The organism is Aquamicrobium sp. NLF2-7 (assembly GCF_022359935.1).
Classification (GTDB): Bacteria; Pseudomonadota; Alphaproteobacteria; order Rhizobiales; family Rhizobiaceae; genus Mesorhizobium; species Mesorhizobium lusatiense.
Map to the genome: position 1 here is coordinate 113,648 of NZ_JAKSED010000004.1, position 54,697 is coordinate 168,344.

A 54,697-nucleotide genomic window follows, 5' to 3' on the forward strand; every position below is an offset into this window, starting at 1 on the left:
CGCAGGAGTTCCGCAAACTCTCCTTCGCCACCAACATGTCGACGCTGAAGGGTGTCGATCCGAACGGCTCGCAACGGGCCTGGGATCTGTTCGTCAAATCCCGCTTCATCGAAACGAAAAATCCGGGCAGGGCGCTCGTTCTGGCGTCCGGCACCCCGATCACCAACACGCTGGGCGAGATGTTCTCGGTCCAGCGGTTGATGGATCACGCCGCCCTGATGGAACGCGGCCTTCATGAGTTCGATGCCTGGGCGTCGACCTTCGGCGACACCACGACCGAACTAGAGCTCCAGCCTTCGGGCAAATACAAGCCGGTCTCGCGCTTCGCCAGTTTTGTCAACGTCCCTGAGCTGATCGCGATGTTCCGCTCTTTCGCGGATGTCGTGATGCCGGGTGACCTGCGGCAATATGTGAAGGTGCCGGCGATCTCGACGGGCAAGCGCCAGATCGTCACCTCGAAGCCGAGCTCCGCGTTCAAGCGCTACCAGCTTGTGCTCGATGTCCGCATCAACGCGATCGAGGAGCGCGAGCGTCCGCCCGAGCCGGGCGACGACATCCTGCTCTCCGTCATCACCGACGGCCGCCATGCGGCGATCGACCTGCGCCTGGTCGACGCCGACAATGACAACGAGCCGGACAACAAGCTCAACAATCTCATCTCGAATGCCTATCGCATCTGGCAGGAGACCGCTGGAAACGCCTATGTCCGCCCAGACGGCAAGCCGTTCGAATTGCCGGGCGCAGCACAGATGATCTTCTCCGATCTCGGCACGATCAATGTCGAGAAGACGCGGGGGTTCTCGGCCTATCGCTGGATCCGCGACGAGCTGATCCGAATGGGCGTGCCGCCTTCCGAAATCGCCTTCATGCAGGACTACAAGAAGACCGAGGCCAAGCAGCGCCTGTTCGGCGATGTGCGCGCCGGCAAGGTCCGCTTTCTTCTCGGCAGTTCGGAGACGATGGGCACCGGCGTCAACGCCCAGCTTCGCCTGAAGGCGCTGCACCATCTCGACGTGCCCTGGCTCCCGTCGCAGATCGAGCAGCGCGAGGGCCGCATCGTCCGCCAGGGCAATCAGCACGATGAGGTGGATATCTTCGCCTATGCAACAGAGGGCAGCCTCGACGCGACGATGTGGCAAAACAACGAGCGCAAGGCCCGGTTCATCGCGGCGGCGCTGTCAGGCGACACCTCCATTCGCCGGCTCGAGGATATGGGTGAGGGACAGGCCAGCCAGTTCGCTATGGCCAAGGCTATCGCCAGCGGCGACCAACGCCTGATGCAGAAAGCAGGGCTCGAAGCCGATATCGCCCGCCTCGAACGCCTGCGCGCCGCTCATATCGATGACCAGCACGCTGTGCGCCGCCAAATCCGCGATGCCGAGCGCGATATCGAACATTCGACCCGGCGTATTGCCGAGATCGGTCAGGACATCGAACAGCTGGTTCCGACCACCGGCGAGGCCTTCGCCATGACGGTCGCGGGCAAAGTCTATTCCGAGCGCAAGGAGGCGGGCAGGGCGCTCATGAAGGAAATCCTGACCCTGGTGCAACTCCAGCAGGAGGGCGAAACGGTCATTGCATCGATCGGAGGTTTCGATCTCGAATATGAGGGTCAGCGCTTCGGCAAGGACGGCTATCGCTACACCACCATGCTGATGCGCACCGGCGCCGATCATGAGATCGAGCTTTCCATGACGGTCACACCGCTGGGAGCCGTCTCACGCCTCGAAAACGCACTCGGTGACTTCGAGCGGGAACAGGAGCGCTATCGCCAGCGCCTCGCCGACGCCCGCCGCAGGCTGGCATCCTATCAATCCCGTGGAGAGGGTGATGAATTCAGCTTCGCCGGCGAGCTGGCGGATAAGCGCAGGCAGCTCGGAGAGATTGAGAAGGCGCTGGCCGAGGATATTGATATAGGCGACGGGGCGAAGCAGGCGGCATAACCCAGACAACGAAGCCCGTGGCTTGCGCCAATTCTGTATTTTCTGTATTATTCGACGAAGACAGAAAGGCTTGAGTCATGGACACCGTCACAACCGTCGAATTCATGCGTCATTTCGGGCGCTATCATGATGAGGCCAAGAAACGGCCGATCACGCTCACCAAGCATGGTCGGCCTTCGGTCGTGGTCATGCCGGTGGAGCTTTATGAGAAGCTGAAAGGCCACGCCGACCCGCGCCGCGCCTATAAGGCCGGCGAGATGCCCGACGATCTTGCTGCCATGTTCCTGGAGCAGTTGGAGAAGGATTCCGCCGAATACCAGTCCTCGACCGATGAGTGACGGCTTCCGGCGCGGAGACATCGTCTCCTACCCCTATCTCTGGCGCTGGCAAGTCGACGAGAACCCGGACCGGGAGCATGGGGAAAAAGATCGCCCCGTCTGCATGATCCTGACCATCGTCGACAAGCAAGGGCTGACGCACCTGCTCCTGCTGCCGATTTCGTCGAAGCCGCCTTTCGACGGGCAGCAGGCTATCGAGATCCCCACGCTTGAACTGCGCCGGGCGAAACTGACGGGATATGCGCGTGGCTGGATCACCATCAGCGAGTGCAACTACGATGTGCTCGAACGATCCTACTATCTCGACCAGAGTCAGGCTCCGATTGGCCGCTTCAGCGAGGCCTTCCTTGAAACGATCCGAAAAGCCTTCGCACCGTTTCTGGCGACCGGATCGGCGCGGATCAATCGCACCTGAACACCCAAAATCGGTTAGGCAAAGTCCGATCGCTCCATGAGCAGGACCCGCCCGCTATTGAGGAAGTTGCTCGGGCTGACAGCGGAACATGGCGAGCCGTCCATTCGACGTGTTGACGCTTCACAGCAAGTGTGTTCCTGTTATGTTCCTTAGACAGGGACGGGCTGATTTTTGTTCTCCAATGCCAGGGCTCTATTTCGCCATCGCAATTTCAGAACCTATTTCATCGGCACCACTGCATCGATGGTGGGGAGCTGGATGCAGAAAATTGCAGTCGGCTGGCTGACCTGGTCGATGACGGAATCGAGCTTCTGGCTCGGCGTCGTCGCATGTGCCGATCTGCTTCCCATAGTGCTGCTCAGTCCCATTGCCGGTGTGCTCGCAGATCGGGGCCACCCAAGATTGATAATGATGGGCGCGCAGGGTGTGGCGTTCGTGCAAGCCGTGGCGATCGCCATCCTGTTTTCGATTGATCTACTGAGCATCGAGCTTCTGGTGCTGATGACGCTGATACATGGCCTGGCAATGGGCGTGAACCAGCCGGCCCGCTTGATGGTGATCGGAAAACTCGTCCCGACGGAGGAACTGCCAACATGCATAGCTGTGAACGCCGTCGCATTTAATCTGTCCAGATTCGTCGGGCCGGCCCTTGCCGGTTTTTGGATCGCAGCCGGAGACATGAGTGTCGTGTTCACTCTCAACGCCGTCAGCTTTCTTGTTTTTCTTGTTGCTTTGTCCACCTTGAAGCTCGACCCGAAACAGACCACGGGGCGAACTGGAACCGGGTATTTTGGAGATGCCCTTGAGGCATTTCGATTCACCACATCCCATCAAGGGCTGCTCCCGACCCTGGCTTTGATGACGATTTCGTCGCTCTTTCTGCGACCAGTCGTCGAACTGCTGCCGTCAATCGCTGACACCATCTACGGGAGCGGTGCCGGGACTCTTGCCCTGTTCAGCTCCATCATGGGGCTGGGCGCAGCCGTGAGCGGTGTCTGGATGGCTTCCAATGCGAGGCAGTCGCCCTTCGACACGATTCTTCTGGCCTGCACCGCGATGAGCGTATGCACAGGGCTACTTGTGCTCATTGGCAATGAGATTGCGGGAGCGGCGATTTCTTTTATTGCCGGGGGTGGCATGCTCGCTTCGTCGGTCAGCACCCAGGTTCTGATGCAGATCCAGACGCCCGAAGCGCTCAAAGGGCGCGTTCTCAGCTTTTACGCGCTGATATTCATTGGTGGGCCTGCTCTGGGAGCGCTCATAATCGGCTTGGCATCAGATCTCGTTGGATTGCAAATGCCGTTCCTTCTGGCTTCAGCCCTGACGTTGGCAGCGACGCTGTTAACTTGGGCGCGCAGTGCGGGTATCAAACAAGGATTGAAGTAACATTCGGGCGCACAGGACGGCCCAATTCCGGGGGATTTTTCGACCGTTGGTGCCGTATTTGCCGAAATTCCGATCTGCCAAGCATAATCCGCCTATTCGTCTCATGGTGATGTTCTTGAAATTATCAATCGTCCTTCCGATCACCCTGCTGGCAGCGTCCTTTGCGATAGTCCCGTCGCACGCGGCCGATCTGGTTTTGCCCATCACCTTCGACAAGCGTTCGATACCTATGGTCAACTTGGAAATCGACGGGACATCACATGTGCTGAACCTCGATACGGGTTCGGAGGAAGGGTTGCACCTGCGTCGCGACCTGCTGGACCGCATTGAAGGTGTCCGCTTCATTGGCGAAATGCAGCGCTCCAGCGACATGGCCGGCAATGTTCAGGAAAACGCCCGCTTTGTGATTGATGAGCTTTCGGTGGCCGGGCGCATTTTCGAGATATTCGCGGCGTCGAATTTTCCCCCTGGGGGATCACCGTGCGGGAGGATAGCTCGCTTCCGGAATCATCAGTGCTGGGTCTCGGGTTCTTCAAAGGACAACGCATCCTGATAGACTATCTTTCCAAAGAGCTGACGGTTTTCGATGCAGCGTCCGGTTTTGATCCGGACAGGGAGCCGGGCTGGATTGAGGTGCCTTTCCGTCACTCGGAGGAGGGGCTTGTGCTGGAAGCGATGATTGACGGCCGACCTCACGACATGGTGCTCGATACCGGGGCCACCATTTCTTTTGCGGTTGCCGATCGCATTGCAGATACCGCCGCTGCCGTGCCGTGCCAAAGCGTTTATGCAAGCCTGGAGCAAGAGGGATGCCGCCTCATTCCGGTTGACACCCAATTCGGCGACACCGCAGCTTCCGTCCATGCCTTCCTGATAGAGGACAGCCCCGGACACTTCGGGGCCACTGGCCTTCTCGGAGGTGACTTTCTGCAGCACCATGCGGTGTTTGTCGATTTCGCTGGAAAACGGATGTACGTGCGGCCGGACCAGAAGCCCCAAAGCTCCAGCCGCTAGGCCGATCTTTCGCCCTTGCCACCTCTCGCATCGCCGCTCGTCAAGCTGCAGCGTCGGCAAGCTGCCGCAACAGCTTGACGAATGGCTGGTTCGCACGCCCTTCGCGGTCTGTGCCGGGTCAACGATCTGCACCACCACCAAACGCTTTGATGGAACGACGGCAAGAGCCTGCTCGCCATAGCCGGACGCCAGGGCAGCGAACTTTGCCGATGACGGCAGCCGATCAGGACTGGAAGCCGAAGCGGCGGAACATTTCAGGCGGGCAGGGGGCGACTGGCTCCATTGAATCGCCAATGGCGCTGTTCCCGAGCGGATGTCGGGCGTTCTCGCCATCGCAGATATAGCCCTTGCCATCCGGCAGACCGCATACGGCATCGCTCTTTCTGACCAGAGCGAGCCCACCGCTATCTTTGCCGCGCCAGACTAGGCATCCCGGTATCCGATTGGCCAGTGCTCTCGGCAATTCAGACCTGACCGCCTGCAGTGACTGGTCGTCGCAAATCGTAAGGGTGTCAGCGCCGTTGGTCAGCGGGATGTCCTTGCCCATTTGGCGATCGCGAATTTCGACGAGCTTGCCCATCGTGCAACCTTGGACATCGATGAAGTCGAGCGTGATCGGTCGCGGCGGAGGGGTCATTATATTGGTTTGCCACCAATTGACGACATAGAGGCCGATAATGGCCGCTGCCACGACGCCACCGATCCACCATGCGGCTTTCTTAAGCATCCGGGGCGACCATGTAGACAAATCGAATATCACCGACCTGGAATGACATCCGTAGCCATCCCGTCGTCTCGCCGACACGGCACCTGAAAGCGCCCTCCTCGATATCGTCGAACGGGACATGGTCTTTCGCGTGAGCGACAAAGCCCTCTATGCACGCAGACGTCAGCTTGCTGAACTGGGACATCAGAACTGGGAGCTGATTCCGTGCCTCCGCGAAGGCTGGTTCCACATCCAACGCCTCGGACGCGGATACGGCCTGTGCTTGCAGGTAGGCTGTCAATTCCTCTGGTTGCGATTGCAGATCAATGAGTTCGGAGATGATCGTCTGGTGCCGGTCATCGCCTTCGATCGCCTGCACTGAGATGTCGCACCATTCGTGATCTTCGTCCTCATGTGACCAGCACGCGGTCGCATTCCTGACAGAAGCCCCGTTGTTCAGTGTCGGATCCTTCAGATCGCAGGTGCACTTTTCCCGCGCCGCGTCGGCCGCCATGGATATGGCCGACCAAGAAAATACGGCGACAGCAATCGCAACGGCAGCCATGTATTTGAGCATCGATCCCCCCTCTGAACCCGTGGGCAGCATACCCTCAGGGAGACGAAGGCGAAAGGCAGCGGTCAGGGTGGCTTCAACCAAGGCAGATGGGCAACCCTGAACCCACGTGAGGCGACCAGAGCCCCGGCGGATTTCTGCAGCGAGAAGCCGGGAGGCAATCTGAAGACGTCGAAATCGGCCGTACGGCGGGTATCGGGATCCTGCTTGTGTGCAGCGTGGAACCTGGCGGGATCAATGCGTTCGAGCTTTCCGGATGCGATGCGCATGATTTCGTAATCAGGCAGTCCGGCCGCTCCCGTCCACCACCCGTGCACCAGATTGTCTTTGCCGCCGACGATGACGTAGGCACAGGGCTCGCCTGGTCTCATGCGTTCGTGCGCGATACGGAATTCTTCGTTGACGCCTCGTCCCTGCGCTATCAAATCATCTGAGCGCTAACGCAATTGCGGCGCGTCCGACCGGGCATCCCAGTATCCCTTTCCGCCGTATAGAACAGCCGCGATGATCAACAGGCCCAGGAAAAGACCTGCGAACTTGAAAACTCGTCTCATGCAATCTCTCTGTCGGAATCAAGTTGGCCGGAACTGCCCCACAAGACGCTAAATTGTTGCGGAACTTAGGATTCTCCTTGCCGCAAAACTCCCCAAGCCGGCGACGGCTCAAGCCTTCTGACTGATAAACAGCCCGCTTTCCTTGCCAACCTCAAGAACACCATTTCCAGCCTGAAACGCGCCGGTGATGGCATCTCGAAACGCGGCAAGCTGCGCCTCGTCGGCCGCGTCTCCAGGTGGATAGGACGTGAGGGCCAGGAATACGTCCTCCGGCTCCGTCACCCGCAGGCGCGCCGGATGCTGCGTCATGGTCACATTGCCGAACTGGGCCTGCATGATCTGTTCGGCGGCGTCATATCCGAAGGCTGCGCCAGCCGGGTCCAAAGGCGCACTGCCGAACACGGTTGTCAGCGCATACAGCTCCCGCATGTTCCCGGCCCCGTTCGTCGTCACCGCAAGGAAACCGCCCGGCTTCAAGACCCGATACATTTCCGCAATCCCCTTCGATGGGTCGGGCAGATGATAGAGCATGTGCATCGCGATCACGGCATCAAAGGAACCGTCCCCAAAGGGCAGGGCTGCCGCGTCGGCCTGCTGGCCTGTGACCGACGCGAACGGCAATGGCCGGCATCGTTCAACCGCCTCCTGAACCATGCCCGGCGAGAGATCGGAAAGGGTGAGGTTCAGGTTGTGCGGTAGCTCGCTCGCGGCCGCAGCCCAAAACCAGCCGGGACCGCACCCAACATCAAGAATGTTGTCGGCAGGTTCAAGGGGGAGCTGCTTTGCCACCCACGGAAACCAGCCCATTTCGGCAATCGTGTATTCGCTATTCAAGCGGGCGCGGGCGGCGAGCTTACGGCTATCGCCATACTGCTCTGCATTGCCGGACGTTATGGATGACACGAGAAGCCCTCCTTTAGAATATCTATCGCCTCAAGGTCGCAGGTGAGGGGACGCGCAAGACCGAACTTGTCATGCAGCTCCATGATCTGTGCGCGATAGGTTTCCGCCAGCAAGCGCAGCGCCGACTTGATGGCGTCGGCTTCGCACGGGCCGTACGACGCTTTGAGGGCTGCAACGATGGCCCGGCTCCCCCTGATGTCGAACTTTGCCAACACGGCCGATTCCGGAGTCCGATCATGGAGCCAGTCGTCGGCCTGCATGATATGCTGGCGCAGCTCGTCCAGCAGCGACAGGGCATAGAAGAGCTCGCCGCGCCGCGCGCGCCGATAGGCTTCATGGGCAGAGGCCAAGCCCTTGCTGATCGAAAAATCCAGATCGTCATCGGAACCCGTGAACGGCAAATCCCGCGAACGCTCTATAAGATCCGCAACCATACCCTCGGGATCATGCAAAATCCGGATCGGTAGGCGATACCAAGGGGACGGGGCAAGCGCGGCGGCATCGTAGTAGAAAATGTCGATCTTCCCGAATGGCCGGAAATGGGAAACGCAATGCTGGGCGCCGGGCATCCACTCGTTGAACAGAAAGCCCGGCCATTGCTTCGGAAACTCCCGACGCTGATCGACATAGTAGGCATGACGATCGGCCGTCACGACAACCCGCAAATCGATATCCGACCAGGCGTCGGCGCTGCCGGCAGCGAGCGAGCCACCAACGAAAATACCGACAATGGCAGGCTCGGCAGAGAAGAACCTTACAGCGGTTTCAAGAAGCCGGTCCCGGGCGGAGATAAGTAATGCCTCGTCCAACATTGCAAAACTCCTGAAGCCTATGACGGCTGGGCAAGTTCATCGTCATTTGGCGGTTCGAACAAGCCTGCCCATTCGTCCAGGCTGGAAGGGTCGATTTCCGGGGTGTCGGGATCACGCGTATGATTGCGCCTGGCGATCCTCAACTTCAGCTCCGCCAGTGGAACATCGAGGAAATGGATCTTCGTCGTGGCTCCGATCTTGTCGGCGACAGCGCGATAGCGGTCGCGTTCTTCCCTGGACCAGAAACCATTTTCGAGAACAACATCATTGCCATGCCGGAGCAATTGCTGGGCAAGTTCCCATTGCAAACGCTCGACCTTGTCTCTCCCGGCTTCGTCGTAGAAACCGATACCGAGACGGGACAGCCATTCATCCGGCGAAAATCTGATGGCGTTGACCGCCTGTTCCAGCTGCTTGCCGAGCGTTGTCTTCCCTGCACCGGGAAGGCCGCAAATGAGATGCAGAATGGGACGGTCGCTCATATCCAGCCTTTCCAAGGTTTCCGGATTCAGCCGAGGACGCGATTGCAAGCTCGGCCATCAACTGCAGCCTATCACGGCGAAGCGCTGGCGATGTCTTTCATCACGTCGATGAACGCGCTGGTGCGGACACCCTTGGGATTCTGACTGAGGTCGACGGTCTGGACGACGACAAGCCGCTTCGAGGGGACGACAGCAATTATCTGGCCACCATAACCGGAAGCGTAGAAGGCATTTGGCCCCCAGGTGTCTTCGGGCAGGGTCCACCACATATAGCCATAGCCCTGCCGGATGCGCTTCGCCCAGGAATAGGCTGCGGTCGACTCCTTGACCCATGTCGCGGGAATGACCTGCGTCGTGCCCCATGTTCCACCGTTCAGGAAAAGCTGTCCGAAACGCGCAGCGTCGCGGGCGCTGAGGCTGAACGGATAAGCCGGATGCTCTGAGAGCTTCTCTCGGGCATAGCGGCCGTCCTCGATTGAAAAGTCCTCCATGCCGATCGGTTCGGCGATGCGGCTTTGGAAACTCTTGAAGATGTCCTCTCCGGTCTGCTGCCGGTAGATCGTTCCAAGAGCGTTGAAGTCCCAGTTGTTGTAGAACCAGAACGTTCCGGGCGCATGGCTGCCGCGTACCGGACGCTTGCGCCTGATGTCGGCCGTCTCATGCGCTGCCGGGTGATAGATGCCCGAGCGCGATGTCAGCAGGTCGCGAACAGTCGCGGTCTTCTCCTCATCCGTCAGGCGGGGATGATTATCGTCGATGCCGAGGTCGGCAAGGCTTGCCGAGAGGTCGATGCGTCCCTCTTCGACGGCGATGCCGTAGAGCGCGCTCAGCAGGCTCTTGCGCACCGACGCCATTTTCACCTTGCGGGAGACGTCGCCCGACCGGGCGATGACCTTTCCGTCCTGCAGGATCATCAGCGCGGTCGGCTTGAGCGCCTTCGCTTTCCGAAGTGCGGCATCCAGCTTCTCGACTGACCAGCCCACGGTCGAGGGATCGATGTCTTCCCACGCCTGCGCGCGTGCCTGGCCCACGGCCAGGATGCAGATCACAGCCAGGAATGCGAACCGTCGAACAAGCATGGGCGTCTCCCTCTCACTGCGGGGTGAAACCTGCAAAGACGGCGGATTTCTGGCGCGCACGGACCAAGATGCCCGGGCGCACCGGTTTTATGAGAACCCTGTAGTCGCCGCTTTCATCGAGCTGCGTGACCGTTGCTTCGGCATCCCGGCCCACCTGGGCCTCGTTGTCCGCTCGGTTTGGTACACGCCAACCTGGCGGCCGACATCGACGGGATTGTTGATGTGTAGCCGGTCCAGCCTGACAGTACGCAATGGCCCGCCGTGTTTCCGAACATGGCGGGCCATTCTCTTGAGGCATGAAGGGAAGAATAAGGGGAAAGTAAAGAGGAGGGGGAGGAAAGCCCGCTCGCGGATCGGACGGACCGCTGACGCTTGCGCTCAACCGCGCCGCTCGCGATCCCGGCCGCGTCGTCCTTCGCAGGGCTGAAAGCCCCGCTCGGCCAGCCGGGCAGGGATGCTCGGCCGCAATTGCTCCGGCCCATCCGATCCGCGGGTCTGGGGGTGTCTTCGGGAAGAAGACGGAAAAGGACGCAGCGATTGGCCGCGTCCGCAACCCCTTGAAGGAGCATTCCCATGCAGATCATGAAGGTCGATCCGCGATCGTTGAACGAAAATCCCGACCGCACGCGTCAGACGAAGTCCACGCCGCAGGCCGACGCCCTGCTGCTGGCGACGATCAAGGCTGTCGGTATCGTGCAGCCACCGGTCATTTTCCCGCAGACCGATGGCGGCAACGGCTACACAATCGATTCCGGCCATCGTCGCGTGAAGCAGGCCATCAAGGCGGGTCTTGATGAGATCGAGGTTCTTGTCGTCGAAGCCGCCAACGACAACGGCGCGATGCGTTCCATGGTCGAGAACATCGCCCGCGAGCCGCTGAACCCTGTCGATCAGTGGCGGGCGATCGAGCGCCTGGTCGCCCTCGGCTGGACCGAGGAGGCGATCGCGGTCGCACTTGCCCTGTCGGTTCGCCGTGTCCGCCAGCTCAGGCTGATGGCCAATGTGCTGCCGGCGATGCTGGATCAGATGGCCAAGGGCGATATGCCCAATGAAAACCAGCTCCGCACGATCGCCGCGGCATCGCCCGAGGAGCAGAAAGAGGTCTGGAAGGCACACAAGCCCAAGAAAGGCGATCCGCAAGTGTCGTGGTGGAGCGTCGCCAATGCGCTGACCAAAACCCGAATGTATGCGCGTGACGCCAGCTTCGGCGACGACCTCGCTCAAGCCTACGGCATCGCATGGGTGGAGGATCTATTCGCACCGGCCGATGAGGACAGCCGCTACACCACCAATGTCGAGGCGTTCCTCGGCGCCCAGCAGGAGTGGATGACCCAGAACCTTCCCAAGAAGGGCGTCATCACGGAGGCCAATACCTGGGGGCAGCCCGAGCTGCCCAAGAAGGCCGAGCGCGTGTACGGCAAGCCATCGAAATCCGATCATACGGCGATGTATCTCGATCGCGACGGAAAGGTTCAGACCGTTCACTTCCGCATGCCCGAGGAGAAAAAGAAGAGCACGGCCGGCGCTTCGGAAGCGGCGGGCGAGATCGTTGTCTCCAAGGCTCGTCCCGATGTCACGCGCAAGGGTGTAGAGATCATCGGCGATCTTCGCACCGATGCGTTGCACGAGGCACTCTCTCGTGCGCCGATCGAGGACGACACGCTGATGGCGCTGCTCGTTCTCGCCTTCGCCGGGCAGAACGTGCGGGTCGACACCGGGGCTGGCGGCTATTTCCAGTACGGACAGCGGTTCGGGCGGCATGCGGCGACGCTGTTCAATCAGGACGGCAAACTCGCCTTCGACATGGACACCTTGCGCGTTGCCGCGCGAAGCGTCCTCGTTGACGTGCTTTCATGCCGGGAGAACGCGACGAAGTCCGGGATCCTGGCGCTCGTCGCCGGCGACGCGATCGGCGCCGATGGCTTCCTCAGCAATATGGGCACGGAGGACTTCCTCTCGTGCCTGTCGCGTCCGGCGCTCGAAGCGTCCTGCCAGGATACTCCGGTCCTGCCGCGCCAGCGCGTCAAGGATACGCGGGCGGCCCTGGTCGAGCACTTCAAGGAGGAGCATTTCGTCCACGCTTCGGCGCTCTTCTCGCCGGACGCCGTAGCGCTCAACAGCTGGCTGACGAGCAATACCGTCGTCGAGGACGACGATGACGGCACGCCGGCAGAGCAGGATGAACTCGACGGTGACGCCGCCGTTGAACCGGCACATGACCATGCCGAAGAGCCGGCCGCCGCGGCTGAGGCCGATGAGGCCTACTCCGAAGGCTTCCGCGAGGCGGCCGAATAGCCGGGCTCAACTTTCCTTCCGAATGCAATCCTCCCGCCGCCGGCACATCACCGGTGGCGGTTTCGTTTCAATCGCACCTCACAGGAGGACATAATGTCCGCAAACAGCATTCTCGATTCGGCGCCGATCGGAGCGATCGTGGCCTGGTCCGACGGCACCGCGCGACCACCCGAACGGCATCGGAAAAAGCTCGCCGAATGGAAGGGCAACAACAGCCGAGGCCGCCTGATTCGCAAACAAGGTGGCGGCCTATCCAATGACAATGCCAGCTTCTCCCTGCACGAAAGTGATTTTGCCAGCAGCGGCGTCACCGTCATTCGCGTCCATCGGACGTTTTCGCGTAGCTCGACCTTCCGGTTCACCATTGTCGAACGGCCCCCCGTCGGGTCTGTGCGTGTCTTCGACCGACCCGGCGAACATGCCGAACTGGTTCATCTTGCTCCGCATCGTGCCGCCGCCGAAGAATGGCTCTCAAGACATGGCTATCCGAATGCCGTGCTGGAGGAGGTGACCGCCGACGAGGCAGCAGCAGACGCGGTCGAGGGGAGGGCGGCATAATGTCAACCGCCGTAGCCCATGACCATAACGCCCCGGGCTTGCCCGGGGTCTCCTTTGGTTGCAGCGCCGACGGAATGGCTGTCGCCCTTGTCGGCGAAACGGCGTTCGCAATGGTGCCGACGCGAGATGGAAAGCACTTCCTCGCGACCGGCTGGACAATTCGCAGGCCACTCGAAGAATGGCGACGTGACGATTTCTATGGCCATTCTGGCGAACTCGCCGACGAGGCGGCTTTCCGCGCCAAGGTCTTGGAACTCGCCGAGCACCAGCGCGAGAAATCCGCTCTGGGCCGCCATGAAATCCGGTCTTCCGCCAATACGCCCTGGGGCCCGTCGCAGGGGGCGACGATCTATGCCGAGGGAGTGGTCTGTCACTCGACTGCCGGTCATGGCGGTTTCAAGCTCTCGGCGGACCGGAACCGAAAAGTCCATCCCATGCTGCGATCTCGGGGCGGCTGGTACGAAGAAGATGCCGAATGGGCGATCGTCGCACTGACGTTCCCGCATTTGTTCACCGCCCTCGAGCGACGCCACGCGGACCAGACCGTGCGCGATTCCTGGCCCGATGCCTGGGAAGCGATTTTCGGACGTATGCTCGAGCCAGGTGAATCGCGGGAAAAGGACCGCCGCGCCTTCCAAAAGCGGCATGCCGACGACTGGATCGTCGTCTCGGCACTCTACTCCGACCATGAACCCGGTTTCACCGAAGTCATCGCCACCAAGGGAGGAACACGCACCGAGCAATCGCCGATCCGGCGCTATCTCATTGCGAAGGATGAATATGGCACCTCCGGACACCCCTTCGGCTTCGTCATCGATGAGGTCCGCCACCGTCGATATCGCGGCCCATCGAGTTTCGCAGGGCCGATCGGTCCGGAGGATCGGACATGACCACCTATCTCGTGGCTGTCCACCTCCTGCTCGAGGTTGGGCCGGAACCGCGCCCTGCGATCAATGCTGCGCTGAACGAGATCCTAAGCGAAGCCATGCGCCAGAATGGCGGCGCCCAGTCGCCACTCATCGACTGGGCGGTTGCCGGCGAAGACCTTGCAGCATCGATCGTCTCGGTCGATGTCTCGCCGACCTATGAGCCGGACGTGACAGCTTTCCCGGACTGGCCTGCGGCGCGCTCGCCAGCACCGCGTCAAATGCGGAGCCCGCCATGAAGGCTCTGGATGAGCATGACCTCTCCCGTATGGAAGCGGCTTGCCGGCGAACGCGTGGCCAGCTCGATCTCCTCGAGCGGCAGATGCGTGAGCGTGCCAAACGCATGACCCTCACCATCAGGTCGAAGTCCGGCTTGCTCCGCCGCTGCCGTCTGCCCTGGACCTTGGAGGACGAGCGGTTGTTCCGAGCGCAGGTCGACGCGCTTGCCTTCGAACGCCGCGGTGAACTCAACGGGCTGCGGGAACAGCTGGCCCGTGAGGAAACGGCGATTGCCGGGCTTCGAGCCCGGCGATCACCAGGCAACCGAACCCACACCCTCAACACGAAAGGATGGCACCATGCCACGCTACACGATTGAAACAACCTATCACCTGCCGGTCTACCGGCACAGAAGCTACGACGCCCCATCCGTCGAGGCGGCTTGTGTCAGCGCCATGGAGGATGAGGGCTGGGAGGACGGAAAAGAGGACGTCGACACCTCCGGCGAGACCCATATTACCGGTATATGGGAGGGCGGTTCGCCCTATTCGGGAAAGGGCTTGCCTGTTCCCGACCGCTTCGCCGAAACCATGCAACGCAAGGCCGCCATGTTCGCCGAGCTTCTGGCTCTTCTCAGGGAACCAGCCCAGCCGATGGGGCTCTCCCAACATGATTTCGAGCTCTGGTTGCCCAGAGCCCGCGCCGTGATCGCGCGGGCGGACGCCATCGCCGATGATCGATCTGGAGACGTACGATGAGCAAGGCGGGAGACCTATCGGCGGCCCACTATGTCGCGACCTCGACGGTGGACAGCACGCGCCGAAATCTCTTTTTGATGAGGCCTGGCGCCGAGCGGCATATCGGAACGCTTGTTGGTGGTTCGCGGACGGCGATCGCACAATTCGATGCCGATTGCGAACGGATCGTGCGCGCTCTTGCGCACTACGATGCGACTATTGGTTCCTGCGAAGAAACCGGCTCGGACGATCAGTCAGGATCAAAGCCATGAGCCGGACTGTGCGGCCGGGCCCCGGCCATCCCCTCGTCGAATACTGGGACGACGAACGTGCGCTGGGAAATGGCATCATCGTGACCCTTCGCCCTGGCCTCTTCTTCTATGATGATTGCGGCGTCATGGGCTTCGACACGTCAGCCGAGGCTCGCGCCGCCATCAAGGCAATCGCCGACAAGACTCGCAAAGCGGCAAAGCCGCGTTGACGTTGCCAGCTGTCCAAAAGCTCCGTGCGCAAGGACGGCGCATCGGATACAGTCTGACGAACAGAATAGGAGGGCACGTAATGGAGGAACCATCGGGATCGGGCATGGACCTTGAGACCCGCTTTGCGTTCGAGCGCCTTCTGGACCTTGCGCGCAGCGATACAGGACAAGCCCGCAGGGCGGCCGATTTCGTATTGGCGTGGTGGAATGAGGCGAGTCTCGGCCGCTTCGACATGACCGATCTGTTCGCTGTCGATCCGGATATCGCCGAAGCGATGGCAACCGTCTTTTCCTGGTTGTCACGGCAGTCCAATGCCGTCTACCCGACCGAATACAGGACTGAGATGGAGGCCCTCATCCAGGAATGGCGCCCGGACGTCTGGGCACAATCTCGCGAGCAGGCCTGACGGACCGGCAGTTCAGCGCTTGCGCACGAATTCGGTGCGCAGCACCAGCCCCTTGATGGCATCGTGCCGGCAGTCGATCTCTTCGGAATCGTCCGTCAGCCGGATCGATCTGATCACCGTTCCCTGCTTGAGCGTCTGAGCCGCGCCCTTGACCTTGAGGTCCTTGATCAACACCACGGAGTCGCCATCCGCGAGCAGATTGCCCGAGGCATCGCGGACCTCTTTCCCGGCTTCGGCTTCGGCAGCAAGCTCGGCGGCCGGTCGCCATTCTCCGATCACTTCGTCGTATACGTAGTCGTCATCGCTGGTCATGGCGGCTGCTATCGCAGGTCGAGGGCGGTTTGCCAATCATCATCTCAAAGCCCTGCACGGTCGCCGGGTAGGTTCCGGGAGATCGCAAGGCGGTTGCTCACTGGCAACCTGTCCGTTGGTCCCGTGTCGATGGTCAGGCCCTTGACCGGCCCTCCCTTCGTTCGGTGTGCGGTCCTAAACCGGCGGCCGTGCGCTTCAAGGCCGCGTTCCGCGCCGCGGGGCGGCCGGAAAGAGCCACACTCGGCAGGGCGGGCCCGCGTCCCGCGCAAGGGCTGAAAGCCCTGCTTGGCCGCAAACCCGCCCCGCTCGTGCCGGCGCTTCCGGACCCTGAAGCGCCCGTCTTTCCGCCGGTTTGATCTGGACCGCGCCCGAAGGGTGGGCCGGTCAAGGGACTGGTCCAGGTCTTCCGGGGAACCGAAGGAAAGGAAATTCCATGACCAAATCCGCTCGCAATCCGCGCCAGTCCGCCCGCGTCGTCGCGCTGCGCAAGGGCACCACACTTGAGATGGTCCGGCTCTGCTGCCCCGATGCCAATCAGGCCACCCTCATCGCCGAAAGCTTCGGCCTTCCGGTGCTCGACAGTGACAGCATCCGCGATCTGCACGAGAAGCTCCTCATCGAAACCGCCGATGCCCTGAACGAAGGTCTCGGCGAGCGCGCGATGCAAATCCACCTCCAGCGGATCGTCGGCGCCTTCGTCGGTTCGGCCCATGGTGCCGGTCAATTCTACAGCCGCGCGGTAACCGAGGCCCGCGATGCAACCGCCAAGGCGGCCAACGACACCCGTGACGAAGACCTCGATGGTCCGGTCGGGTTCGACAGCGGCGCACAGCGTAAGCGCGAATTTGCGGCCGATATGGGGGTGCAATCCCACGCTCTGCGCATGGCTGCCGAGGGCGTCGTTTCCGCCTATGAGCACGTCGTCGGCGAGAAGTGGAAGCCCTTCGAGCGCCCCCTCGAAAACCCCGGCCAGACCGTCGACCGGAAAGCGGCCGAACTGCAGATGGCAGCGCTCGGCTAAGCCGTCTCGGGCGGAGCTTCGGCTCCGCCCTCTTTTCCTCCTACGCGGCTGAGGGCACTCAGGCGCGACATGGCGACGGGCCGATGCATCGCGGCCGGCACCATTGCTATATGAGATATTATTGTCCGCTGGCGGCCAGGTCCTGGCGCATCTGCCCGATCTGCTCGGTTGTCGTGGAAAGCTGTCTCTCAAACCACTCTTCGCTGGCATCACCAAAATATGGCGTGGGGAAACTAAAGAAGGTGCCGCTTCCGGTGACCTCGGCGGCATTCAGCGCCTCGAGATGTTGTTGGGCTCGCGTGCCAATTGCCGTCACTTGCTCTTCGCTACAGATCGCTGGCGGGTTGCGATGGCGCCAATTGTTCCACTGGATCGCCTCGTTGATTTCCGCTTTGAGGTCCTGCCATTCAGTGCAGGCGGGTTCGGCCGCGGTGACCCGCTCGCTGATTGATTCAACAAACGCCGCATAATCGCCTCGTAGCTTCTCCAGCTCCGCATCCTTGGCCGCACGTGCTTCCTGTTCCTCGCGCTCGCGCCGTTCCGCCGCAGCCTGTCGATTGGCCTCGTCAGTGCTCTTTTTCAGCGTTTCGATGCGCTCGGCAAGTTCCTGGTTTTCGAAATGGGCGAGCGCGAACCCCATCGGGTTTTTCGCCTCGTCCTTCAACACGTCATCAAGACCTCGACGGCATTCCGTCTTGAACGCCCCCAGCATTTCCGCCGGCATATCCTTGACGATCTCATCGGCAAGCCCGGAAAGCAGCTGTGTGCATTCAACCACGGTGCTCGGAATGCCGAGCGGCGCTTCCGATCCGAAGAATGAAGAGCGGGAGCCAAGCAGCTCAAGCAATTGCTCATCACTGGCCTCCGGCACCTTTTCCCCACAAGCCGCGAGGATTGGGAGGATTGAGGTTCCGATCACCATATTGCGGATCGAATTCACGGAAAAACGTAGTTTCGACAAGTTCTTACCCAGCAGCATAGAATTGACATCACGAGCAAGCCGTAGCTCCGGACGGGAGTTTCCTCAACCGCCCAACAGGAGTTTTGTACTCCAACTAACGGAAACTGCCGCCAGAAGCGTCCTCGAGTCGCATCCAATTGCCGACGGTGCCGTGAAGAAGAGGAACGGTTTGCCCGCATTGCCGGCCTTCAGGTGGGGAGGCCCTGACGCAGTTGCGCTGAGTTCCTGACAGTGCATGGCGCCTCTTCATCTCGGAGGCGATCCAATCCCGCTCTCATGTGATGGCTTCCTGGCCCAGCTCCGGATCTTCCACGATCAACCCCTAAAGGGTCCGCTAGCAAGCTGCGGCCGCTTGGCTGCGCCTGCGCGGTGATCGCGCCCGGAGCCGGCCCTTTTGAGGAGCCATCGAGCGGGATTGGCCCGCTCCTAGGATGGGAGCCTCAAATGTCGCAAAATCTGGAACTCGCACAAAAGCACGCCTGGAACCTCGCCCGCACCCTGATGACCACCGTCATCCTCTTCCGCTCCGACACGGAATACGGCGTCCTACCAGCCGATGAGCTCGACGATGCCGATGTCGTCGCCCTCTACGAGTACGATCCGCACACAGGCGCAAGGTCGGTTCACTGAACCGCCACGCCGTCGGCAATGCGCCCTGATTCAACAGGGCGCCTTCCCATTCCGACGGCCATCGGGATCGCCAACTTCACCGCCAAGCGGTACTGTTCGCGAGAACCCACCACCTTGACAGGGGTAAAAGCGACCCCGATTGCCTCCGTCTCATCCATTGCAAAGGTGCAAAAGATGTTCGACCGCTACACGATCGAAACCGTCCTGAAGGGCAATGCCACTGACGCCGACTATGCGACGGTCACGAACCAACTACCCTTGACACTCGCCCCGATGGCTCACCTCCACAAACAATACGCCCCCGACTACAGAGTCGTGAACCAAGCTGGCGCGACAATCGGCCATGGCTGGAGCCATACGGCCAAAACGACCGGGCAAAAATACGTCGCATTCCACGTAGACGTGGCGCTGGACCGCTGTGTCTCTGGTACTGCCGGTCGGCCGGCGAAGACAGGCAGCGGCTGGGTCGCGCAGCTTTCTTAGGTCCGGTAGGGCCATGGTCGCCGCCGTCCAGCAATTTGGCGGTGAGCATCGAGCGCGGCCCCGTCCCATGACGGGCTCGTGTATCACGCCGTCGACCGTCACCAATACGGCAATGGACGGCGCCGAAATTTTTGCGGGGACGGGCTTGAGCCTGCCGGCAAGAACTTCTCACCGGCATCACTCCGTGATTCTGCGTCTTTGAACATCCGCGATACCAATCGCCAGCACCGACGCCTGTGGGACACACGCGCACAGAGCCTGGATAACGGTGTCTTGCCCGCCGCAGGGCATCGAAGATGCCGAAGTCGAGGCACTCTACGAATAAGATCCTTCGAAGGCGCGCGGCGATTCACTGAACCCGTCACCGTACAACCGCTTTCAGGACGTTCTGCCACGCCAAGGCCCTTTCGCTTCGAACGTAGAGCGCGCCTCGCTTCGCGGAGTAGGGGGAGGGGGAAACCCGAAAGTCGTCCATCGACCCCGTCCCGGACGTCTGTTCCTGCCGGGACCGGTGTCCCGCGCAACCGCTTCGCGGTCCTCCACTCCGTTGCGGCCCAGGGGGTGCGCGCTCCCCTTTACGTCCCGGCTGACGGACCGCCGTGACGGGGTCGCGATGGTCGCGACCTCCGAGATGGAGGTTCAGGAAAATGAACAGGAAGCAATCTGGGTCGCGGGCCGACGCCTAGAAGATCAAGGTCGAGGCGTTGTAGGGCTGGGAGAACAGCGTACCTGTCGATGTCTCATAGTAGGAGCGCGCGCCGCCGATATAGGAAGCCCAGTCGACATTGGGCAGGACGTCGGCCACCGGCTCGACCGCGCCTGAAAGCATCAAGTCAAGCGTGCCGGCATCGTGGATCTGGAGAAGTACGGGATGCTGGTTGGCCCGCACGGCGGCGATCGCAGCCTGCATGCCAGCTTCATAACCGCCCTGACCGACGCAAGTGATCTTATGCTCGGTCTGGCTTTCGTTGAAAGCGCCACAGGCGTTCTGGACCGCCGTCTCCCAGTTCGCGCCGGTCGCTCCATACCAAAATTCAATATCCGCCGCAGTGGCGGGAAAACTAAGCATCGCAAACAACGATACTGACGCAATTCGTGAAATCATCGACTGATCCTGTCGGTTGGTTGAGCAGCGGCCGGCTGGACAGCCAGCGTGGATTATACGCATTAGGAGTACACTTTGCGTGTAAATCTTTTATGACGCGCATGGAGGCGAAGCGTGCTGATAGCTGCGTTGTCGATCGTAACGTCCGGACAGCAACTGGATTTCGCGTCAGGTGTATTTTGAAGAACGACCGGAGTCTTGGCGGAGCAGCGAAACCGGTCTTCAAAGAGGCCCAGCGACGACCAGGCCTCCAAAGCCAAACGATCTCTTCAATGCCTCGCATAGTGGTCCCACCAGCGGGATCGTCAGCGAGCGCCCTGCGGATATTTCTTCGGAATTACATTCGTGCCGGCAATGAGATCAGAACGCTCGGTCGAGTCGCAGGAACCCGTGCCACTGACCATAGTCTCGGTCGGAGGTCTGGAACCTGGTATGATTGACGGCGAGCTTGGCATTCAGGTTCTCGACGATCTTATAGTCGACCGTGAGGCCTGCACGAATCACATCGGACTTGCCCCCGAATTTCTCGTTCATCCGACCGTGGCCGACATTCGAGAAATATTGTGCGCCGAGCGATGCCTTGAGGCGCGGAGTGACATGGGTTCCGACGAGCCCGCCGGCCGACCATTCCGACCCTGCTCTTGCCGCGCCGACTAGGTTTGAGGTGCTGAATCCGGTCGCGGCAAACGGATTGACCGAGTAGAAATTCATCCCGCTTTCATAAGTCGCGATCGCTTCCACAAAGATTGTCTTCGAGACATCGGACTTGACGATCGCCTTCAAGGCGAACTCATCCGCCGTCGTATCGTAAGCTCCGAACACATCAAATCGCGCCCAGTCCCGCGAAACCGAGAGCTTGCCAAGCACATTTGTTTGCCAATCGCGAGAGGAGTCGGTCTGCTCCAGAGCGCCGGTGAATGTTACGCTATCGTTCGGCTTCAAAGTGTAGCGAGCAAAGTGGGCGCGATCAGCGCCGCCTCTATCAAACTCACCTGAAATGTTGGCGTCATAAAGCGAATCCGCGAACCCAACCGACACCGGCCCCAGACTCATGATAAGGTCGCGCAGTTGCACATCCCCACCAATTGAACCATTCTTCAGATCGGATCGAAGCCTGGTGTAGCCACGCAATGTCCCATATTCGGTGTCAGAACGCGCATCGAAAGTGAGTTCCGCGCGCACCAGCGTGTCGAGGCCATCGCTGCTTTTGACCAACCCGTCGAACGATCCGTAATGGCTGGGTTCGTATCGAATCAATCCCCCGATCTTCAAGCAAGTTTCGGAGCCCGGAATGTAAAAGAACCCAGCACCAAAGACATCGCATACCCGTACATAGTCGTGAGGTTCAGGATCAGAGATGATTTCTCGGCGGTTTTCTGCATTGGCTGTTGTAACGGCGCAAACGGTTGCGAGCGCCGATGCAAACGCAACGGCGATAGATCTAGCTTTCATCACACAATTGTCTCTGTTATTCGGGTTGTTGGGAAAATGCGCAACGGCCGTTACGCCTTGCGTGTACACTTTGGGTGTAATGGATTTGTGACGAGCCGTATGACTTATGAACCGACCGACCACATTGCCGCGCGATTCCTCCGGGACGGCCGGGGCCGAGCGGTTGCGTCGCGCAATGAACGGGATTTGCTGCGGTTGATCTGGGGCAATCCGGGGATTGCGCGTGCCTCCCTGACAGACCAACCCTTCGACCTGACGCAGCAATCGTTGCACCGGATCGTCGACAAGCTGCACGAGCGCGGCATGATCTCGTTTCTCGAAGCAGACGCCAGCCGGTCTGGACCGAAAAGCCCGCGCCTTTCGCCCAACCGCGATTGGTGTTTGACCATTGGCGTATCGATCAATGTCGGGTCGATTGGCATTGCCTTGTTAGGATTTGGAGAGCTTCTGGGCCTGGAAGCCTTGCCTGACGCCGATATGGAACTGGCCGAAGCATTCGAGGCTATCGAGCGCGCTTTCGACAGGCTGCTCGCCAAGAGGGATCTGGATCGCGACGCGATCCTGGGGATCGGTGTCGGGGTAGCGGGCTATCGGATGTCCGCGGAAGGCAGCTTCAATACGCCTCAGCCCCTACATCGCTGGTCAATGATCGACCTGGCGCCCCTGTTTGGGCGCCGGTTTGGCCTTCCGGTATGGACGGACAACGGCTCTCAGACGGCAGCTTTGGCTGAAGCCGTTTTTGGGGTTGGTCGCAACTCGCCTGACTTCGCCTACGTTGCTCACAACTATGGGTACGGTGGAGGCCTGATCTTCGGCGGCAAGCCCTTTCGTGGCAGCTTCGGCAATGCAGGCGAACTCTCAGGGCTTTTTGACCTTGACGAGAGCCGGTACCGGCCGGCGCTGCATCTCCTGCTCGAGGATCTGCGCAAAGCAGGGCGCCATCAACTCACTTTGAGCGAACTTATTCGGTCCGTTTCACCGGACTGGATTGGCGTCACCGACTGGATCGAGAAGGTCGCGCCAGCGCACAACAAAGCGATGAACGCCCTAAGCTCGGTCTTCGACCCCGGCGTCATCGTTCTGGGTGGAGAGTTGCCGCCAGTACTCGGACGCATGCTCATCGAACGCACGGTTTTTCACTCCAGGCCGCGGCACGGTATGCCCCGCCGAACGCCGCAGTTGACCGTCGCGGAAGTAACCGAGGAGCCTAGCGCCATCGGCGCCGCGCTTTTGCCCTTGCTGGAGACTGTCTTGTAAACGCGACCGTTCGGACTGAGAGGTTACGCTCAGTAAAATCGAATTGATCACCCTCCCGCCGACCGCGAACCTTAGCCTCCTCCGCGCAGCTTCGCGAGGAAGGCATTAACTCTGTGGCGGTCGCCTCGCGCCCCACGCCTTATCCTGATGCAGCGAATTCGCGGACGCCGGCCGCAATGGCTCCTATACGTATCATTGATCGACATGCTGATACGCAAGGAAATCATATGCCTTCGGAGAAGGAGGCCCCTCAGGACATCGGCCGCCTGCTGAAGCAGGCTCGGCTCACTTCGGTATTGACGCAGGAGCAGGCCGCCGACCTGGCAGGCGGCGCGGTGCGCGCGTCAACGCGCACTGATCCGACACTGGCTGCCTCCCGCCGATTGCGGAAATCATAGGCGGGTGGCGAGCTCGTCCGAGCCTTAGCCTTTCCTAAGCGACCTGGCGGCGCGCCGTTCGATCTCGTCTTCGATGAGCGCCGCTGCTCGTTTCAGGCGCTCCAACAGGACGCGGAAGTCCACCAACACCCCATCCTCCCCGATATCCGGTTCGTTCTTGGACAGGTCGAGCATTTGCGTGACCAGCTCGTCTATCTGTGCTTTTGCCAGAATTCCTGCGTCGAGCTTTGCCATGAACCCGTCTTCATCCCAAAAATCATCGGGCCATGGTTGTAGCGTCCCGTCGGTGTCCATCGACACGCGATATGGAGTTCCCGCGAAGAGTTCGTGTAGGCGTTTTCGGGCGATCGGCACAGGATGCCAGAAAATCTCCCCCGCCTTGTCCTTGAAGCCCGCGATCAGATCGCTCTCTTCCGGCAGATCGGGATCGGCGAACTCGATAAAGGGGCGCAATGGTGGTTCCGGTCGATCGTCAAATTCGGTCATGGGCCCTTCCCCCCAGTCGTTTCCATGCGTGAGTATAGCAAAAGGCAAGCGACCTTCTATCCCCTTCTTGGCAAACTGAATGCGATAGACCATATTGGTCGGAAATGACCCCATCGAAGGAAAATGACCTATGCGGTACGCTGTGCCCCTGCAAGAGAATGGACGCATGATACTGCCCGCTGACATACGACGAGCCTTGAACCTGAAGAAAGGCGATAAGGTCATCATCGAGGCCGACGGCGACCGAGTCGAACTGACGACGGCCCAGCGGGAGCGCCAACGCGCGCGTGCCCTGTTCCGTAAGTTTGTTCCCGCAGGCCAGCCCGTTGTTGATCAGGTCATAGCGGAACGGCGCGAGGAGGCGCGTAGCGAAGAAGCTGAGTTCGATGCGGGAGGATCCCCGACCCCCGGCAACAAGCGATGAGCGCTTGCGTTATCGATACCTCGGCCGTCATGGCATTCCTCAATGATGAGATCGGGGCAGACCAGGCAGAGCAATGGCTTGACCAAGGAGCGGCCATTTCCGGCCTATGTGTGCAGGAGACCATGGCGAATCTTGTGCGCCGCGATGTTGATCGGCAATCGGCGGTAGAAGTGATCGAGGCTCTGGGGCTTGAGGTTCATCCTCTCGATTTCGATTTGGCGATTGATGCGGGCGATCTTATCACCTCGACTCGGTCGAAGGGATTGAGCCATGGAGACCGGGCATGCCTTGCTCTTGCGCGAAAGCTTCGACTTCCAGCCGTGACGGCCGACACTGCATGGTCAAGCGTAGCGGAAGATGTCGAAGTTGAAGTGTCCTTGATACGCTGATCCAGCCGCGCCCTTTCCCGTTCCTGTTGCCAGACGACAATCCGGGTCGAGCGACGTTTTGAGAGCGGCCGGTGTGAAAGGATGGCTGCGGCGATCGGTACGGGTTCGCGCAAGCTTTGCCACGGATATCACGGCGAGGGTTTCCCGACGCAACGGGCAATGATGCACGAATGGGCGCGGCCACTGTGACCACAATCGCTGTGGCCTACGATAGAGCTGGTAATTACAGGGCGGGGGGACCTTCGTCCTTTGCCAAAGCGCGAGCTGCTAGTGTCCATAGCTCGATGTCGTCCTCCAGACCCAGGCGAACGCACTCCGACCGAATATAGTCTTCGGCAATAGCAACGAACGCCTCGCGGCCCAAGCGCGCTTTGGTTTCCTCGACGAGATTTAGGTCGAGTTTCATGCTCCATTCGCCTGAGTCACCGAGCGCTATGTACAAGCCGATATCGGATACTGAATTGTCATTCATGGATTTAAAACCGGACATCCGTGGAAAACGATCGGCGGCGCGGCCAATGACTTTGTGGTGACGGTGGTCTTGACGAGATTAGGTCATCAAACGATCAAAGGCAAAGTTTCCCGGCAGAGACAGTTCGGATCCTTTTGCACCAGGGCTTTTTGCATAATTTGTGGTTCGATCAGCGCGCTTTCGGTCTCGCACTCGTCGCGACAACATCTTTGCGGATTGCTTTCCGGCCCCGACCGACCGCTTGCAATCGTGTTCGATTACATTGTACGTGGCCTGCCCCAAAAGAGCTTAAGATACAAGCATTGGACCCTATGCGAGCCGACGTCTACAACGAAAATGACGCCCTCTACCCAAGGTGTCTGGTTTTTTCCACTTTTCGTTCGTATAAGGCCCGAGAAGCAGTACGCGCTGCTTTGGGGCGTGCAAACCCCTAACAAGCGGTTGGTGTCGGCTGTTACGGCACCATTCCTTGGCCCTTTCGGCCGGGGACTTGGATCTATGTCCAGGTGCTCGGCACTAAAGGTTCCAGGGCTGTTCTTGTTACAGTTTGCAATCCCCGGCTACGGGCCACAGGATCAATTCGCGGGGGCGTACCGCGAGATATCCTTTTGAGAGGCAAATGACCCGCAGTCAGGATCAAATACCAAGCCAGATCGATGAATTGGCGCAGACGCTGGCCCAAGTCCTCGAGCCCCTCGGCGGAGACGAGTTGGTCAATGCCACCACTCAGGCGATCGTGAAACACCGCATGTTGATCGACCAGCTCGACAGTGCCTACAACGCGCTGCGGGACATTGCTGACGACGATCCCGGCAGGGAGCGGCTGATGAAGGCCTACTCGGATGCGATGTTGAACAATCGCGCGCAAATTGCGGTCGTCGCCGCGTTGACCGATAAGCTGGGCTATATTCCAGAGGTTCCGCCGAAGAGCAATCCGGGTCAGTGACGGCTCAGATCAATCCCCGCTCGACCGCCAGCCGAATTGCATGCGACACATTTCCCGCGCCCAGCCTGTCGCGGGCCTGATTAAGATGGAACCGCACCGTAATCTCGGAAATCCCGACAACGGTAGCGATCTCTGCCGCGGTCTTGCCGCGCGATGACCACATCAAGCAAATGGCCTCCCGTCCAGTGAGTCTTGGCCTGTCTCGATTGGAAGAGTTCTTGGCCGATCGGAGAAGCCCAAGATGTACGAAGGCCACGGCGGTCGCTGCCAGAACGGGGTTGTGAACAGCCACACCTGCAGAGGCTTCCGGATCGGCACTTGCCAATGAGAGCATCGCCAAGCGACCATATCCGGCGGGTATTGGCATGGAGAAACCGGAGCAGATCCCATGACGTTCGGCCTCCCGGAAGAAGTCTGCCTCACCGAGCCCGTTCAGGCGCTCATTGTTACCTCCCCATGCAAACGGGTTCAGGCTTTGGCGTGCCATTCTCATGACGGGATCGACTGCCTTGAAGTTGCGCTCCACGTAGACTTCGCGCCAGTCAGGTGGATAGTCCGTCAGCCCGACTAACTCATCGCCGTCCGCACAAATGTACGCAAAACGCTGAAATCCACATGATCGCGCAAAGCCGTGTAGCACGACATTGGCGGCATCGGTGTCGTTGACAACATCGATCTGCTCAATCAGCTTGGCCAATTGATCATCAATCCAACGCTCTGCACCCATCCGCATGTCCCCCTAGGTCAGAATTCGCAGGCAACGCGATTCGATAGCCCTCGTCTGTAATCCTCTACCTGACGCCCAATCAGATATTTCCATCAGGCGTCCATCCTCGGTGTCAACCGCTGACTTCACATATATTGATACAGTTCATCAACTTTCACGATTAATTGACAAGCGGGGATTAATCCGCCCGCGATGAGCTTTCGTGGTTTCTTGCCATTTTGGAGGAGGCGAATTGGAAGACTGGCCAAGGTCAAGCCTCAACAACGGCCTCGGCAAGTTGGCCGAGTGTCAGCGGTCGAACCGGCGTCCGCACCGTCGCTGGTGGCGGTGGGGGTTGTCCGCATCGAATTCCCGGTGTGATTATCGCCATAGCTGCCATTGAGCACATTTGAGCACGGCAGGGGCCCATGCCAACGCGCGTTTGAACCTTGAGTTGCCGAAGACCCAACGCTCCGGATGCGTTGGCCGCCGCGATTTCGGCGGCTGTCACTTCCTCGCAGCGGCAAACGATCGTGTCGCCGCTCGGTATCAGCAGCGTTTCTGGTGTACGAAAGATCGTATCGATCAATGTCCGCGCAGCAGCCAGTCGCTTGAGCCGCCTTTGAAGCGGCGCAGCCAGCTTGCCGAGCGATTGATCGGAGATTCGACCCAACCGATGGGCAATCCGAAGAACGCTCAACCGACCGGACATCATTGCCGCCTCGTCGCCCAATATTCCGCCGCTGTCGCCAGCGACCATCAGGTTTTCAGCAGACGTCTCCTGCCACTCGTCGATCACCGGCTGCCAGCATTCCTGGGATTCACTCCAGCCATGGGCGACGCCTGCAAGGCGCGTAAGCTGAGTATTGGGAATCACGCCGAAGTGGAGCAGAACAGCATCGCATTCGATGAACCCGGAGCCGCCACGCGCTTGATACCTTACTCCCTCGACGCGACCGTCGCCAAATATAGTCGCCCCTCGCAGCGAAAACACTTTAGGCACGGGCGGGGTTTGCGTGAGCAGCTGAAACCCTTGTTTGAGCAAAGTCATCGACCTCAAGGCGCCGGGCAGATTCGGTATTGCGCGAAAGAAATCGTCAGGCCCCGTCGTTTGAAGTAGTCCAACGACGTTCGCACCGGCATCGGTCAATTGCCGGGCAGTCAAAAGCAGAAGCGGGCCGCAGCCGAGTAGAACGATCCGGCCTTTCACCGGGTGCCCGGACACTTTCAACATCGTTTGTGCCGCGCCGGCGCTCATCACGCCGGGCAAATGCCACCCTTCCAAGGGAACGGGCCTCTCATAGGCGCCTGGTGCAGCAACCACGGACGTCGCCGGAATGGTGAAGCTCTGGCCATGACGAAGATAGCTGATTTGGCGCCCGCCGGGTGAGATATCCCACACCGAGGCTTGATCGACAAAACGACTGTCGCCCGCGCTAAACTGGCGGATGAGGTCAAGACCGCTTTGCTCTGTGGCCGGAAGATCGATTCCGGCCGCGCTAAGGCGCCGATATCGCTGTTCAATTGCGCGGAATCGCTGGCCACCGGGAGCCGGCTGTTCGTCCAAAACCACCGACTTCAGTCCAAGGCTCGAGGCCTGAACAGCTGCTGCCATTCCGGCGGGGCCGGCGCCGATGATGACGACATCATGGTTCACGCGATCCGTCCTCTTCCATCAGCCGGCGCGGTCCCGTCTGCCGGCAGACCTTCATGTTTTTCCGCACTGCTGTCATGCACGCCCGCTGATTGGCGAGCCCGTCTATCTCGACCAGGCACTCGTGACAGACGCCGATGAGGCAATACGGTCCCCGACCGCGGCCGCTCATCGGTCGGACTCCGGTAATGATCACACCCGAAGTCAGCAGGGCCGTCGCAACCGTTTCGCCTTCCCACGCCTCGATTGCTTCGGAGCCGAAGCTGAAAGTAATTTTGAGAGGTGGTTCGGACAGGTCAAGCGGCGGACGCAATTTGCAGCCTCCCTACCCCGAAAGGCTCCAGCAGTGCATCTTTCCGCCCACCCAGAATCCACTGGGGCAGCAGACGCTTGTGAAGAGCAGCCAGCGTGATTCCGCTATGGCAGGTGATGACGAATGCGCCGGGAAATTCGAGAGATTCTTGATACACCGGATAGCCGTCCTCCGTTCTCGGCCGCAAAGCGGCCCAGCACCGATTGATTTGCACCGAACCAAGATCTGGCAGGCGTTCAACGGCTTTCATCGCCAGTGACTTCAGGACAGGGACCGTTGTTCGGTCACCATATCCAACCTCTTCTGTGGAAACGCCGATCATGATTGTTCCCTCCGGATTCTGGCGCAAAAGCCCGCTGACCGGGTAAGGGAAGGACTGTTCTACGCGCTCGGTGACCATCATCTGACCCCGCTGCGGTCGGACTTTCACCGGAATACCAACTTGTGACGCAAGGTCCGGTGTTCCCAGCCCCGCGGCGATCACCAGCCTCGGGGCCGAAAGCGTGCCCCACTGGCCTTCGACAGTGAAGAGGCCGTTTTGGTGCAGAATACGAGCTACGCGGTGATCACGAAGGAGCCAACCCCCATGAAGCAGGACCGCGTTCAGAAGGCCCGAATAAAGCTTCAGTGGCTCGGCGATTCCGTCAAGTGGGCTAAAGGAACCTCCAGCCACGCGCTCACCGAGCTGCACTTTCCCAAGCATATGTTGAAGGTCGGTTCGATTGAGAATGTCATGCCGATAGTCCGCACCGACGCGTCGGGCATATTCAGCGACTTTCTCGGCATGCGCTGCGAATTCCGGATCTCCGACCGAAATATAGATCTTCCCTTTGAGATCAAAAGCCGGATCGATTCCGGTCTTCTCCCTTAACGTGTTGGCGAATTCCGGCCACATCCGGCTGGACGCGAATGAGAGCTGAAAGTAGGCAAGATTATTGAACCCCTTGTTGGAGATCGAAATCATGCCGAAATTCCCACGGCTGGCGCTGAAATCGGAATCCTCGGCATCTAGGATTCCGACGCGTGCGCCCTCGGTCGCCAAACCATAGGCGATGCTCGCGCCAACCACGCCCCCGCCGACAATAAGCACATCTGCCTTGTGTCGATTGCCATTCGTCATCGGTTCAGCTTGCGTTTGAGCAAGGACACTCTCCTCGTCACGAAAAACAGCGCGTGAACAAATCGGACGACCATTAAGCACTGTCGGTGCGAGGAATCGCCGTGGCCCCTCAACTACTGCTGCTCGGTCATTCTGTCACAAATTGTCGATATTAGATGTTCTTTAAAACGAGCCGGAAATGCAAGATAAGTCGCGAATATATTTAAAGATATATTCGAGGATACATTCCAATGGTGTTGACAGAACAAGCCGCGCAACATTTACTCTTTGATAGCATGTTCACGGTGGAGGCGGCATCATGACAGTTGAGTTTCCCATAGAACGTGCCGCGGGCGTAGCTCCCGGCAGAAGTTCGGCGTCGTGCTATGGCGGGTTGGTCTGGACGGTAGCCACGGCTCTCGATAAAACCCTCGATCTAAAGGGTCAGATCGCGGCAAGCTTTGAAAAGATCGAGCGAATGCTTGCCCAGTTCGGAACCGACAAGCGCTACCTGCTTTCCGTCAATGTCTTTTTGTCTGATCTGGACAGCAAAGCGGATTTCGACGTCGCATGGAGGCAATGGGTCGGTGACAATCCCGACCACTGGCCACAAAGGGCCTGCATGGGTGCGGTTTTGTCACCGGGAACCTTGGTCGAGATTGCCGTTGTGGCCGCAAAGCCAGAATGAGCGGCGTCTAGCGCAGGAAGGCGCGTTCGGCTGCCTTGGTTTCATCGGTGCGCTGCAGCCGGAAAATCTCCTCGACTGGTGCGATGTCCTTATGAACGTTCTGCACTCCGCCATCGGCAATTATGCGCCGGAAAGCCGATTGCATCGCGGCGGTCGCTGCGCGCACGCCGTAGTTTCCGTAGATCACCATCTGAATATTGCCGAGCGCTTGTATGCGCGTGGCATCGAGCTCAGGATAGGCGTTCGGAACGATGGTCAGCGGCACATTGCCGTCCCAGGCCCGCGCGAAGGACTCGATCTCGGACGGATCCTTCTTTTTGGAATGGATCAGGATCATATCGGCGCCAGCCGCCTGATAAGCGCGAGCGCGCTTTAGCGCCTCTTCTTGCCCAAGGCCGGCGATCAACGCCTCGGTGCGAGCGATCACGAGAAAGTCCGGGTCTTTGCGGGTATTGATGGCAGCCTCGACCTTGCCCTGGAACTCCTCGATCCGAAGCAATTCCTGCCGGCCGCCCTCAACGAGGCTGGTCACTTTGGGAAAGGTCTTGTCCTCGATGACGACAGCCGACGCGCCGGCGCGTTCGTATTCGCTGATTGCGTGGATGACATTGATGGCATTGCCGTAGCCGGTGTCGATATCGGCAACAATCGGCAGCGACGATCGGCCGGCGATCGCGCGCAACATGTCGAGATGTTGCGTCATCGAGATCAGGCTCATATCGGGCACGCCATAGAGGGCCGAAAGCTCGAAGCCAGAGGCCCACAAACCGTCAAAGCCGGCTTCCTCGGCGAGAACTGCCGAAAGTGGGCTATGGGTTGCCATGATGTGAACCAGGCCGCGTTCGGACATGCGTTCACGCAATAGCTTTGACTTGCTCATCGGTCTGTACTCCTTCGGAAAGCGCGACGCAGGCTGCCAGGATGCGCGAGCAGGCGCGCTCCAACTCTTCGACCGACGAGGCATAGGAAATGCGAATATAAGGCGAGGCCATGAAGCCGCTGCCGGGCACAACGGCAACACCGAACTCCTCGAGCAGATACATGGCAAAATCCATGTCCGACTCGATGACCTTGCCGTTCGAAGTTGTCCTGCCGAGAATTCCTGCGCAGGAGATGAACACGTAGAAGGCTCCCTCCGGCACACGGCAGTGAAGGCCGGGCATCTCCCTGACTCTGTCTACGACGAGATCACGGCGCTTCTTCAGTTCCGTGACAAAATCGCTGAGATAGTCCTGGGGGCCAGCTATGGCCTCAATAGCAGCATATTGGGAAATCGAGCTCGTATGCGACGAGGTCTGTCCCTGGATGGTGTTCATCGCCTTGATCAGAGCTTTCGGGCCGGCACCATATCCGACGCGCCAGCCCGTCATGGCCGTGGACTTGGAGACGCCGTTGACAGTTAGTGTCCGCTCGCTGAGATCGGGCGCGGCGGACGCCATGGTGGCAAACGGCACGTCGTAGACGAGCTTTTCGTAGATGTCGTCTGCCAGCACATGAACGTGCTCGTGCCGGCGCAGAACCTCGGCGAGAGCGGCGAGCTCCGCCTTGGAATAGACAGCGCCTGTCGGATTGTTGGGAGAATTGAGCATGAGCCATTTGGTTCGCGGCGTTATGGCTGCCTCTAGCTCCGCCGGGCGAAGCTTGAAGCCATGACGTTCCGCGGTCTCGACAAGCACGGGCTCCCCGCCGGCAAGTCGCACCATATCGGGATAGGAAACCCAGCAAGGGGTCGGGATGATGACCTCGTCCTGGGGGTCAAGGCTGGCAAAAAGCGCGTTGAAGACCACCTGCTTGGCGCCGCAGCCGACGGTGATCTCCTCAATCTCGTACTCGAGACCGTTGTCGCGCTTCAGCTTGTGCTGGATCGCCTCGCGAAGCGGCTTTACGCCCGCGACTGCAGTGTAGCGGGTCTTGCCATTGCGGATCGCATTGATGCCGGCAAGCTGAACGTTATCAGGTGTATCGAAATCGGGCTCGCCCTGGCTGAGCGTAACAACATCGTTGCCCCCCTCGCGCAGAGCCGCGGCGCGGGCGGTCATGGCCTTGGTCGCCGATGGACGAACCGCAGCCAACCGCTTTGAAATGAGTGTCATGGAAATCTCCTCGCCGGCCTTGCCGGCCGATCGTTTAGCGAATCCTATCGAGAGATAGTGGGCTATCAGCTAAATGAATCGTGGCGCAGGGATATGACGGCGACAACACCAGCCATCGCAAGAAGCGATAAAATCCATCGCGAATATCGATCTTAGCTGCCTGCTGGACTGACGGAGGTTTTGCACAATCGTGCCAGCCAGCGGCAGAATGACCGCGCCAGGACAATATTGGGCGTTCGATCGACCACATAGGCCCGATAGTGCATGCCGCTGGGCGTTTGGGATCCCGGAACGATCTGCAAGACACCGTCCCGAACAAGCCCGCTAACGATGATTTCCGGGGCCACCAGCAGGCAACGTCCCGTCGTAACCGCAGGCAGCGCCAAGTAGTGATGATCGTATCGGGAGCCCAACTGGATTTGGTCGGGGCTTAGATCCATCGCATTCAGCCAGTTGGGAAGAATGTCTGGCCGCGAGGTAATAGTGAGGATCGGCATGGTCCGCAGCGCCCCGGCCCCTTTCTTCGCCACATGGCTCGGCGCGCCGACACAAACGAGGCGTTCTTCGTGAACGTCCCAATGCGCGCCGGGTTCGGCCAGATCGAGGTCCCGGGTCAGCAAAATATCGAAACCGTCATGCGCCATCGGGGGCGCCATCGATGTCATGACATCAACGAGTGCCCCACCTGTCTGAGCGCTGAAGGACTCCAGATTGGGAATCAGGATCGTGTAGGCGAACGTTGAGAGCGACGTCCGGACAACGAGACGGTTTGAGGCTGATTGCTGACTTCGGCGCATGCGTTGCGCCGTGAAGCAGATTGTATCGAGCGACTCGCCCACGACAGAGGCAAAGGACCGCCCAAAATCGGTGAGCTCGCTGGTGCGGCCCCTTCGTGCGAGGAGCTGCTCGCCGAGATACTGCTCAAGCACCGACAGATGCCGGCTGACTGAACTTTGTGTGGTCCCAAGCGCGCGGGCCGCACCCGACACCCCGCCATTCCGGGCGATCATCACAAAGGCACGGATGGCATTCAGCGGGACGTCCTGATCCTCTTTCGACACCGGCGGGCTCCTACATCACTATTTCAATTAAACCATCGCCAAACGCGGCGTCATCCATCGTAAAAAACGATATCTGTCACGTCCATGTTGCAATGCACCGCTATCGGTCACCCAGCGAAAAGGCAATCAAATTTCGCAGGGAGACAGTATGAAGTTCTTGATCGCAAGTTTCGATGGGTTGCGGCCCGACCTGATTTCCAAAGAGCTCACGCCCAACATTGCGCGCGTCCAGGAATTGGGTGTGACACTTGGACGACACAATACGGTTTATCCCAGTGAAACACGCGCCGCTTTCCCAAGTCTGGTCACCGGAGCTGCGCCTGCACGCCATGGCATGGTCGGAAACAAGTTCGTCGATCGGAAGAGCATTCCCGAGCGCTACATCGATACTTCGGACGCCGTTCTGCTCGATCAGTTGAACCGGGAGAGTGGCGGTCGCCTGATGACGGCGCCGACGCTTGGTGAGCTCTTGGGAGCATTTGGTAAAAGCCTTGCCGTGCTGGCGACGAATACGCCGGGCACAACTCGGCTTTTCCATCATAAAGCCGAAGACTTCGGTCATATCCGCCTTTCCGGCCATTTTCCGGAAGCATGCACGCCTGAAGATGCCCTGGCTCAGATCGAAATCGAGTTCGGCAAGCTTCCGCCGGCAGCGGCGCAGGGAGAGCCGGACTTCTCCGGCCAGGAATGGATAACGTCGGTTTTCCTCGACTACGTCTGGCCTCGTCTCTCACCGGATGTTGCGATCCTCTCCTACGGCGAGCCCGACACGACCTCGCATTTCCACGGAACCGGTTCCGCGACCACCCGCGAAATCATCGCCTATTGCGATGCCCAGTTCGGTCGCGTGCTCGAGTGGTGGGAAGCGGAGGGGCAGTCGGCAGGTGTCCAGCTGATGCTTGCATCCGACCACGGGCACATCACCGCTCATACCCGCGTCTCGGTCATGGATGATTTGAAGAGGGCGGGATTTGCCCCCGGTCGCGCGCCCGGCCCCGACGTCGACGTCGTGGTCGTTCCCGGCCAGGTTGGTGCGCTCTATCTCAAGGATCGCACCGTCGATCAGGTCTCGCGTCTGGTTGAAGCGATGATGGACCAGCCCTGGTGCGGCCCTATTTTCGCAGCGCCGCGCAACGAAGTCGAGGGCATTGCGCCCGGCAGTTTTGCGAGCAGCCTCGTCCTCTGCGATCACGATCGCGCGCCGGACGTCTATTTCGCATTCCGCGCTGACGATGGCATCGACCAGTTCGGACTTGCCGGCGGCACCTTCTATGACAACGATCGCATCGCGGGTCTCGGTGTCCACGGCGGTCTGCACCCCAACGAGCTGGCTGCAGTCGGGGTCGTCGCCGGCTCTCATTTTCGGGGGGGCGGGGGCGTGTCTGCGATCCCCTCGGGCATATGCGATCTTGCGCCGACAATCTTGCACGGGCTGGGACTCTCCGTCCCGGCGACGATGACGGGCCGCGTGCTTCGCGAAGTTCTCGCCAGCGCGACGCAGGACAATTCTGGGCCTCATGTCGAAGCGGAAGAGTTCGAAGCTGGCCTCGGGTCTTTCCGCCAGACGCTTCGGCGCAATCTCATCGGCGGGACGATCTATCTGGCGGGCGGTACAGCCTCCAACGATGCGACCGCAACACGTAAGCTCGAGGCCGCCGAATGAGCGCGATCACCTTTGACCAGATCCGCAAGTCCTATGGTGCGACCCAGGTGCTGCGCGATGTGTCGCTTTCGATCGAGAGCGGCGAATTCCTCACACTGCTCGGTCCTTCAGGTTGCGGGAAATCGACGCTTCTGAGAATCCTCGCCGGTCTTGAACGGCAAGACGGGGGCTCGGTCCGCATCGGCGATCGCCAGGTCGACGATCTTCGCCCCAAGCGTCGCGACGTCGCAATGGTGTTTCAGTCCTACGCCCTCTATCCGCACATGACGGTCGCGGGTAATATGGCGGTGCCCTTGCGTATGCGCCGGCTGAACTCCTGGCAACGCCTGCCGCTGGTCGGCAGGTTGTTGCCGGGCACACGCCCTACACTGGCGGAAATCGACGCCGAGGTCTCAAGGACCGCAGCGGCCCTCGGCATCGATCATTTGTTGGCGCGCAAGCCGGGGCACCTCTCGGGCGGACAGCGCCAGCGCGTGGCCGTCGGTCGAGCAATGGTGCGCGAACCGGCCGTGTTCCTGATGGACGAGCCGCTCTCCAATCTCGACGCCAAGCTGCGCGTCCAGATGCGGGCCGAAATCAAGGAACTCCATAGACGGCTCGGCGTCACGTTCATCTACGTGACCCACGATCAGGCCGAGGCCATGACGCTGTCGGATCGAGTGGCCGTCATGCTCGATGGAGAATTGCTTCAGGTTGCGCCGCCGCGTGACATTTATGCCGATCCTCATGATCGGCGCGTCGCGGAGTTTATTGGATCTCCGAAGATCAACATGCTGGACGGCACGGTTATCGAGCGCGGCCTGATGGCGACGTCCGGAGCGAAGCTGTCCGTGCCGGAGTCCATCGCTCCCGGCACAAAGCTCACGGTCGGTATTCGACCGGAGGCATTTAGTCTGATCACCCAGCCTGACACCCCGAATGTGATCGAAGGCTCGGTGCATCTGATTGAGCATATGGGCTCGGACCTCTTTGTCCACCTCCTCGTCGAAGGAATGAATGATCCATTGATCGTGCGGCTCCATGCCGAACGGGCTCCTCACATCGGGTCCGGCCACAGGCTGGTCGTTGGCGTAAAGCCCACCCAAATGATGCTGTTCGATGAGGCGGGACATCGTTTGCAGACGACCGCGATCAGCGAGAGCCGTGTCACGCCGATCCGGGAAACTGCGTGATGGGAGACGTCATGTCGCTTCCCGACCGCAAGCGGACGGTGCGCCAACGCGGCCCCTCCCCCGCATCGGCGCACAGTCGATCGACCAGGCTCAGTGACATGATCGCTGCCTGGACGCTCGCGGGGCCGGCGCTTGCGCTGCTGATCGTGCTATTCTTTCTGCCGGTCCTCGCCGTGTTTGTGATTGCGCTGACCGATTGGCAGTTTGGCGCAAGCACGCTCTCCTTCGTCGGCCTTGCGAACTTCGAAGAAGTCTTCGCGGACCGTGGCTTCCGCGCCTCCCTCTTCAACACAGTGGCCTATGTCGCCATTGTGGTGCCCGGGACGATCGTGCTCGGGCTGGCGGTTGCGCTGCTCATCGAGAGTGGCAAGTCGTTCCGTGCTTTCTACCGCGCCATCCACTTCCTGCCCTACATGGCGACACTGACCGCCATGGCGATCGCCTGGGAGGCGCTTCTTCACCCGACCATCGGACTGGTTAACCAGACGCTTGCCGGCCTCGGCCTGCCCACGGCGAACTGGCTGCGTGACGAGAACACAGTGCTGCCGGTCCTCGCGGCCATCGGCATCTGGCAAAATCTCGGCTTCGCAATGGTGCTGTTTCTGGCGGGGCTGAAGTCGATACCGCAGGACCTTTACCACGCGGCCGAGGTCGACGGCGCCGATCTGTGGCTCGATCGCCTCCGCACTGTCACGCTGCCGATGCTCGGCCCGGTCTTCATGTTCGTCTTCATCGTCGTGGCCCTGAAAGCTTTCGAGACCTTCGATACTGTGCAGGTGCTGACCCAGGGCGGCCCCGGCCACGCCTCCGAGATGCTGCTCTTCACGCTCTATCGCGAGAGCTTCCAATACCTGCGCACGGGCTACGGCGCGTCTGTGGCGGTCGTCTTCCTTATCATCGTCGTCGCACTGACGCTCATCCAGGCGCGTGTCATGGACAAAAGGGTTCACTACCAATGATGACCCGAGCCTATTCTCCGTCACCAACCGCCATTCTGCGCCATGCAGCTCTGCTCATGACAGCTGCGCTGATCCTGGCTCCGTTCGTGTGGATGGTGTCGCTCTCGATCAAGCCACCCGGCGAGATTTTCCGTGCTTCATTTTCGTTCTGGCCAGAGCAGTTCTACGGTGTCGAGAATTACACCAAGGCAATCACGCAAGCGCCCTTGCTCCGCTACATGCTCAATGGCGTGATCGTCTGCGCAAGCATTCTGGCGCTCCAGATCGCGGTTTGTGCACCAGCCGCCTATGCTCTCGCAAAGCTCGAGTTTCCCGGCCGGAAGCTGCTCTTCGCCCTGGTATTGATCGCCCTGCTTCTGCCGCATGAGGTGCTGGCGCTGCCACTGTTCATTCTTGGCGCAAAGGTTGGAATCCTCAACACCTATGCAGCTCTGATCTTTCCTTATGTTGTGTCGCCGTTCGGCATCTTTCTGTTCCGCCAGTTTTTCAAGACGATACCGGATGATGTCGTTCATGCGGCCCGGCTCGACGGGTACTCGGAACTCGGCATTGTCTGGAAGATCGTGATCCCGATGGCGCTCCCTGCGATCGTGGCATTCGGTATTTTCTCGGTGGTCAGCCACTGGAACAGCCTTTTTTGGCCCCTCATTGCCGTTCGATCCGCAGAGCTGATGCCGCCTCCACTCGGTGTCATGGTCTTCAGAAATGAGGAGGCCGGAAGCGACTACGGTCCCCTGATGGCGGCATCGACACTAGTAGTGGCGCCACTCGTCATCGCATTCTTGACTGCACAACGGTGGTTTGTCGCCGGCTTGACTAGCGGAGCCGTCAAATAGCATCGACCTTCTTATCAACGGAGAACACAATGAAAATTCATAGCGTCGCGCTGATTGCAACTGTCGTCACGGGGATTGTTGGCTCTCTAGTACCTAGTTATGCGCAAGCCGATACTTCCCTGAATGTCCTCTACTCAAACGCATACGTAAACAAGGAGCTAATGGACGAGATCAAGTCGTCGTTCGAAGCGAACCATCCGGGTGTAGAAATCAAGTACGATGTCGTCAAGAACTACACCGAGATGACACAGCTCATGCTTCGGTCCGCTCTAACGGGGTCCCTCCCGGACGTTGGATTCCAGGGTTTGAGCTTTGTTCGCCTGATGGCGGAAAGGGACCTTGCGGTGCCTATTAGCAACCTTGTTTCCGATCAAAGCTATCTGGACACCGCAGGTTATTCGCCGTCTGCCCTTCGCATGGCCACAGTCGGCGACGAATCTTACGGGATCCCCTTCGAAATAAGCATCCCCACAATTTACTACAATGCCGATTTGGTCCGCCAGGCCGGCGTTGATCTGGAAGAATTTCCCGAGGACTGGGATGGGATTATTGACCTTGCTAAGAAAATCCAAGCTCCAAGCGGCGGAGTATACTTCGATTACCTTCCAACCGGAAATTGGACGTACATTGCGCTTGTCCAGTCACTAGGCGGTTCTATGATGTCGCCCGATGATAGCGAGTTGCTGTTCGGAGCAAAAGAGGGACGACAAGCGTTTGATATACTTTACGCCATCGGTCAATCTGGCATGAAAGATATGACGCGCGATCAGGCAAAGCAGGCATTTGTCGGTGGCTCGCTGGGAATACTAATAACGTCCAGCTCGGACATCACGCTATATACCGACCAGGTAGCCGGGCGCTTCGATTTGAAGGTCGCGCCGTTTCCGGTCGCCGATGATGTTGGGACACTGCCGGCCGGAGGTAACGCCGCCATGGTTCACACGCGAGATCCCGAAAAGCAACAGCTTGCATGGGAGTTTGTAAAGTTTACCACGAGCCCGGAAATGCAGACGCTAATGGCCACGAAAACCGCTTACATGCCGGTAAGCGAAACGGCGATCAACGACGACGACCTGCTCGGACAGTTTTACGATGAACGTCCGAATCTGCTCGTTCCGGTGAAACAGCTTCCTATCGTGACCGGCTGGTTTTCCTTTCCGGGTGAAAACTCGATGGAGATTACGAAAGTGATCGAAGACAAGCTACGCGACGTCATCATTCTGCAGAAGGACCCGAACGCCGTAATGGATGCGATGGTCAGCGAGGTTTCAGAGCTCCTCCCAAAGTGACCGCGTAGGCGATCCGGTAGGTCCGGAAAGGATGACCTAATCGAACTCTTTCAATTTAGCTGGAAAATTACATGAATATGCATCGTGTTGAACCGCAGCCAGCCATCAGTCTCATCCGTACGACTCCACCTACGCCAAGTTGGATCAAAGACGAGTTGAGGCATGCGCTAGCATCCATGGCGGATGCTTCCGACCTCGAGACGGTCCTGCGTTATCATCGTTTTCGAGGAACAGACGAGGATAGAGAGCGCGGCGCGCAGTGGCTGAGCAATAGGCTACTAGAGCCTCCTACCCCCGAGCGTATAGTCGTAACGAATGGCACTCAGAATGCACTATTCCTCGCACTATCAACCATTTTCGGGGATGGCGGTGTGTTGGCGACCGAGGACCTAAGCTACTACGGCTTCAGGCGATTGGCCGCCATGTTGTCTATACCCGTCGCGCCCATCACGATGGACGCTGATGGCGCGATACCGGATGCTTTCGAGGATGCATGTCGTAAGGAGAAGGTGAAAGCGCTGTTCCTCACGCCCACCATTCACAATCCCACAACTGGTATAATGCCGGAGCAGCGCAGGAGGGATTTGGCAACGATAGCGCGAAAGTACGGGGTGTCGATTATCGAGGACGACGTTTATGGATTGCTTCCTCCGCAAGCTCCACCGCCGTTCGCATCTATAGCGCCCGATATCACCTGGTACGCTACCGGCCTCGCTAAATGTGTGTCGCCTGGTCTAAGGACGGGATATCTTGTCCCTCCAGACGATGACGCCCATCAGCGATTGTCGAATAGGTTCCAGGTTACGACAACATGGCAGGTCGCACCGCTTTCGGCCATGCTTTCCAACCGCTGGATTGAAAACGGTGTGGCGAAGCGTATCCTCACTGCGGTTCGTCAAGAGGCGCAGGCACGACAGAACCTAGCTGCCGAACTTCTCGCAAATGCGTCGTTTCGGACTAATGAGAGCGGGCTACATATCTGGCTTGATCTTCCTGGACACCTGACAGAGTCGAACTTCATCGACGCTGCTTTGCAAAAGGGCGTTACGCTGCGTCCAGGTTCCATGTTCTCGGTGGTTGGAGAAAGGGCACCTCATTGCATTCGAGTTGTTCTCGGCAGTCCCGAAACACGGGATGAGCTGGCATTGGCGCTTGGCTGCCTCTCAGAAATCATAGGTGTGGGCGCGCAGGCGTCCGCTCATTGAGAGCAGAGACGAAAAGCTATCGCTTTACATCAGACGCGTTGAATACACAGGCGCCAAGAACTGCCATTCGGGACTATCGAACGGCGGAGCGGGTGATTGCGTCCGGTTAAATAAGCAGGATCAATCAATTCTGAGCTAAAGGAAGAGGAGAATGAATATGCCGATTATGGAAGACTTCAGTATGATCGATAATAGTGGATTCGGCGCCGATTTGAGTGATCACTATGCACGTGATCTTCTTCAGAGAAATGAAAACGATGCCAGGCGCTCTCTACGATCGTTGCTGGATCGTTTTCTTCTTGTGAGGGTCGTTCAATCGACGTTCACGTCCGAGGAAGCAATTCAGTTTGCTGCTATCGTCGGTGACATACTCGGCGACCGCGAGGTCGGCTCCACTTCGATCGGAACGAAAAGTACCGAGATGAAGGTACTGTCGAGTGCGCGCACCAAAAGTGGCACCTCTATCGGTGACAAGGGTGCGGACGCTCAAGTATGGCACACCGACGGATCGCAGAGAAACCAACCGAACTTGTATACGATCCTGTTTGCAAAAAAGATTCCCCCGACCCCACCAAAGACATCCTTCCTGAGCGCCTATTCGCTATACGAGACGCTGCCATTGGAGCTCAAACGCACCATCTGGAAACTTAAGGCTGTGCATAGCTTGCACAACCGTTCGCAAAGCGTCGAGTCGTTCTTCGAAGGAGTGGTCGCACCGCTTGAGCAGAGGTCGGAAGGGCCGCGCCATCCGCTCGTTCGGCGGCATCCCAACACAAATCGCCCGCTTCTCTACATGCCGCGCCGGCGCGATGCGCTTATCGAAGGGATGAGTGAGGCTCAAAGCCGAGAGCTCTTAGAACGCCTGTGGGCCCACGTGCTCGTCCGCACCGATTTCCATTCGATCGCCCTCGAAGAAAATGATCTCGTGCTCTTCGATAATTGCGCACTTCTCCACAACCGCGAGGGCTGGGATCCAAAGTACGATCGAACAGTGTTGCACTTGGCTATCGAAGGTCAAGGTCCCGAACCGATGTACGGGTGATGTGCAAAGGATCCTGACAACAGCCGATTGTGGGCATGACGCCGCGCAGAAGCGAGGAGGTAGGGGCCTTGCTGTAACACTGGTAGCGCTCCAGCGTTCCGGCGAGCTGAATCATACGGCCGGCCGTACGGACCGCGTGTCACCTGGCCGCGTCATCTGAAGCAATAGGCTGATTGCTGCCGACAAAAACAACAGAGAAGCTATTCCAACGAGGCGATATTCGAGAAGTCCCGCCAAAACTGCGAATAAGCTTCCTGTTGCCATTTGCACGGCTCCATATGATCCTGCGGCCAGGCCGACGTGTCCTTCTGCCGTCCCGATCGCCGAAGCCAATACCATTGGTGACACAAAACCGACTGTGCAGGCGAATGCAAACAAAAGCGCCATGGCGACTTCGGGCGAGTGCAATAGAAGGGAACATGCCAACAAGAGGGAGGAGATCACTAATATCATGATCGTCCCGCCAACAATTGCTCGGTGCCGCGGCCACCTCGTGGCTTGGCGAGCAGTAAACACACTGCCGAGCATCATTGCCCCCACAAAGCCAGAGAGCACGAATGGCGGGACCACCTTATCCATGGAGTACTCCTCCAGCAAAAGGGTCGGAAGCGAGACATTCACTGCGTATATGGACCTGAAGCTCTGTGAGCTTTGCAGCGCGACATTGCGCATTTCTTCTGACGGTTCGATAGCAATAATGCGCGCCTGGGCCGGCAACACTGCGGCGAGTAGGCGTGTAAAAATACCGGTTCCCGCCCCGATTTCCACAACCGTCGGGTCTCGCGAACCCGAGTCCTCCAGGAGTTGCGCGACATCAACTATCATCTCGTCTGGATACTTGGGACGAGAGTTGTACTCGCCTGCCAAGACACCAAACTCTGACCATTGATCGCTGTGTTCCGCGGTGCCAAAAGGACGTGAGCTGGACATTTCTTGCCTCCTTTTCACGCCATGAGCCGGTCATGGCAAAGCCTGCGATGCGATTGTCTCTGATAGCACCAACAAGGCATGCTCAAGGTCATCTCGGTTCTCTGGGCTTCCGATGACGACACGAAAGCAATCAGTGGTCGTTTTCGGGTTGACAAAAAACATGTCACCGGGCCGCAGGAGAATTCCCCTGCTCTGCGATACTTCCAGAACCCGATCGGCAGATACGCCCTGCGGCATACGCAGCCACTGGTAGACGGATTCGTGATGTGTAGAGGCAATCCAAGGTTCGAGAATACGCTTCGCTATTGCCTGCCGAATCACAATCTCTTCCCTCACGGCCACAAGGATGCGGGCGAGAACTCTTCGCCTGATCCAATCGGCCATAATTGCAGAAGATAGGGGGCTGGCGTGCCAGGTTGAGATTGTCTCGAAAACCTTGATGGCTCGCGCTGCATCCTGGGGAGTTGGAGCCACGAGGTACCCGATCCGCAAGCCGGGCCCCATGCACTTTGCGGGACCGGTAGCGTACCATGTGATGTCCGGTGCAATAGCAGCAATTGGAGCCGGCGCGTCTGACGGTAGCACGCCATACACGTCGTCTTCGATAATAGCCACTCGCTTCCGCCGCGCGATTTCCGCAAGTTCTCTTCTTCGCGGTGTCGACATCGTTATTGAGGTTGGATTATGGAGCGTGGGTTGTAGAAAAACCGCTCCTGCCTTGAATTGATCGCAACGATCGACGAACTCTTGGGGTGAAGCTCCGTCTTCGTCAATCTCAATAGCTTTGACGTCGATGTTCAACATCGAGGCAATGCGTCGTAAGCCATAGTAACTGATGGACTCGGTCAGTAACGTGCCGTTCGTGCCGCAGATCGACCGTAGTGCGATGTACATCGCGTTCTGCGTCCCGTTGGTGATAATGATCCGATCTGGATGCGGACGGCTGCCGAGTCGTTCTGCCAACCAGTCTGCAGCAACTTCCCTGTCAGCCTTTGAACCGTGAAAGGTGTGACTTCGAAGAATATTTTGGTAGCTTGGATTGGTAACGATGTGTCGTAAGGACGTTTCCAGTTCTTGGTCCATCCACAGCGGTGTCGGTGGGGTGCTGCGAATGAGGCTCACCTCTCGAAAGTTCTGTGGGTTTTTCCGCTGGAAACGTGAATCAATGTTCATTGCACTTCTCCGCGCTGAGGAGAGATGTCCGCAAGAAATGCCAAATCGGCAGCCTCTCCGAGTGTTAATCGATACTATTTGCAGCAATCGCGTCGTTCTTCTTGGTCCCTGTGCATTGTTATGTGCATGCAGTTAAGCCCCCATCGACATGGAGGATCTGGCCGGTCGCAAAGCGGGAAGAAGAAGAAGCAAAGAAAAGCACCGCCCCGGCCACGTCTGAGGGAGTGGCCAGCCGTCCCAGCGGTATATCTGCAACCGTACGTTCCCAAACTTCAGGCGATTCGAATGACTTTTCGTTCTTTCGGGTGAGTACGAGACCCGGCACCACCCCATTTACCGTGATGCCGTGTGGCGCAAGTTCGGTCGCCTGCTGCTTAATCAGCGCCGCCAAACCGCCTTTGGCGGCGCAAAACGAGCTATATCCACGATTTCGGAATCCTAAGAATGATCGAATCGAGAGAAGGTGGATCTGGCTGCCTCCCTTACCGGTGCGAACTTGTTCTGCCCCGACAGCTTGGGACAAAAACATCCCCGGCCGTAGGGTCCGCGAGTAGACTTCGTCAAATGCCTCCTCTGTCACTTCGAGGAACGGCTGCTCCTTGTTGTATCCAACGCAGTTGACGAGAATGTCGACAGAGCCAAAATGCTTCGCGATCCTTGCGACGCCATCGCGTACATTGGCCACGTTGGAAGCGTCGAGTCCAAGACCCTCGGCCCTATTCCCCTCACGCGCTATCTGGTTCGAGAGCTCGCTTGCCAGCTTTTCATCACGCCCCGCAATTACAGTCACAGCGCCGGCCCTTGCCAGGGTCTCGGAAATCGTAGTTCCGATCGCACCATATCCGCCGACAACCAAGGCAACGCTGCCCGCGAGCGACGTAAAGCCAAGAGGCATTTGTCCGTTAGCTTCGTTCATCTTGACCTCCCGAGCAGCGGGTTGTTCTTGCCGCTTCTGCCCCCTGCCGCATTCGACTTGCATCCCAATCAGCGCAACCAAACTGTCCTTTGAAAACCGGCCCAAGATGCTCCTTGGCGGTGCCACCTAAACGGACGGTGCCGATGAGCGATCCGTCGTCAGAGACTTCACCGTCGAAGCTGTAGAACAGCCAGATCGGTATCCGCTCATGGGTGGCCTCGAACCGGACCCGGCGCCCGCGGACTTCTCCCGAAATGATGCCAGTCGTCTCGTTGGTCCTATGAGTCCCCTGGAGCAGGTTTCCGGTTTGGCGAATGTCAATTTGTTGGGTGGTCGCCCCATGGAGGAACCTCATATCCAGGTGCCAAGCCCCGGAAATGTCTACGGCCGCTTCCAGTGGGGTATCCTGCGTCGCGATCGAGGCCGGGCGCCGGAACGCTTCTGCGAGCGCTCGCCCGACTATCTCCGCCTCATCGTCCGTGAGGTTCACCGGATCGACGATGATGGATGTCGGCGTCGACCAGAAATCGTGGAGAAGGATTCTCGGGCGTTGAGCGAGCAAAGCGAGACGGAGCATCTCAGCATCGAATGGGGTGGTCGCAAGGTCCCAGGCGATCTTCAAGCGGATTGCGGTGACCGATCCAGCCCAGGACATGACCTCGGTTGTTATGTCAGAGATCTCCGCTAAATGTCGTTCTATGATGCGCAGACGCGGCAGCCACTGGTCGCGTTCTTCCTTTGCCGATTGGGCATTGATCCATCTGTCGAGCGCGACAACCGCCCCAACGACCTCCTCCTTCCCGACCTTCATGGACCGGCCGAAGGCCTGGTGTGGAGCGCCATTCCACCAGATCGCCTGGCACAGGTTCTTTCTGCCTAAAACGACCGCTGTGGATTGTGGGGCCCGGAGGTATTTCCCGCCTGCATAGACGACAAGATCTGCGCCGCTTTCGGTCCACCGATCTGGCTTGGCCGGCGACAGCCCGGCGGCGTCGACCAGTATAGGGACACCGGCCGCGCCAGCGATCGGGGCGATCTCTCGGAGCGGTAGCGGCGATTTTCCGTCCAACCGGCCAACCAGGCAGATCATCGCGACGCTGCCATCAAGCGCGGCCGACAGTTCTTCCATCGTTGCCACGCTCACGATTTCCGCGCCAGCAATCCGGATGGACTGCTCGTAGGCGAACCGCTGATCGGCTGGTACGATCACCTTGTTGGCCAAGCCCGTGGTATCCGGCAGACGGAGCATCAGCTCCGGGTTATTGCCAGCAATGCAGGCGGCCGTTGCTAAGGCGAGGGTCGCTGCCGTCCCGGCGGTGACGACGCCCCATTCCGCGCCCGTGAGCGCAGCCATTCTTGCTCCGACAGCATCGGCGAGTTCATCCATGTCGACGAAGGCTTCAGCCGCCGCATTCATGGCGGCAATGACTTCCTCGCTTGGGTTGCTTGCGCCATAAATAGTGCGGACCCCGGCACATTGAATAAAGGGCTCTACGCCGAGTTCACGGTAAATCCAGCCGACCTCTCTCAGGCTCGCTGAGGGTTCCCGATTTGAACTGCGAGACGGTTCTGCGCTCATGACAGCCCCCTGGAAGCTAGAATGACGGACAAGGCCACGCAAAACAGCGTAACCACGATGTACATGACACCCGCAGTCTTCGGGACGCGGAATGGGGCGACGTGGAGAACCGCGATCGCGCCAATCCCGAGAGCCAAGGCAAATGGAAAGGTCTGATCTGGAAAAAGGGGACGGACCAGGAAAAGGATTGCGGTTAGCGGAACAGCATAGGTTGTCGGTACGCCGATGAAGCGCCCCCCTGGCGAGCCGAACACATTGAAATAGCTCAGGCGAAGAGCGCTCGCGGCGGCTAGGAGTGCAGCGACCGCAACGAACAGGGCTGCACTGCCCCCCACAACGAGCAAAACGATACCCGGAAAAACACCAGCGCTCACAAGGTCAGCCAAAGAGTCTAGGTTCTTGCCGACCTCCCCTGCCCTCTCCGCGCGGGTCGTCAAACGTTGCGCCACGACTCCATCGAGATGATCTGCCAGCAGAGCCCATAGCGCGACCGCAACACCAAGTTCGACACGACCTGAAAGCGCAAGGCTGATCGCGATCACGGAAAGCACAAGGCCGGCTGCCGTGACCGCATTCGCCGGATCAAACAATTGACGGATCATCGCGTTCCTCCTCCCTGCGTGTGCCTTTAGTGAGCCACCCGGAGCTGCAGCCCGCGTTCTTCAGCAAAAATCCCCTCGGCGATCCGGAGATCATCGGCGCTGTCGATCTCGTACCAGCGCAGCTCATCACAACGGACTGCGGCTAGCTGCAGTCCGTGACGATCGATCAGATGACCGAGAAGCTCCTCTGTGTAGGCCTTGGTCGCGCCTGAGCCGATCATGTCGTTCAGCACGGGAACGATGACACCGCGAAGAGCGGTCGCTGAGAACCGGAGCAGGTTCATCGTCTTAAAAAGGGCAGGACCCGGAACGAGAAGGCTCTCGGCGGTCTGCTTGAGCCGGACCTCCGAGATGAGGCCCTCGTCCGACAGGATGACAGCGGAGCCCTCCATGGCGGCATCGAACGGTGCTACGGCAGCCGCGTTGGGCGCTGGGCAGCGCGCCAGTTCCCGCAGCGCCTGCTCTTCGAAGAAGACGTCTCCTTCAAGAAGATAGCAGTCCCCGGAAATCAGCGTGTCGCGGGCGAGCCAGAGCGAATAGGCGCTCCCCGTGCGGTCGAATACGTTGGATTCGACATAGTTGATTTGGAGATTGCCGAACTGGCTGCCGCAGGCATATTCAATGGCGTCCTTGCGATAGCCAACAACGATCGTCACCTCTGTCACGCCGATCGCGTCCAGGTTTCGGAGCGCGTTATGAAGGATTGGCGTTCCGTTGACCTCCACCAGAGGCTTCGGGCGGAGGTCCGTGAACGGACGCAGTCGGGAGCCGAAGCCGGCGGCAAGAATTACTGCACGTGTAGGCATCATTGTCATCACAAGTCTCCACGCAAAGGGCGCCAGCGCCCGCTCAAATAGCCTTGTTCAAAGTGTCGACGAGCTCGCGAAGTCCGCGCTCGAGCTTGTCCCGATCGGCTCCATAGGAGAGGCGCATTCCGAACGGATCGCCGAAGGCGCTCCCTGACACGGCGGCCACCCCAGCCGAACCGAGTAAGGTCGTGACGACGTCATCGGCCGTACGCGGCGGACCGCCATTGGTTGCCGCCGCCAGAACCTCATGCAGATCCAGATAGAAATAGAAGCCGCCCATCGCGGTGGGAAATGGCACGCGCTTGAGATCGCCGAGAATTTCGAGTCCCGCCTGTCGGGACGCGATCAATCGCGATTTCAGTCCGGCTTCGTAGGAGCCGTCACCGGCCTGAAGGTGATGAAGCACGGCGTATTGCGCAATGACGTTCGGATTCGATGTCGAATGCGACTGCAGCGCCTTGACTGCGGAAATCACCTCCCTGGGTGCAGCGAGGTAGCCGATACGCCATCCAGTGAGCGCCAGGCTCTTGCTGAATGCATTGATGATGATGGTTCGCGATCTGACTTCAGGCACCAACGAGACGATTGGATGGTGCCCGCGACCGTCATAGGTGAAAGGGCCATAGCATTCGTCGAAGATCACCCAGAGGTCATGTTCGATCGCGAGGCCTGCAATTCCGATGAGCGTGGCGTCATCATAAACAACGCCTGTGGGATTGCCTGGTGTGTTGACCACGATTGCCCGCGTGCGGCTAGTAATCGCGTCTCGGATATCCTCGATGCGGGGAACATAGCCATTTTGCCGTGTGTCGACGTGGATCGGGGCACCGCCAGCCACGAGCACCTGCGCGGGAAAGGTCGTCCAATAGGGTGCGGGAATGATCACCTCGTCGCCCGGATCGAATAACACCAGAGCGGTATTGAACAGTGCCTGCTTGGCACCGGTGGTCACGGCGATCTCGTCAAGGCTCCAGCTTTGCACCGTTTCGGACGCAACCTTCATTGCGATCGCTTCCCGGAGTTCCGACAGACCGACTGTATCGGTGTAGCGATTGACGCCACGCTGGATTGCTTCGATGGCGCCGTCGCGGATGGTCGGGGCGAGGTCAGCCCAGATTTCTCCGGCGGTCAGGTCGATGATTTCCTTACCGGCATCCGCGGCTGCTTTTGCCGCGGCACGGGCTGCAGCAGTTCCCGATGACTTGAACAGACTCGTCCTGTGCGCAAGCATGTGCGCCTCCTTGTCGACCCGACTGGTAGCGTGTTCTGGCGGCCCTTTCGGGATCAGCCGTGTTTGGGCAGATATCGCTCTTCCGCGGCCGCCAACTCGTCATATCCGAGAAGGCGGAAAACCTCGTCGAGCGTTGCAACATCCGGTTCGATACCGGCGATGCTTTCCTCGGCGATGATCCGGCCGCAAATCTGGCGCATGCCGGCGACGGCCGCGCGCATTGCATGGTTCGCCCAGATAACTGTCGAGATGGCGGCGTCGCGGTAGGCTGCGACTGGCGTCTTGTAATATTTCGTCGGGACGATCACGACCGGCAGCTTGTTCTGCCACTGGTCGGCGAAGGCCAGGATCTCGTCGGGAACACTCTTGCGCGAATGGATCAGGATCGCATCAGCGCCGGCTGCCGCATAGGCCTCGGCGCGCGTGAGTGCTTCCTCGAGGCCGTAGCCCGCGATCAGCGCCTCGATCCTGGCAACCAGTATGAGATCGTCTCCGGTCGTATCCTTCACCGCCTTGAGGCGTCCCGAAAACTCGTCAATGTCCGCGAGGGGATGACGATCGCCGACGAACGAATTCATCTTCGGGAAGCCCTTGTCTTCCAGGCATACGCCGGCCGCACCCCGCTGGAGGAGCTTTGCCGCCAGCAGACGGGCATTGTTGAAATTGCCAAAGCCGCTGTCGCCATCGACAAGAATCGGCAATCCGCTGGCATCGGCCATGCGACTGACCACCTCGACGACATCGGTCCAGCTCGCCTCATTGGCGTCCCGGTAGCCAAGGCTCGCCGAAATCGAAAGTCCAGACGCCCAGAGCCCGGGAAACCCCGCCTGTCGTGCAATCGCGGCCGACAGACCATCGTGCGCTTCCATCAGGAATGACAGGTCCGGCGATGTGATCAGCTGACGCAACGCGTCGGTTGGATCGTCCACGCGGCCGACGCTCTTCGGAATAAACGCAGCGATCCCCGATGCTGCTCGCGCATGCCGTTCCTCCTCGGCAAGCGCGCCCTTCGTTCCCTGTGGCGGAACCTCTCCTGTTGAAGAATTCAGCATTGTCACACCTCCTTCATAGAGAGAGGTTCTAATAAAACATTGAGATAATCAAGAGGAACTGGAATATATCGCGAAATGTATTCCGTGTACAGCGTGAGTAAAGTCGATGTTATTGCTATTGCTGGTTAATCAATCTGTATTTCAGAATATAAGGCGGAGTATATTTATCGATATATTCAGATGTGGCGTTTTCTTCGTGTTAAGCACTGTCCGCGCGATGGCGGAGGCGGGGTCAGTGGAAGATGCGAGGAGGCTTTTGTATGCTTGAGGAAGGACCTGATGCGCGTGATAGTGACACGGGGCAGAACAGTAAGGCCGGTCAGCTATACGGGCAGCTGAAGTCGTTGTTCGTTCTTCAGAAGCTTCCTCCAGGCACACGATTGGAAATGGCGAGCGTCGCAAAGCGGTTCGGGGTCAGCATCACCCCCGTCCGGGAAGCGCTCATCCTGCTGGCCAATGAGAGAATTATCGCGAAGGAATCCAACAGAAGCTACGTCACCCGTCCGCTGGTGGCCCAGGAAGTCCGGGACGACTATGAGGCTGCGTTCATGACCGCCCGCTACTGTATCGAGAACCGGACAGCGCACTTCGAGGCGACGGGCCTGAGAATTGGAGGTGCGCAGGCGGCCTCACAATGGGGTGTGTCCGACAGATTGCGCTCAATATGCCAAACGATCGAATTGCTCTACGAGCGCATCGCCGGCCTCACCGGCAACGAGCGCCTGGTGCGGCAAATGATGGAGTTCAACGATCGTACGCATTACGTGAGGCAGCTCGACATGCGTAACGAGGAACGGCATCAGGAAACAGCGGCAGCAATGAATGAACTGGTCACGCTGCTTGAAGCCGGAGACGCCCAGACAGCCGTCCACAACCTCAAGCAACAGTTCCATCGGAAACATGAATTGATCCCCACTCTCGTAAGAGAAGGGAACCTTGCTGCCCTGGAGAGTGTTAATTTGTTCGCCGAGTAACTGGAAATACCGAGCTCGACAACGAAAGTACAAGGAACTTCTATCGCGATGAATAGCGAAACTGACCCGATGCCCAGACCACTGGCCACCTGTCTCCGGGACGAGTTCGGGATGGCGCGGGCCATTCTCGAACATAGCCTCCGCGAGAATATAGCCGGGTTCACGTTGTCCGGGCTGAAGATACCACGCATTCTCCAAACTTGGGGGCCGGATTCAGACTTGCCCCCTGCGGATGAGTTCGCCCTTGAGGTTGCCATCTACCAGGAGCATCTGGTGGATCGGATCGCGGCCCTTTCCTGCAATCGGAAAATGCTCCAGGAGATTTGGCGCTTCAATGAGGTCACGCGAGAGTTCCGCGAACTCGAGTTGACGATGCCTGAGGCTGCCCGGGACATTCTGGATCAGCTCGCGAATCTCGTGAATGCGCTTTTTGATCAGGATAAGCCGGCCGCACTCAAGTCCCTCGCACATTGTCAGAACCGCCGATATGATCTTGCCGAGGACATCGCTCATAGACTGTCTCCCGCAGAGGCCATGCACGCGTGACAAATTAGAGCTCGGCCTGCGGGGCGGGCCGATTTACATGTGCGAGAAACGGAAAAGCGCGGCGCTCGTTGAGCGATATGGGTATTCTGTAGATATTGTCGCCGACGGGGACGATGCCTTTTATGACGACAGGTCCGATCTCCCTTGTGTTTCGTACATGAAGACCATCGCACGTCAGCCTGCCGAAATTGCCGATCTGAACCATTCGAAGAACGCCGGGCCGCCCCGGCCATGAAAAGGGCTGCGATCGCTCATCGAGTTTGATTTCTTGGGCAGCCGCCCAGCTACTCTCGACCGGAAGGTGCTTGTCCACCAATCTTTGCACCTGGTGCTGCAGCAACGAAGTACTCATAGCCGTGCTGTCGACCAGGAAATCGATGGTGCCTTCGCCAGGCCCGACGCGTCCTCCGACAATTCTGAACGGAAAGGCTGCCGAAACGGCGTGCAAGGCCGTATGGGTTCGCATGATCGTGTGACGGCGCGACCAATCGATTCTGACAACCACATTGTCCCCGTGAGCCAGACCATGCCTTTCGTCCGAAAGGACGTGGCCCAATTCGAGGGCATCGGACTGCGTCCAAACACCGCCGACAATGGAAAATGAAACGCCGTCAGATCGGATTAGCGAGGCACAGTCGCCCGGCGTCACGCCGATCCCGGGATAAAACACGGTTCGGTCAAGGACGATGAGATTGCCGAGGATCGATTTTATCGTCCCACGAATTTCTGTTTGATAGGCATCCGTGAGAAATCGCAACTCCGTGGCCATCCTGTCCCCTCCCGACAACCGACCACAATGCTCCACCGCGTCCACAGGACGCTTTCCGACGACAAGGAAGCGATCCGGATTCGTATGACGGCATTCAGTCAGACCTACAACGCTAAGGCATCAATCTGCCTTCGAACAAGTCCGGTTCCCAGCACCATTGATGCACGTTCCTCAAATCGCCGTGATGGGAATCGGCATATCGATGACGCCTGAGTCATGGCTGATCGCCGCACTGAGCCCCGTCGGGGCAGAGTAGCTGACGAAACCGCGGTAGGACAACCTGTGGTTTTTCACAGATTGACAATCGGGGCTTGATCCGCCGTTTCATGAGTCGGTGCCCGTTGCCGTTCTGCTCGAGAGGCGAGCAAGATCATGCACCGGTTCTGGGCCTTGCTGCGGGCTTCCGTCAGCGTCACCAGATCGACCTGACTATGCGAGACCCTCTGAGCCTGCCAATACGTCCTTCTCGGTGATGCGCAGCGAAAGGTCTTTCATGTCTTGCGAAGACGCGAGAAAATGTCCCGAGCGGGTCGAAGCTCCTGCTTTCGCAACTGTGCTACGAACAAAGATCCCGCTCGGGACGTCTTTGATGTCTCTGCCCTTTCCGACTGCTGTGCCGGTTAATCAGTTCCCGATCCTTGGCCTCGCCCCTGTCTGGCAATGACCGCATAGAGACTTTCATCGTCCTGGCCCGGATACCGGCCCAGATTCGCATAGTACCGGCCATATCCGGTTTCGAGCGAGATCGAGAAATACGGCTTGTCCTCCCGGTTGAGGTTCTGCCACAGCGCACCGACTTCGATGCTGCGGCCCCGCGGGCTCTTGGCGACGAGCCGGAACTTCGGTGCATCTGGATTGTCGCTCGAGACAGGCTCCCCCTTGAAATCGATGTCGAAAGCAAGCGTTGCCACATTGCCAGACAATTTGTCGCCATCGATGCTGACGTAGTTGGTAAGGTCCTTCATATCGGTCTCCTTGTTTTGACAGCCGTGCAGGAAGGTGGATGTGCACCACGGCCTAGTGCGACGCTCCCGGAAAAATGATGTCCTGTTCGACGAGGACGTTGAAACGGTAGCCGGGCCGGATCTCCAGGGTTGGCTGGACATTGAGATTTCTCGAGACGGTCTGTTCGGCCATCTGGCCAAACGTCTCCGCAAAACTCCTGCGGGCCGCGTCCTCGGCGCTGTTGGATTGGCCGAAGGCGTTGCGATCCTGTGGGATCAGCATTTCGGTTCCCGCGCCGATCAACGCGACCAGGATCGCCGAGCCGAACGTGCGCAGATAATGATTGTCGACCCGATCACTGAATCCGCCATAGCCGGCGGCGTCGACGCCAGGCATGCCGCCAATCTGCAGCGTCGAGCCGTTGGGGAAAATGAGGTCGGTCCAGATCACCAACACACGGCTCTGACCAAACACCACCTTGGAGTCATAGCGCCCGAGAAGCTTCGACCCTTGCGGGATCAAAACGTGGCGACCCGTGGCGCTGTCATAGACATTTTGGGAAACCTGCGCGGTGATGCGGCCGGGAAGATCCGAATTGATGCCGGTGACGAGTGTTGCCGGGATGACAGACCCGCGCTTGAGCTCGTAGGGCGATTGCTGTGGTACGATCGGGTTCGGCAGGTAGCCGAGATCCCGGATGTCCTGATTGAAGAAATTCTCCTTGGCCGCCTGCCCGTTCGGATCGTTGTTTTGTCCCAGCATGCCCGACTGCATCGCTGCGGCATAAAGATCCAGCGCGCCCGCGGGTCGGGCGGCACTGCCAGAAGACGGCAACCCTGCGGTTTGCGGGTTCTGGCCCTGGGCGTTCAGGTCCTGCAGACTGACGGCGATCGGGGAGTTGAACGCGGCCTCATCGGCCTGGATACTCGCCATGCGCTGGCGATGAAGTTCACGCAGTATCTGTTCTTGCTGCTCACGCTCGATGCGCGCCCGCCAGACCGCTTCCGGCTCAAGGCCTGTGGCCTCGTCGCGAACCGCGCTCTGTTGCTCCGTCATCGATGACGGGGCGGAGTCTTCGGTAATACGCGTTTCCACCGGTGTCGGCTGCAGCGGCGTTGCCCGCACCGGTTCACCGATAATCCCGTCCGACACACCTTGCTTCAACTGATCGGCATAGGTCGATGCCGGCCGGGAGCCCGAATTGGTATCACCTCCTTGTCGATCAC

General features: G+C 59.2%; 62 protein-coding genes and 1 pseudogene (2 of these 63 cut by a window edge). 31 read left to right on the forward strand and 32 right to left on the reverse strand.

Translation table 11 applies throughout. The features are described from left to right. The 6 genes from MIC97_RS20735 to MIC97_RS20760 form a co-directional block, all read left to right on the forward strand. Positions 1-1,943: the 3' portion of a DEAD/DEAH box helicase family protein gene (locus MIC97_RS20735; RefSeq protein ID WP_239801864.1), read on the forward strand. Its footprint begins 3,163 nt before the window's first position; the window shows 1,943 of its 5,106 coding nt (coding positions 3,164-5,106); its start codon lies beyond the left edge, outside the window; the stop codon is at positions 1,941-1,943. 77 nt (positions 1,944-2,020) lie between these two features. After that, positions 2,021-2,281: a type II toxin-antitoxin system Phd/YefM family antitoxin gene (locus MIC97_RS20740; protein WP_239801865.1), complete on the forward strand. Its 261-nt coding sequence runs from the start codon at positions 2,021-2,023 to the stop codon at positions 2,279-2,281. Further along, the gene (locus tag MIC97_RS20745; RefSeq protein WP_239801866.1) at positions 2,274-2,696 is read left to right on the forward strand and encodes a hypothetical protein; all 423 of its coding nucleotides are present in this window, start codon (positions 2,274-2,276) and stop codon (positions 2,694-2,696) included. Before MIC97_RS20740 ends, MIC97_RS20745 begins: the two co-directional genes overlap by 8 nt. 171 nt (positions 2,697-2,867) lie before the next feature. Continuing rightward, positions 2,868-4,082 (forward strand): MFS transporter, encoded by a 1,215-nt coding sequence (locus MIC97_RS20750; RefSeq protein WP_239801867.1) that lies wholly within the window; start codon positions 2,868-2,870, stop codon positions 4,080-4,082. 115 nt (positions 4,083-4,197) lie between these two features. Further along, positions 4,198-4,635, forward strand: a complete 438-nt coding sequence (locus MIC97_RS20755) for a hypothetical protein (protein ID WP_239801868.1) — start codon at positions 4,198-4,200, stop codon at positions 4,633-4,635. Continuing rightward, positions 4,596-5,096 (forward strand): hypothetical protein, encoded by a 501-nt coding sequence (locus MIC97_RS20760; protein ID WP_239801869.1) that lies wholly within the window; start codon positions 4,596-4,598, stop codon positions 5,094-5,096. Before MIC97_RS20755 ends, MIC97_RS20760 begins: the two co-directional genes overlap by 40 nt. Positions 5,097-5,319: 223 nt before the next feature. On the opposite strand, the gene MIC97_RS20765 is transcribed toward MIC97_RS20760, so the two are convergent. From MIC97_RS20765 to MIC97_RS20795, 7 genes are all read right to left on the reverse strand, one after another. Then, positions 5,320-5,823 carry a hypothetical protein gene (locus tag MIC97_RS20765; protein ID WP_239801870.1) on the reverse strand — a complete coding sequence of 168 codons (504 nt, stop codon included), beginning with the start codon at positions 5,821-5,823 and terminating at the stop codon, positions 5,320-5,322. Next, positions 5,816-6,379, reverse strand: coding sequence for a hypothetical protein (locus MIC97_RS20770; protein WP_239801871.1), 564 nt, complete (start codon positions 6,377-6,379; stop codon positions 5,816-5,818). The genes MIC97_RS20765 and MIC97_RS20770 overlap by 8 nt, the downstream gene beginning before the upstream one ends. A 62-nt stretch (positions 6,380-6,441) precedes the next feature. Continuing rightward, entirely contained in the window at positions 6,442-6,747 is a 306-nt protein-coding gene (locus MIC97_RS20775; RefSeq protein WP_239801872.1) for a hypothetical protein, read from the reverse strand. Positions 6,748-7,038: 291 nt separating this feature from the next. Further along, positions 7,039-7,833, reverse strand: coding sequence for a class I SAM-dependent methyltransferase (locus MIC97_RS20780; RefSeq protein WP_239801873.1), 795 nt, complete (start codon positions 7,831-7,833; stop codon positions 7,039-7,041). Beyond that, positions 7,821-8,645, reverse strand: coding sequence for a nucleotidyltransferase domain-containing protein (locus MIC97_RS20785; RefSeq protein WP_239801874.1), 825 nt, complete (start codon positions 8,643-8,645; stop codon positions 7,821-7,823). Before MIC97_RS20785 ends, MIC97_RS20780 begins: the two co-directional genes overlap by 13 nt. A 17-nt stretch (positions 8,646-8,662) precedes the next feature. Further along, positions 8,663-9,127, reverse strand: coding sequence for an ATP-binding protein (locus tag MIC97_RS20790; RefSeq protein ID WP_239801875.1), 465 nt, complete (start codon positions 9,125-9,127; stop codon positions 8,663-8,665). A 71-nt stretch (positions 9,128-9,198) separates the two neighbouring features. Beyond that, positions 9,199-10,206, reverse strand: a complete 1,008-nt coding sequence (locus MIC97_RS20795) for a serine hydrolase (protein ID WP_239801876.1) — start codon at positions 10,204-10,206, stop codon at positions 9,199-9,201. Positions 10,207-10,779: 573 nt separating this feature from the next. Between MIC97_RS20795 and MIC97_RS20800 the strand changes: the two genes are divergently transcribed. The 9 genes from MIC97_RS20800 (at position 10,780) to MIC97_RS20840 (ending at position 15,829) form a co-directional block, all read left to right on the forward strand. After that, positions 10,780-12,501 carry a ParB/RepB/Spo0J family partition protein gene (locus tag MIC97_RS20800; protein ID WP_239801877.1) on the forward strand — a complete coding sequence of 574 codons (1,722 nt, stop codon included), beginning with the start codon at positions 10,780-10,782 and terminating at the stop codon, positions 12,499-12,501. A 93-nt stretch (positions 12,502-12,594) separates the two neighbouring features. After that, entirely contained in the window at positions 12,595-13,059 is a 465-nt protein-coding gene (locus MIC97_RS20805; RefSeq protein ID WP_239801878.1) for a hypothetical protein, read from the forward strand. Beyond that, entirely contained in the window at positions 13,059-13,949 is an 891-nt protein-coding gene (locus tag MIC97_RS20810; RefSeq protein ID WP_345773569.1) for a hypothetical protein, read from the forward strand. The genes MIC97_RS20805 and MIC97_RS20810 overlap by 1 nt, the downstream gene beginning before the upstream one ends. Continuing rightward, on the forward strand, positions 13,946-14,224 hold the full coding sequence (locus MIC97_RS20815) for a hypothetical protein (protein ID WP_239801880.1): 279 nt from the start codon (positions 13,946-13,948) through the stop codon (positions 14,222-14,224). The genes MIC97_RS20810 and MIC97_RS20815 overlap by 4 nt, the downstream gene beginning before the upstream one ends. Beyond that, entirely contained in the window at positions 14,221-14,583 is a 363-nt protein-coding gene (locus MIC97_RS20820) for a hypothetical protein (RefSeq protein ID WP_239801881.1), read from the forward strand. The genes MIC97_RS20815 and MIC97_RS20820 overlap by 4 nt, the downstream gene beginning before the upstream one ends. Further along, positions 14,564-14,962, forward strand: coding sequence for a hypothetical protein (locus tag MIC97_RS20825; protein WP_239801882.1), 399 nt, complete (start codon positions 14,564-14,566; stop codon positions 14,960-14,962). The genes MIC97_RS20820 and MIC97_RS20825 overlap by 20 nt, the downstream gene beginning before the upstream one ends. Then, entirely contained in the window at positions 14,959-15,213 is a 255-nt protein-coding gene (locus MIC97_RS20830) for a hypothetical protein (protein WP_239801883.1), read from the forward strand. The genes MIC97_RS20825 and MIC97_RS20830 overlap by 4 nt, the downstream gene beginning before the upstream one ends. After that, positions 15,210-15,422: a hypothetical protein gene (locus tag MIC97_RS20835; protein WP_239801884.1), complete on the forward strand. Its 213-nt coding sequence runs from the start codon at positions 15,210-15,212 to the stop codon at positions 15,420-15,422. The genes MIC97_RS20830 and MIC97_RS20835 overlap by 4 nt, the downstream gene beginning before the upstream one ends. A gap of 104 nt (positions 15,423-15,526) precedes the next feature. Next, on the forward strand, positions 15,527-15,829 hold the full coding sequence (locus MIC97_RS20840) for a hypothetical protein (RefSeq protein ID WP_239801885.1): 303 nt from the start codon (positions 15,527-15,529) through the stop codon (positions 15,827-15,829). Between the two features lie 12 nt (positions 15,830-15,841). On the opposite strand, the gene MIC97_RS20845 is transcribed toward MIC97_RS20840, so the two are convergent. Further along, positions 15,842-16,141 (reverse strand): alkylphosphonate utilization protein, encoded by a 300-nt coding sequence (locus tag MIC97_RS20845; RefSeq protein ID WP_239801886.1) that lies wholly within the window; start codon positions 16,139-16,141, stop codon positions 15,842-15,844. A gap of 433 nt (positions 16,142-16,574) precedes the next feature. On the opposite strand from MIC97_RS20845, the gene MIC97_RS20850 reads away from it, so the two are divergent. Beyond that, entirely contained in the window at positions 16,575-17,162 is a 588-nt protein-coding gene (locus tag MIC97_RS20850) for a hypothetical protein (protein WP_239801887.1), read from the forward strand. A gap of 118 nt (positions 17,163-17,280) precedes the next feature. Here MIC97_RS20850 and MIC97_RS20855 read toward each other — a convergent pair whose 3' ends face one another. Beyond that, entirely contained in the window at positions 17,281-18,141 is an 861-nt protein-coding gene (locus tag MIC97_RS20855; RefSeq protein WP_239801888.1) for a hypothetical protein, read from the reverse strand. Positions 18,142-18,567: 426 nt separating this feature from the next. Here MIC97_RS20855 and MIC97_RS20860 point away from each other — a divergent pair, with 426 nt between their 5' ends. Both MIC97_RS20860 and MIC97_RS20865 read left to right on the forward strand, forming a co-directional pair. Further along, complete coding sequence (locus MIC97_RS20860; protein WP_239801889.1) at positions 18,568-18,753, forward strand: hypothetical protein; 186 nt, start codon at positions 18,568-18,570, stop codon at positions 18,751-18,753. 174 nt (positions 18,754-18,927) lie between these two features. Further along, positions 18,928-19,236: a DUF736 family protein gene (locus tag MIC97_RS20865; RefSeq protein WP_239801890.1), complete on the forward strand. Its 309-nt coding sequence runs from the start codon at positions 18,928-18,930 to the stop codon at positions 19,234-19,236. Between the two features lie 685 nt (positions 19,237-19,921). Here MIC97_RS20865 and MIC97_RS20870 read toward each other — a convergent pair. Then, a pseudogene (locus MIC97_RS20870) lies at positions 19,922-20,341 on the reverse strand (glycerol-3-phosphate ABC transporter substrate-binding protein); the annotation flags it as partial. 360 nt (positions 20,342-20,701) lie between these two features. Further along, positions 20,702-21,793 carry a porin gene (locus MIC97_RS20875; RefSeq protein WP_239801891.1) on the reverse strand — a complete coding sequence of 364 codons (1,092 nt, stop codon included), beginning with the start codon at positions 21,791-21,793 and terminating at the stop codon, positions 20,702-20,704. Positions 21,794-21,892: 99 nt separating this feature from the next. Between MIC97_RS20875 and MIC97_RS20880 the strand changes: the two genes are divergently transcribed. After that, positions 21,893-23,050, forward strand: a complete 1,158-nt coding sequence (locus MIC97_RS20880; protein WP_239801892.1) for an ROK family protein — start codon at positions 21,893-21,895, stop codon at positions 23,048-23,050. A gap of 422 nt (positions 23,051-23,472) precedes the next feature. On the opposite strand, the gene MIC97_RS20885 is transcribed toward MIC97_RS20880, so the two are convergent. Next, entirely contained in the window at positions 23,473-23,934 is a 462-nt protein-coding gene (locus MIC97_RS20885) for a hypothetical protein (protein ID WP_239801893.1), read from the reverse strand. Positions 23,935-24,100: 166 nt separating this feature from the next. Here MIC97_RS20885 and MIC97_RS20890 point away from each other — a divergent pair, with 166 nt between their 5' ends. Both MIC97_RS20890 and MIC97_RS20895 read left to right on the forward strand, forming a co-directional pair. Further along, positions 24,101-24,358, forward strand: a complete 258-nt coding sequence (locus MIC97_RS20890) for an AbrB/MazE/SpoVT family DNA-binding domain-containing protein (protein ID WP_275592544.1) — start codon at positions 24,101-24,103, stop codon at positions 24,356-24,358. Continuing rightward, positions 24,355-24,747, forward strand: coding sequence for a type II toxin-antitoxin system VapC family toxin (locus MIC97_RS20895; RefSeq protein WP_239801895.1), 393 nt, complete (start codon positions 24,355-24,357; stop codon positions 24,745-24,747). Before MIC97_RS20890 ends, MIC97_RS20895 begins: the two co-directional genes overlap by 4 nt. Before the next feature lie 223 nt (positions 24,748-24,970). Here MIC97_RS20895 and MIC97_RS20900 read toward each other — a convergent pair whose 3' ends face one another. Next, complete coding sequence (locus MIC97_RS20900) at positions 24,971-25,219, reverse strand: hypothetical protein (protein ID WP_239801896.1); 249 nt, start codon at positions 25,217-25,219, stop codon at positions 24,971-24,973. A gap of 619 nt (positions 25,220-25,838) precedes the next feature. Between MIC97_RS20900 and MIC97_RS20905 the strand changes: the two genes are divergently transcribed. Further along, positions 25,839-26,165, forward strand: coding sequence for a transcriptional repressor TraM (locus MIC97_RS20905; RefSeq protein WP_239801897.1), 327 nt, complete (start codon positions 25,839-25,841; stop codon positions 26,163-26,165). A 4-nt stretch (positions 26,166-26,169) separates the two neighbouring features. On the opposite strand, the gene MIC97_RS20910 is transcribed toward MIC97_RS20905, so the two are convergent. The 4 genes from MIC97_RS20910 to MIC97_RS20925 form a co-directional block, all read right to left on the reverse strand. Next, the gene (locus MIC97_RS20910) at positions 26,170-26,892 is read right to left on the reverse strand and encodes an autoinducer binding domain-containing protein (protein ID WP_239801898.1); all 723 of its coding nucleotides are present in this window, start codon (positions 26,890-26,892) and stop codon (positions 26,170-26,172) included. Positions 26,893-27,142: 250 nt separating this feature from the next. Beyond that, positions 27,143-28,528, reverse strand: a complete 1,386-nt coding sequence (locus MIC97_RS25255) for an FAD-dependent oxidoreductase (RefSeq protein WP_239801899.1) — start codon at positions 28,526-28,528, stop codon at positions 27,143-27,145. Next, positions 28,518-28,838 (reverse strand): (2Fe-2S)-binding protein, encoded by a 321-nt coding sequence (locus MIC97_RS20920; protein ID WP_239801900.1) that lies wholly within the window; start codon positions 28,836-28,838, stop codon positions 28,518-28,520. The genes MIC97_RS25255 and MIC97_RS20920 overlap by 11 nt, the downstream gene beginning before the upstream one ends. After that, positions 28,822-29,958, reverse strand: coding sequence for an FAD-binding oxidoreductase (locus tag MIC97_RS20925; RefSeq protein ID WP_239801901.1), 1,137 nt, complete (start codon positions 29,956-29,958; stop codon positions 28,822-28,824). The genes MIC97_RS20920 and MIC97_RS20925 overlap by 17 nt, the downstream gene beginning before the upstream one ends. 298 nt (positions 29,959-30,256) lie before the next feature. Here MIC97_RS20925 and MIC97_RS20930 point away from each other — a divergent pair, with 298 nt between their 5' ends. After that, on the forward strand, positions 30,257-30,625 hold the full coding sequence (locus tag MIC97_RS20930; RefSeq protein WP_239801902.1) for a Rid family hydrolase: 369 nt from the start codon (positions 30,257-30,259) through the stop codon (positions 30,623-30,625). Between the two features lie 7 nt (positions 30,626-30,632). Here the strand turns inward: MIC97_RS20930 and MIC97_RS20935 are convergent, their stop codons facing one another. The 3 genes from MIC97_RS20935 to MIC97_RS20945 all read right to left on the reverse strand — a co-directional run bounded on the left by MIC97_RS20935 (position 30,633) and on the right by MIC97_RS20945 (position 33,779). Continuing rightward, positions 30,633-31,505 (reverse strand): isocitrate lyase/phosphoenolpyruvate mutase family protein, encoded by an 873-nt coding sequence (locus MIC97_RS20935; RefSeq protein WP_239801903.1) that lies wholly within the window; start codon positions 31,503-31,505, stop codon positions 30,633-30,635. Next, the gene (locus tag MIC97_RS20940) at positions 31,480-32,664 is read right to left on the reverse strand and encodes a pyridoxal phosphate-dependent aminotransferase (RefSeq protein ID WP_239801904.1); all 1,185 of its coding nucleotides are present in this window, start codon (positions 32,662-32,664) and stop codon (positions 31,480-31,482) included. The genes MIC97_RS20935 and MIC97_RS20940 overlap by 26 nt, the downstream gene beginning before the upstream one ends. Positions 32,665-32,870: 206 nt before the next feature. Then, on the reverse strand, positions 32,871-33,779 hold the full coding sequence (locus MIC97_RS20945) for a LysR family transcriptional regulator (protein ID WP_239801905.1): 909 nt from the start codon (positions 33,777-33,779) through the stop codon (positions 32,871-32,873). Between the two features lie 148 nt (positions 33,780-33,927). On the opposite strand from MIC97_RS20945, the gene MIC97_RS20950 reads away from it, so the two are divergent. The 7 genes from MIC97_RS20950 (at position 33,928) to MIC97_RS20980 (ending at position 41,945) form a co-directional block, all read left to right on the forward strand. Further along, positions 33,928-35,442 (forward strand): alkaline phosphatase family protein, encoded by a 1,515-nt coding sequence (locus tag MIC97_RS20950; protein WP_239801906.1) that lies wholly within the window; start codon positions 33,928-33,930, stop codon positions 35,440-35,442. Continuing rightward, positions 35,439-36,614: an ABC transporter ATP-binding protein gene (locus tag MIC97_RS20955; protein WP_239801907.1), complete on the forward strand. Its 1,176-nt coding sequence runs from the start codon at positions 35,439-35,441 to the stop codon at positions 36,612-36,614. The genes MIC97_RS20950 and MIC97_RS20955 overlap by 4 nt, the downstream gene beginning before the upstream one ends. Positions 36,615-36,625: 11 nt before the next feature. Beyond that, positions 36,626-37,573: a sugar ABC transporter permease gene (locus tag MIC97_RS20960; RefSeq protein ID WP_239801908.1), complete on the forward strand. Its 948-nt coding sequence runs from the start codon at positions 36,626-36,628 to the stop codon at positions 37,571-37,573. Continuing rightward, positions 37,570-38,409 (forward strand): carbohydrate ABC transporter permease, encoded by an 840-nt coding sequence (locus MIC97_RS20965; protein WP_239801909.1) that lies wholly within the window; start codon positions 37,570-37,572, stop codon positions 38,407-38,409. Before MIC97_RS20960 ends, MIC97_RS20965 begins: the two co-directional genes overlap by 4 nt. 29 nt (positions 38,410-38,438) lie before the next feature. Next, positions 38,439-39,698 carry an ABC transporter substrate-binding protein gene (locus MIC97_RS20970; RefSeq protein WP_239801910.1) on the forward strand — a complete coding sequence of 420 codons (1,260 nt, stop codon included), beginning with the start codon at positions 38,439-38,441 and terminating at the stop codon, positions 39,696-39,698. A 71-nt stretch (positions 39,699-39,769) separates the two neighbouring features. Continuing rightward, complete coding sequence (locus tag MIC97_RS20975) at positions 39,770-40,903, forward strand: PLP-dependent aminotransferase family protein (RefSeq protein WP_239801911.1); 1,134 nt, start codon at positions 39,770-39,772, stop codon at positions 40,901-40,903. A 151-nt stretch (positions 40,904-41,054) separates the two neighbouring features. Next, complete coding sequence (locus tag MIC97_RS20980; RefSeq protein WP_239801762.1) at positions 41,055-41,945, forward strand: TauD/TfdA family dioxygenase; 891 nt, start codon at positions 41,055-41,057, stop codon at positions 41,943-41,945. Between the two features lie 111 nt (positions 41,946-42,056). On the opposite strand, the gene MIC97_RS20985 is transcribed toward MIC97_RS20980, so the two are convergent. The 8 genes from MIC97_RS20985 to aepX all read right to left on the reverse strand — a co-directional run bounded on the left by MIC97_RS20985 (position 42,057) and on the right by aepX (position 50,237). Beyond that, positions 42,057-42,875: an MFS transporter gene (locus MIC97_RS20985; protein ID WP_239801763.1), complete on the reverse strand. Its 819-nt coding sequence runs from the start codon at positions 42,873-42,875 to the stop codon at positions 42,057-42,059. Between the two features lie 30 nt (positions 42,876-42,905). Beyond that, a complete protein-coding gene (locus MIC97_RS20990; protein ID WP_239801764.1) occupies positions 42,906-44,048 on the reverse strand; it encodes a PLP-dependent aminotransferase family protein in 1,143 nt (380 codons plus the stop codon). Positions 44,049-44,166: 118 nt separating this feature from the next. After that, on the reverse strand, positions 44,167-44,964 hold the full coding sequence (locus tag MIC97_RS20995; RefSeq protein ID WP_239801765.1) for an SDR family oxidoreductase: 798 nt from the start codon (positions 44,962-44,964) through the stop codon (positions 44,167-44,169). Beyond that, a complete protein-coding gene (locus MIC97_RS21000) occupies positions 44,951-46,543 on the reverse strand; it encodes a hypothetical protein (RefSeq protein ID WP_239801766.1) in 1,593 nt (530 codons plus the stop codon). Before MIC97_RS21000 ends, MIC97_RS20995 begins: the two co-directional genes overlap by 14 nt. Further along, on the reverse strand, positions 46,540-47,145 hold the full coding sequence (locus MIC97_RS21005) for a CDP-alcohol phosphatidyltransferase family protein (RefSeq protein WP_239801767.1): 606 nt from the start codon (positions 47,143-47,145) through the stop codon (positions 46,540-46,542). The genes MIC97_RS21000 and MIC97_RS21005 overlap by 4 nt, the downstream gene beginning before the upstream one ends. A 26-nt stretch (positions 47,146-47,171) precedes the next feature. Beyond that, complete coding sequence (locus MIC97_RS21010; protein WP_239801768.1) at positions 47,172-47,960, reverse strand: phosphocholine cytidylyltransferase family protein; 789 nt, start codon at positions 47,958-47,960, stop codon at positions 47,172-47,174. Between the two features lie 34 nt (positions 47,961-47,994). Continuing rightward, positions 47,995-49,185, reverse strand: a complete 1,191-nt coding sequence (locus MIC97_RS21015) for an aminotransferase class I/II-fold pyridoxal phosphate-dependent enzyme (RefSeq protein ID WP_239801769.1) — start codon at positions 49,183-49,185, stop codon at positions 47,995-47,997. Between the two features lie 53 nt (positions 49,186-49,238). After that, positions 49,239-50,237, reverse strand: a complete 999-nt coding sequence (aepX, locus tag MIC97_RS21020) for a phosphoenolpyruvate mutase (protein WP_239801770.1) — start codon at positions 50,235-50,237, stop codon at positions 49,239-49,241. A gap of 260 nt (positions 50,238-50,497) precedes the next feature. Here aepX and MIC97_RS21025 point away from each other — a divergent pair, with 260 nt between their 5' ends. Then, entirely contained in the window at positions 50,498-51,211 is a 714-nt protein-coding gene (locus MIC97_RS21025) for a GntR family transcriptional regulator (protein WP_239801771.1), read from the forward strand. A gap of 213 nt (positions 51,212-51,424) precedes the next feature. Here the strand turns inward: MIC97_RS21025 and MIC97_RS21030 are convergent, their stop codons facing one another. The 4 genes from MIC97_RS21030 to trbI all read right to left on the reverse strand — a co-directional run. Beyond that, positions 51,425-51,724, reverse strand: coding sequence for a hypothetical protein (locus MIC97_RS21030; protein ID WP_239801772.1), 300 nt, complete (start codon positions 51,722-51,724; stop codon positions 51,425-51,427). Between the two features lie 37 nt (positions 51,725-51,761). Further along, a complete protein-coding gene (locus tag MIC97_RS21035) occupies positions 51,762-52,526 on the reverse strand; it encodes an alanyl-tRNA editing protein (RefSeq protein ID WP_239801773.1) in 765 nt (254 codons plus the stop codon). A 620-nt stretch (positions 52,527-53,146) separates the two neighbouring features. Then, entirely contained in the window at positions 53,147-53,491 is a 345-nt protein-coding gene (locus MIC97_RS21040; RefSeq protein WP_239801774.1) for a DUF736 family protein, read from the reverse strand. Between the two features lie 52 nt (positions 53,492-53,543). Next, a protein-coding gene (gene trbI, locus MIC97_RS21045) for an IncP-type conjugal transfer protein TrbI (protein ID WP_239801775.1) crosses the window boundary here: on the reverse strand, positions 53,544-54,697 show its 3' portion. 157 nt of this gene lie beyond the right edge of the window; only the last 1,154 of its 1,311 coding nucleotides appear in the window; its start codon lies off the right edge, out of view — the gene reads right to left on this strand; its stop codon occupies positions 53,544-53,546.

Excerpts from the sequence above, each read along its gene's own strand:
- MIC97_RS20740 (WP_239801865.1), top strand. The coding sequence starts at position 2,021 with ATGGACACCGTCACAACCGTCGAATTCATGCGTCATTTCGGGCGCTAT.
- MIC97_RS20745 (WP_239801866.1), top strand. The coding sequence starts at position 2,274 with ATGAGTGACGGCTTCCGGCGCGGAGACATCGTCTCCTACCCCTATCTC.
- MIC97_RS20765 (WP_239801870.1), bottom strand. The coding sequence starts at position 5,823 with ATGCTTAAGAAAGCCGCATGGTGGATCGGTGGCGTCGTGGCAGCGGCC.
- MIC97_RS20770 (WP_239801871.1), bottom strand. The coding sequence starts at position 6,379 with ATGCTCAAATACATGGCTGCCGTTGCGATTGCTGTCGCCGTATTTTCT.
- MIC97_RS20775 (WP_239801872.1), bottom strand. The coding sequence starts at position 6,747 with ATGAGACCAGGCGAGCCCTGTGCCTACGTCATCGTCGGCGGCAAAGAC.
- MIC97_RS20785 (WP_239801874.1), bottom strand. The coding sequence starts at position 8,645 with ATGTTGGACGAGGCATTACTTATCTCCGCCCGGGACCGGCTTCTTGAA.
- MIC97_RS20790 (WP_239801875.1), bottom strand. The coding sequence starts at position 9,127 with ATGAGCGACCGTCCCATTCTGCATCTCATTTGCGGCCTTCCCGGTGCA.
- MIC97_RS20795 (WP_239801876.1), bottom strand. The coding sequence starts at position 10,206 with ATGCTTGTTCGACGGTTCGCATTCCTGGCTGTGATCTGCATCCTGGCC.
- MIC97_RS20800 (WP_239801877.1), top strand. The coding sequence starts at position 10,780 with ATGCAGATCATGAAGGTCGATCCGCGATCGTTGAACGAAAATCCCGAC.
- MIC97_RS20805 (WP_239801878.1), top strand. The coding sequence starts at position 12,595 with ATGTCCGCAAACAGCATTCTCGATTCGGCGCCGATCGGAGCGATCGTG.
- MIC97_RS20810 (WP_345773569.1), top strand. The coding sequence starts at position 13,059 with ATGTCAACCGCCGTAGCCCATGACCATAACGCCCCGGGCTTGCCCGGG.
- MIC97_RS20815 (WP_239801880.1), top strand. The coding sequence starts at position 13,946 with ATGACCACCTATCTCGTGGCTGTCCACCTCCTGCTCGAGGTTGGGCCG.
- MIC97_RS20820 (WP_239801881.1), top strand. The coding sequence starts at position 14,221 with ATGAAGGCTCTGGATGAGCATGACCTCTCCCGTATGGAAGCGGCTTGC.
- MIC97_RS20825 (WP_239801882.1), top strand. The coding sequence starts at position 14,564 with ATGCCACGCTACACGATTGAAACAACCTATCACCTGCCGGTCTACCGG.
- MIC97_RS20830 (WP_239801883.1), top strand. The coding sequence starts at position 14,959 with ATGAGCAAGGCGGGAGACCTATCGGCGGCCCACTATGTCGCGACCTCG.
- MIC97_RS20835 (WP_239801884.1), top strand. The coding sequence starts at position 15,210 with ATGAGCCGGACTGTGCGGCCGGGCCCCGGCCATCCCCTCGTCGAATAC.
- MIC97_RS20840 (WP_239801885.1), top strand. The coding sequence starts at position 15,527 with ATGGACCTTGAGACCCGCTTTGCGTTCGAGCGCCTTCTGGACCTTGCG.
- MIC97_RS20845 (WP_239801886.1), bottom strand. The coding sequence starts at position 16,141 with ATGACCAGCGATGACGACTACGTATACGACGAAGTGATCGGAGAATGG.
- MIC97_RS20850 (WP_239801887.1), top strand. The coding sequence starts at position 16,575 with ATGACCAAATCCGCTCGCAATCCGCGCCAGTCCGCCCGCGTCGTCGCG.
- MIC97_RS20855 (WP_239801888.1), bottom strand. The coding sequence starts at position 18,141 with ATGCTGCTGGGTAAGAACTTGTCGAAACTACGTTTTTCCGTGAATTCG.
- MIC97_RS20860 (WP_239801889.1), top strand. The coding sequence starts at position 18,568 with ATGTCGCAAAATCTGGAACTCGCACAAAAGCACGCCTGGAACCTCGCC.
- MIC97_RS20865 (WP_239801890.1), top strand. The coding sequence starts at position 18,928 with ATGTTCGACCGCTACACGATCGAAACCGTCCTGAAGGGCAATGCCACT.
- MIC97_RS20875 (WP_239801891.1), bottom strand. The coding sequence starts at position 21,793 with ATGAAAGCTAGATCTATCGCCGTTGCGTTTGCATCGGCGCTCGCAACC.
- MIC97_RS20880 (WP_239801892.1), top strand. The coding sequence starts at position 21,893 with ATGACTTATGAACCGACCGACCACATTGCCGCGCGATTCCTCCGGGAC.
- MIC97_RS20885 (WP_239801893.1), bottom strand. The coding sequence starts at position 23,934 with ATGACCGAATTTGACGATCGACCGGAACCACCATTGCGCCCCTTTATC.
- MIC97_RS20890 (WP_275592544.1), top strand. The coding sequence starts at position 24,101 with ATGATACTGCCCGCTGACATACGACGAGCCTTGAACCTGAAGAAAGGC.
- MIC97_RS20895 (WP_239801895.1), top strand. The coding sequence starts at position 24,355 with ATGAGCGCTTGCGTTATCGATACCTCGGCCGTCATGGCATTCCTCAAT.
- MIC97_RS20900 (WP_239801896.1), bottom strand. The coding sequence starts at position 25,219 with ATGAATGACAATTCAGTATCCGATATCGGCTTGTACATAGCGCTCGGT.
- MIC97_RS20905 (WP_239801897.1), top strand. The coding sequence starts at position 25,839 with ATGACCCGCAGTCAGGATCAAATACCAAGCCAGATCGATGAATTGGCG.
- MIC97_RS20910 (WP_239801898.1), bottom strand. The coding sequence starts at position 26,892 with ATGGGTGCAGAGCGTTGGATTGATGATCAATTGGCCAAGCTGATTGAG.
- MIC97_RS20925 (WP_239801901.1), bottom strand. The coding sequence starts at position 29,958 with ATGACGAATGGCAATCGACACAAGGCAGATGTGCTTATTGTCGGCGGG.
- MIC97_RS20930 (WP_239801902.1), top strand. The coding sequence starts at position 30,257 with ATGACAGTTGAGTTTCCCATAGAACGTGCCGCGGGCGTAGCTCCCGGC.
- MIC97_RS20935 (WP_239801903.1), bottom strand. The coding sequence starts at position 31,505 with ATGAGCAAGTCAAAGCTATTGCGTGAACGCATGTCCGAACGCGGCCTG.
- MIC97_RS20940 (WP_239801904.1), bottom strand. The coding sequence starts at position 32,664 with ATGACCGCCCGCGCCGCGGCTCTGCGCGAGGGGGGCAACGATGTTGTT.
- MIC97_RS20950 (WP_239801906.1), top strand. The coding sequence starts at position 33,928 with ATGAAGTTCTTGATCGCAAGTTTCGATGGGTTGCGGCCCGACCTGATT.
- MIC97_RS20955 (WP_239801907.1), top strand. The coding sequence starts at position 35,439 with ATGAGCGCGATCACCTTTGACCAGATCCGCAAGTCCTATGGTGCGACC.
- MIC97_RS20960 (WP_239801908.1), top strand. The coding sequence starts at position 36,626 with ATGTCGCTTCCCGACCGCAAGCGGACGGTGCGCCAACGCGGCCCCTCC.
- MIC97_RS20965 (WP_239801909.1), top strand. The coding sequence starts at position 37,570 with ATGATGACCCGAGCCTATTCTCCGTCACCAACCGCCATTCTGCGCCAT.
- MIC97_RS20970 (WP_239801910.1), top strand. The coding sequence starts at position 38,439 with ATGAAAATTCATAGCGTCGCGCTGATTGCAACTGTCGTCACGGGGATT.
- MIC97_RS20975 (WP_239801911.1), top strand. The coding sequence starts at position 39,770 with ATGAATATGCATCGTGTTGAACCGCAGCCAGCCATCAGTCTCATCCGT.
- MIC97_RS20980 (WP_239801762.1), top strand. The coding sequence starts at position 41,055 with ATGAATATGCCGATTATGGAAGACTTCAGTATGATCGATAATAGTGGA.
- MIC97_RS20985 (WP_239801763.1), bottom strand. The coding sequence starts at position 42,875 with ATGTCCAGCTCACGTCCTTTTGGCACCGCGGAACACAGCGATCAATGG.
- MIC97_RS20990 (WP_239801764.1), bottom strand. The coding sequence starts at position 44,048 with ATGAACATTGATTCACGTTTCCAGCGGAAAAACCCACAGAACTTTCGA.
- MIC97_RS20995 (WP_239801765.1), bottom strand. The coding sequence starts at position 44,964 with ATGAACGAAGCTAACGGACAAATGCCTCTTGGCTTTACGTCGCTCGCG.
- MIC97_RS21000 (WP_239801766.1), bottom strand. The coding sequence starts at position 46,543 with ATGAGCGCAGAACCGTCTCGCAGTTCAAATCGGGAACCCTCAGCGAGC.
- MIC97_RS21005 (WP_239801767.1), bottom strand. The coding sequence starts at position 47,145 with ATGATCCGTCAATTGTTTGATCCGGCGAATGCGGTCACGGCAGCCGGC.
- MIC97_RS21010 (WP_239801768.1), bottom strand. The coding sequence starts at position 47,960 with ATGACAATGATGCCTACACGTGCAGTAATTCTTGCCGCCGGCTTCGGC.
- MIC97_RS21015 (WP_239801769.1), bottom strand. The coding sequence starts at position 49,185 with ATGCTTGCGCACAGGACGAGTCTGTTCAAGTCATCGGGAACTGCTGCA.
- aepX (WP_239801770.1), bottom strand. The coding sequence starts at position 50,237 with ATGCTGAATTCTTCAACAGGAGAGGTTCCGCCACAGGGAACGAAGGGC.
- MIC97_RS21025 (WP_239801771.1), top strand. The coding sequence starts at position 50,498 with ATGCTTGAGGAAGGACCTGATGCGCGTGATAGTGACACGGGGCAGAAC.
- MIC97_RS21030 (WP_239801772.1), bottom strand. The coding sequence starts at position 51,724 with ATGAGCGATGTCCTCGGCAAGATCATATCGGCGGTTCTGACAATGTGC.
- MIC97_RS21035 (WP_239801773.1), bottom strand. The coding sequence starts at position 52,526 with ATGGCCACGGAGTTGCGATTTCTCACGGATGCCTATCAAACAGAAATT.
- MIC97_RS21040 (WP_239801774.1), bottom strand. The coding sequence starts at position 53,491 with ATGAAGGACCTTACCAACTACGTCAGCATCGATGGCGACAAATTGTCT.